General features: G+C 41.5%; 53 protein-coding genes (2 of these 53 cut by a window edge). 28 read left to right on the forward strand and 25 right to left on the reverse strand.

What is annotated here, in order from left to right:
- On the reverse strand, nucleotides 1-1,022 hold the 5' end (the start) of the coding sequence (locus tag ACHUGF_RS09555; RefSeq protein WP_394130718.1) for an ankyrin repeat domain-containing protein. 2,011 nt of this gene lie to the left of the window's left edge; the window shows 1,022 of its 3,033 coding nt (coding positions 1-1,022); the start codon lies at nucleotides 1,020-1,022; its stop codon lies beyond the left edge, outside the window.
- A gap of 279 nt (nucleotides 1,023-1,301) precedes the next feature.
- Entirely contained in the window at nucleotides 1,302-1,901 is a 600-nt protein-coding gene (locus tag ACHUGF_RS09560) for a lipid-binding SYLF domain-containing protein (RefSeq protein ID WP_394130720.1), read from the reverse strand.
- A 190-nt stretch (nucleotides 1,902-2,091) separates the two neighbouring features.
- Here ACHUGF_RS09560 and ACHUGF_RS09565 point away from each other — a divergent pair, with 190 nt between their 5' ends.
- On the forward strand, nucleotides 2,092-3,078 hold the full coding sequence (locus ACHUGF_RS09565; protein ID WP_394130722.1) for a helix-turn-helix domain-containing protein: 987 nt from the start codon (nucleotides 2,092-2,094) through the stop codon (nucleotides 3,076-3,078).
- A 2-nt stretch (nucleotides 3,079-3,080) separates the two neighbouring features.
- Here the strand turns inward: ACHUGF_RS09565 and ACHUGF_RS09570 are convergent, their stop codons facing one another.
- Nucleotides 3,081-4,151, reverse strand: a complete 1,071-nt coding sequence (locus tag ACHUGF_RS09570) for a diguanylate cyclase (RefSeq protein WP_394130723.1) — start codon at nucleotides 4,149-4,151, stop codon at nucleotides 3,081-3,083.
- A gap of 263 nt (nucleotides 4,152-4,414) precedes the next feature.
- Here ACHUGF_RS09570 and ACHUGF_RS09575 point away from each other — a divergent pair, with 263 nt between their 5' ends.
- Entirely contained in the window at nucleotides 4,415-4,714 is a 300-nt protein-coding gene (locus tag ACHUGF_RS09575; RefSeq protein WP_394130910.1) for a hypothetical protein, read from the forward strand.
- 75 nt (nucleotides 4,715-4,789) lie between these two features.
- The gene (locus ACHUGF_RS09580; RefSeq protein WP_394130725.1) at nucleotides 4,790-6,937 is read left to right on the forward strand and encodes a M3 family metallopeptidase; all 2,148 of its coding nucleotides are present in this window, start codon (nucleotides 4,790-4,792) and stop codon (nucleotides 6,935-6,937) included.
- Between the two features lie 174 nt (nucleotides 6,938-7,111).
- Here the strand turns inward: ACHUGF_RS09580 and ACHUGF_RS09585 are convergent, their stop codons facing one another.
- Together ACHUGF_RS09585 and ACHUGF_RS09590 are read right to left on the reverse strand one after the other, a co-directional pair.
- The gene (locus ACHUGF_RS09585; protein WP_394130727.1) at nucleotides 7,112-8,455 is read right to left on the reverse strand and encodes a HipA domain-containing protein; all 1,344 of its coding nucleotides are present in this window, start codon (nucleotides 8,453-8,455) and stop codon (nucleotides 7,112-7,114) included.
- Between the two features lie 3 nt (nucleotides 8,456-8,458).
- Entirely contained in the window at nucleotides 8,459-8,749 is a 291-nt protein-coding gene (locus ACHUGF_RS09590) for a helix-turn-helix domain-containing protein (protein ID WP_394130729.1), read from the reverse strand.
- Between the two features lie 643 nt (nucleotides 8,750-9,392).
- On the opposite strand from ACHUGF_RS09590, the gene ACHUGF_RS09595 reads away from it, so the two are divergent.
- The 8 genes from ACHUGF_RS09595 to ACHUGF_RS09630 all read left to right on the forward strand — a co-directional run bounded on the left by ACHUGF_RS09595 (nucleotide 9,393) and on the right by ACHUGF_RS09630 (nucleotide 20,478).
- Nucleotides 9,393-9,830: a hypothetical protein gene (locus ACHUGF_RS09595; RefSeq protein WP_394130730.1), complete on the forward strand. Its 438-nt coding sequence runs from the start codon at nucleotides 9,393-9,395 to the stop codon at nucleotides 9,828-9,830.
- A 108-nt stretch (nucleotides 9,831-9,938) separates the two neighbouring features.
- On the forward strand, nucleotides 9,939-11,438 hold the full coding sequence (locus ACHUGF_RS09600) for a type I restriction-modification system subunit M (RefSeq protein WP_394130732.1): 1,500 nt from the start codon (nucleotides 9,939-9,941) through the stop codon (nucleotides 11,436-11,438).
- Nucleotides 11,435-12,313: a hypothetical protein gene (locus ACHUGF_RS09605; RefSeq protein WP_282167116.1), complete on the forward strand. Its 879-nt coding sequence runs from the start codon at nucleotides 11,435-11,437 to the stop codon at nucleotides 12,311-12,313. Before ACHUGF_RS09600 ends, ACHUGF_RS09605 begins: the two co-directional genes overlap by 4 nt.
- Nucleotides 12,310-13,815 carry a type I restriction-modification system subunit M gene (locus ACHUGF_RS09610; RefSeq protein ID WP_394130734.1) on the forward strand — a complete coding sequence of 502 codons (1,506 nt, stop codon included), beginning with the start codon at nucleotides 12,310-12,312 and terminating at the stop codon, nucleotides 13,813-13,815. Before ACHUGF_RS09605 ends, ACHUGF_RS09610 begins: the two co-directional genes overlap by 4 nt.
- Entirely contained in the window at nucleotides 13,808-14,944 is a 1,137-nt protein-coding gene (locus tag ACHUGF_RS09615) for a restriction endonuclease subunit S (protein WP_394130736.1), read from the forward strand. Before ACHUGF_RS09610 ends, ACHUGF_RS09615 begins: the two co-directional genes overlap by 8 nt.
- Nucleotides 14,945-14,949: 5 nt before the next feature.
- Entirely contained in the window at nucleotides 14,950-18,012 is a 3,063-nt protein-coding gene (locus ACHUGF_RS09620) for a type I restriction endonuclease subunit R (RefSeq protein WP_394130737.1), read from the forward strand.
- Between the two features lies 1 nt (nucleotide 18,013).
- On the forward strand, nucleotides 18,014-19,609 hold the full coding sequence (locus tag ACHUGF_RS09625) for an AAA family ATPase (RefSeq protein WP_394130739.1): 1,596 nt from the start codon (nucleotides 18,014-18,016) through the stop codon (nucleotides 19,607-19,609).
- Complete coding sequence (locus ACHUGF_RS09630) at nucleotides 19,609-20,478, forward strand: HNH endonuclease (protein WP_394130741.1); 870 nt, start codon at nucleotides 19,609-19,611, stop codon at nucleotides 20,476-20,478. The genes ACHUGF_RS09625 and ACHUGF_RS09630 overlap by 1 nt, the downstream gene beginning before the upstream one ends.
- Nucleotides 20,479-20,576: 98 nt before the next feature.
- Here ACHUGF_RS09630 and ACHUGF_RS09635 read toward each other — a convergent pair whose 3' ends face one another.
- The 4 genes from ACHUGF_RS09635 to ACHUGF_RS09650 all read right to left on the reverse strand — a co-directional run bounded on the left by ACHUGF_RS09635 (nucleotide 20,577) and on the right by ACHUGF_RS09650 (nucleotide 24,256).
- Nucleotides 20,577-22,064, reverse strand: a complete 1,488-nt coding sequence (locus ACHUGF_RS09635) for a beta/alpha barrel domain-containing protein (protein WP_282167110.1) — start codon at nucleotides 22,062-22,064, stop codon at nucleotides 20,577-20,579.
- Nucleotides 22,061-22,765 (reverse strand): hypothetical protein, encoded by a 705-nt coding sequence (locus tag ACHUGF_RS09640; RefSeq protein WP_394130743.1) that lies wholly within the window; start codon nucleotides 22,763-22,765, stop codon nucleotides 22,061-22,063. Before ACHUGF_RS09640 ends, ACHUGF_RS09635 begins: the two co-directional genes overlap by 4 nt.
- Before the next feature lie 73 nt (nucleotides 22,766-22,838).
- Nucleotides 22,839-23,516: a YagK/YfjJ domain-containing protein gene (locus ACHUGF_RS09645; protein WP_463602287.1), complete on the reverse strand. Its 678-nt coding sequence runs from the start codon at nucleotides 23,514-23,516 to the stop codon at nucleotides 22,839-22,841.
- A gap of 503 nt (nucleotides 23,517-24,019) precedes the next feature.
- Complete coding sequence (locus ACHUGF_RS09650) at nucleotides 24,020-24,256, reverse strand: AlpA family phage regulatory protein (protein WP_282167107.1); 237 nt, start codon at nucleotides 24,254-24,256, stop codon at nucleotides 24,020-24,022.
- 348 nt (nucleotides 24,257-24,604) lie between these two features.
- Between ACHUGF_RS09650 and ACHUGF_RS09655 the strand changes: the two genes are divergently transcribed.
- Nucleotides 24,605-25,159 carry a Panacea domain-containing protein gene (locus tag ACHUGF_RS09655; RefSeq protein ID WP_282167106.1) on the forward strand — a complete coding sequence of 185 codons (555 nt, stop codon included), beginning with the start codon at nucleotides 24,605-24,607 and terminating at the stop codon, nucleotides 25,157-25,159.
- Complete coding sequence (locus tag ACHUGF_RS09660) at nucleotides 25,156-25,569, forward strand: hypothetical protein (protein WP_282167105.1); 414 nt, start codon at nucleotides 25,156-25,158, stop codon at nucleotides 25,567-25,569. Before ACHUGF_RS09655 ends, ACHUGF_RS09660 begins: the two co-directional genes overlap by 4 nt.
- A gap of 88 nt (nucleotides 25,570-25,657) precedes the next feature.
- Here the strand turns inward: ACHUGF_RS09660 and ACHUGF_RS09665 are convergent, their stop codons facing one another.
- From ACHUGF_RS09665 to ACHUGF_RS09675, 3 genes are all read right to left on the reverse strand, one after another.
- Nucleotides 25,658-26,383, reverse strand: a complete 726-nt coding sequence (locus tag ACHUGF_RS09665) for a hypothetical protein (RefSeq protein ID WP_394130746.1) — start codon at nucleotides 26,381-26,383, stop codon at nucleotides 25,658-25,660.
- Nucleotides 26,380-27,675 (reverse strand): tyrosine-type recombinase/integrase, encoded by a 1,296-nt coding sequence (locus ACHUGF_RS09670; protein WP_282167103.1) that lies wholly within the window; start codon nucleotides 27,673-27,675, stop codon nucleotides 26,380-26,382. The genes ACHUGF_RS09665 and ACHUGF_RS09670 overlap by 4 nt, the downstream gene beginning before the upstream one ends.
- A 226-nt stretch (nucleotides 27,676-27,901) precedes the next feature.
- Nucleotides 27,902-28,765 (reverse strand): YicC/YloC family endoribonuclease, encoded by an 864-nt coding sequence (locus tag ACHUGF_RS09675; RefSeq protein ID WP_394130748.1) that lies wholly within the window; start codon nucleotides 28,763-28,765, stop codon nucleotides 27,902-27,904.
- A gap of 148 nt (nucleotides 28,766-28,913) precedes the next feature.
- Between ACHUGF_RS09675 and rph the strand changes: the two genes are divergently transcribed.
- Together rph and pyrE are read left to right on the forward strand one after the other, a co-directional pair.
- Entirely contained in the window at nucleotides 28,914-29,627 is a 714-nt protein-coding gene (gene rph, locus ACHUGF_RS09680; RefSeq protein ID WP_394130750.1) for a ribonuclease PH, read from the forward strand.
- A 67-nt stretch (nucleotides 29,628-29,694) separates the two neighbouring features.
- A complete protein-coding gene (gene pyrE / locus ACHUGF_RS09685) occupies nucleotides 29,695-30,336 on the forward strand; it encodes an orotate phosphoribosyltransferase (protein WP_394130752.1) in 642 nt (213 codons plus the stop codon).
- 120 nt (nucleotides 30,337-30,456) lie between these two features.
- Here the strand turns inward: pyrE and folE are convergent, their stop codons facing one another.
- The 7 genes from folE to coaBC form a co-directional block, all read right to left on the reverse strand.
- Entirely contained in the window at nucleotides 30,457-31,107 is a 651-nt protein-coding gene (gene folE, locus ACHUGF_RS09690; protein WP_394130754.1) for a GTP cyclohydrolase I FolE, read from the reverse strand.
- Between the two features lie 172 nt (nucleotides 31,108-31,279).
- Complete coding sequence (locus ACHUGF_RS09695; protein ID WP_394130756.1) at nucleotides 31,280-33,211, reverse strand: alpha/beta hydrolase family protein; 1,932 nt, start codon at nucleotides 33,209-33,211, stop codon at nucleotides 31,280-31,282.
- A 102-nt stretch (nucleotides 33,212-33,313) separates the two neighbouring features.
- Nucleotides 33,314-34,105 carry a tetratricopeptide repeat protein gene (locus ACHUGF_RS09700; protein WP_394130758.1) on the reverse strand — a complete coding sequence of 264 codons (792 nt, stop codon included), beginning with the start codon at nucleotides 34,103-34,105 and terminating at the stop codon, nucleotides 33,314-33,316.
- A 390-nt stretch (nucleotides 34,106-34,495) separates the two neighbouring features.
- On the reverse strand, nucleotides 34,496-36,457 hold the full coding sequence (locus tag ACHUGF_RS09705; protein WP_394130759.1) for an alpha/beta hydrolase family protein: 1,962 nt from the start codon (nucleotides 36,455-36,457) through the stop codon (nucleotides 34,496-34,498).
- A gap of 115 nt (nucleotides 36,458-36,572) precedes the next feature.
- Complete coding sequence (gene slmA / locus ACHUGF_RS09710) at nucleotides 36,573-37,166, reverse strand: nucleoid occlusion factor SlmA (protein WP_394130761.1); 594 nt, start codon at nucleotides 37,164-37,166, stop codon at nucleotides 36,573-36,575.
- 36 nt (nucleotides 37,167-37,202) lie between these two features.
- Nucleotides 37,203-37,661: a dUTP diphosphatase gene (dut, locus tag ACHUGF_RS09715; protein ID WP_394130763.1), complete on the reverse strand. Its 459-nt coding sequence runs from the start codon at nucleotides 37,659-37,661 to the stop codon at nucleotides 37,203-37,205.
- A gap of 10 nt (nucleotides 37,662-37,671) precedes the next feature.
- Nucleotides 37,672-38,868 (reverse strand): bifunctional phosphopantothenoylcysteine decarboxylase/phosphopantothenate--cysteine ligase CoaBC, encoded by a 1,197-nt coding sequence (coaBC, locus tag ACHUGF_RS09720; protein ID WP_394130765.1) that lies wholly within the window; start codon nucleotides 38,866-38,868, stop codon nucleotides 37,672-37,674.
- 165 nt (nucleotides 38,869-39,033) lie between these two features.
- Here coaBC and radC point away from each other — a divergent pair, with 165 nt between their 5' ends.
- From radC to ACHUGF_RS09755, 7 genes are all read left to right on the forward strand, one after another.
- Nucleotides 39,034-39,711, forward strand: a complete 678-nt coding sequence (gene radC / locus ACHUGF_RS09725) for a RadC family protein (RefSeq protein ID WP_394130766.1) — start codon at nucleotides 39,034-39,036, stop codon at nucleotides 39,709-39,711.
- 122 nt (nucleotides 39,712-39,833) lie between these two features.
- On the forward strand, nucleotides 39,834-40,070 hold the full coding sequence (gene rpmB / locus ACHUGF_RS09730; protein WP_130600401.1) for a 50S ribosomal protein L28: 237 nt from the start codon (nucleotides 39,834-39,836) through the stop codon (nucleotides 40,068-40,070).
- Nucleotides 40,071-40,076: 6 nt separating this feature from the next.
- Complete coding sequence (rpmG, locus tag ACHUGF_RS09735) at nucleotides 40,077-40,250, forward strand: 50S ribosomal protein L33 (protein WP_394130767.1); 174 nt, start codon at nucleotides 40,077-40,079, stop codon at nucleotides 40,248-40,250.
- Between the two features lie 560 nt (nucleotides 40,251-40,810).
- Entirely contained in the window at nucleotides 40,811-42,130 is a 1,320-nt protein-coding gene (gene argA, locus ACHUGF_RS09740) for an amino-acid N-acetyltransferase (RefSeq protein WP_394130768.1), read from the forward strand.
- A gap of 228 nt (nucleotides 42,131-42,358) precedes the next feature.
- The gene (locus tag ACHUGF_RS09745; RefSeq protein WP_394130770.1) at nucleotides 42,359-42,838 is read left to right on the forward strand and encodes a TlpA family protein disulfide reductase; all 480 of its coding nucleotides are present in this window, start codon (nucleotides 42,359-42,361) and stop codon (nucleotides 42,836-42,838) included.
- 272 nt (nucleotides 42,839-43,110) lie between these two features.
- Nucleotides 43,111-44,154: a ribosome small subunit-dependent GTPase A gene (gene rsgA / locus ACHUGF_RS09750; RefSeq protein ID WP_394130772.1), complete on the forward strand. Its 1,044-nt coding sequence runs from the start codon at nucleotides 43,111-43,113 to the stop codon at nucleotides 44,152-44,154.
- A 65-nt stretch (nucleotides 44,155-44,219) separates the two neighbouring features.
- Nucleotides 44,220-44,693 (forward strand): peroxiredoxin, encoded by a 474-nt coding sequence (locus tag ACHUGF_RS09755; RefSeq protein ID WP_394130773.1) that lies wholly within the window; start codon nucleotides 44,220-44,222, stop codon nucleotides 44,691-44,693.
- 148 nt (nucleotides 44,694-44,841) lie between these two features.
- Here the strand turns inward: ACHUGF_RS09755 and ACHUGF_RS09760 are convergent, their stop codons facing one another.
- Together ACHUGF_RS09760 and ACHUGF_RS09765 are read right to left on the reverse strand one after the other, a co-directional pair.
- Complete coding sequence (locus ACHUGF_RS09760) at nucleotides 44,842-45,885, reverse strand: porin (protein WP_394130775.1); 1,044 nt, start codon at nucleotides 45,883-45,885, stop codon at nucleotides 44,842-44,844.
- 32 nt (nucleotides 45,886-45,917) lie between these two features.
- Nucleotides 45,918-47,258: an FMN-binding protein gene (locus ACHUGF_RS09765; protein ID WP_394130776.1), complete on the reverse strand. Its 1,341-nt coding sequence runs from the start codon at nucleotides 47,256-47,258 to the stop codon at nucleotides 45,918-45,920.
- 212 nt (nucleotides 47,259-47,470) lie between these two features.
- Here ACHUGF_RS09765 and ACHUGF_RS09770 point away from each other — a divergent pair, with 212 nt between their 5' ends.
- From ACHUGF_RS09770 to ACHUGF_RS09780, 3 genes are all read left to right on the forward strand, one after another.
- Nucleotides 47,471-48,658: an FAD:protein FMN transferase gene (locus tag ACHUGF_RS09770; protein WP_394130778.1), complete on the forward strand. Its 1,188-nt coding sequence runs from the start codon at nucleotides 47,471-47,473 to the stop codon at nucleotides 48,656-48,658.
- 111 nt (nucleotides 48,659-48,769) lie between these two features.
- Complete coding sequence (locus ACHUGF_RS09775) at nucleotides 48,770-50,626, forward strand: sensor histidine kinase (RefSeq protein ID WP_394130780.1); 1,857 nt, start codon at nucleotides 48,770-48,772, stop codon at nucleotides 50,624-50,626.
- Nucleotides 50,627-50,628: 2 nt separating this feature from the next.
- The gene (locus ACHUGF_RS09780; RefSeq protein ID WP_394130781.1) at nucleotides 50,629-51,234 is read left to right on the forward strand and encodes a response regulator transcription factor; all 606 of its coding nucleotides are present in this window, start codon (nucleotides 50,629-50,631) and stop codon (nucleotides 51,232-51,234) included.
- A 5-nt stretch (nucleotides 51,235-51,239) separates the two neighbouring features.
- On the opposite strand, the gene ACHUGF_RS09785 is transcribed toward ACHUGF_RS09780, so the two are convergent.
- Nucleotides 51,240-51,887: a TetR/AcrR family transcriptional regulator gene (locus ACHUGF_RS09785; protein ID WP_394130782.1), complete on the reverse strand. Its 648-nt coding sequence runs from the start codon at nucleotides 51,885-51,887 to the stop codon at nucleotides 51,240-51,242.
- 120 nt (nucleotides 51,888-52,007) lie between these two features.
- On the opposite strand from ACHUGF_RS09785, the gene ACHUGF_RS09790 reads away from it, so the two are divergent.
- Nucleotides 52,008-52,877 carry a LysR family transcriptional regulator gene (locus ACHUGF_RS09790; RefSeq protein WP_394130784.1) on the forward strand — a complete coding sequence of 290 codons (870 nt, stop codon included), beginning with the start codon at nucleotides 52,008-52,010 and terminating at the stop codon, nucleotides 52,875-52,877.
- A gap of 134 nt (nucleotides 52,878-53,011) precedes the next feature.
- Here ACHUGF_RS09790 and ACHUGF_RS09795 read toward each other — a convergent pair whose 3' ends face one another.
- The 3 genes from ACHUGF_RS09795 to ardA all read right to left on the reverse strand — a co-directional run bounded on the left by ACHUGF_RS09795 (nucleotide 53,012) and on the right by ardA (nucleotide 56,368).
- Complete coding sequence (locus tag ACHUGF_RS09795; protein ID WP_394130785.1) at nucleotides 53,012-54,154, reverse strand: DcaP family trimeric outer membrane transporter; 1,143 nt, start codon at nucleotides 54,152-54,154, stop codon at nucleotides 53,012-53,014.
- A 312-nt stretch (nucleotides 54,155-54,466) separates the two neighbouring features.
- Entirely contained in the window at nucleotides 54,467-54,820 is a 354-nt protein-coding gene (gene ardB, locus ACHUGF_RS09800) for an acrylate reductase cytochrome subunit ArdB (protein ID WP_394130786.1), read from the reverse strand.
- 27 nt (nucleotides 54,821-54,847) lie between these two features.
- Nucleotides 54,848-56,368, reverse strand: a complete 1,521-nt coding sequence (ardA, locus tag ACHUGF_RS09805; RefSeq protein ID WP_394130787.1) for an acrylate reductase flavoprotein subunit ArdA — start codon at nucleotides 56,366-56,368, stop codon at nucleotides 54,848-54,850.
- Between the two features lie 341 nt (nucleotides 56,369-56,709).
- Here ardA and ACHUGF_RS09810 point away from each other — a divergent pair, with 341 nt between their 5' ends.
- Nucleotides 56,710-57,540, forward strand: coding sequence for a hypothetical protein (locus ACHUGF_RS09810; protein WP_394130788.1), 831 nt, complete (start codon nucleotides 56,710-56,712; stop codon nucleotides 57,538-57,540).
- Between the two features lie 45 nt (nucleotides 57,541-57,585).
- Nucleotides 57,586-57,671 carry the start of a type 1 glutamine amidotransferase gene (locus ACHUGF_RS09815; RefSeq protein WP_394130789.1) on the forward strand. The gene runs 616 nt beyond the window's last position, so the window shows 86 of its 702 coding nt (coding positions 1-86); it begins with the start codon at nucleotides 57,586-57,588; its stop codon lies off the right edge, out of view.

The following is a 57,671-nucleotide window of genomic DNA, read 5'->3' on the forward strand; positions in this document are numbered from 1 at the left end:
CCTATTCCCGGTTTGTGCTCAAACAATATGGTTAACAGATCTATAGAAGATTGACTGATGGCAATTTCTTTAAAACTGGTAACGTGTTTTCTTGTCGGCATCAACTCCAGCAACACAGATAACAGCTCAGCGTTCTCCATTCTGATGACATACTTAAACGCTTCATCACGATTGATTTGTTCATCAATTTTTGCCATGTCATCTGTGCTATAAATCCAACGTAAAATGTTTGGCGCATTGTTATCTATTGCCTGAGACACCCACGCTTTCTCGCCTTCCTGAACTTGTCTTAAAGAGGGACTGTCAGATAATAATTGGGAAAATGTTTCTACATCATCTTGTTCAAGTGCTAACGCTAACTTATATTTTGCGGTTTTCTGTTGGTATTCAGGCTGTAAATGCGCAAACATTTGCGCCTCTGTCGGCTCAAGCACCGCCCCTGCATCTAATAGCATTTTCTCGATGGTTTTATTTTTGTTTAGTTGCGCAATTTTCAAAGGAATCGATTCAATATTCGGGTTGGCACCAGCATCTAATAGTAACTGCACAAAGGGCTCTCGCTGCCAATAAACGGCATCGGTTAATGGGTAAAAGGCAGAGAAACTCCCTTCTGTTCCAATTGTACCGTTTACATTGGCGCCGTATTCAATCAGTAGCTTGGCAATGTCATATTGTTGGGATTTAATAGATGAGAATAATGCCCCGTGAGCATTGTTTACGTCGGGGTTATTGTTCGGGTAATTGGGTGATATTCCCATATCTAAGATCAGTTTAACTATTTCTATATTCCACTGACACGCCATATTGAGTGCCGAATATAATTGCTCATTTCTATCTTCTTCAGTCAGGGTTTTATCATTGAGTAACAGTGTGATTTCATGTTTAGTGGCATAAACATCTCTATCTACATTAGCGTTGATCATTGATAGGCTGGTATTCACACACCCTTGCAGCATGAGCCCAAGTACTAGTATTAGCCCTATAAATAAAAACGAACCTTTGTGATTGATTAATCTATCCATTGACCACCTCGCCACAAGAAACAACTTATTAACATACATTTCAATTGTGACTTGTGTAATTGAGGTTATCTTTGATTTAGCACAGCTTTTTCATACTGATTAATGACTAATTTTGGCTGGTTTGCCTCCACTTTTTGAAGCAGCAAATGGATTAAAGTAACTAGGTCTGCTAGGAGAAATAAACCGCCTTGATTAGACCATTGTTCCTGTAGACATATAAAAAAAGCAGCAAGAGAATCTCTTGCTGCTTTAGTGGAATTGCGTTTTTAATGTATTTAATTAGTCAGCAGTATTTTCCACAAAATCGTCATCAAAATTTGTTGGCCAATATTTATAACCTTGGACAGTTGCCTGAGCAGCGGCGCCCATTAAGTTAACTTGGTAGGTTTTCACCCCTTGTAAGTCAACTGACTGGTTAGCTGACACTTGGTCACCTGAACCTTCATATTCTGCACTGGCTTCTGCTTGCGCTTGACCTTCATAGCCAGATTCTTTAAAGCGAACTAATGATTCGTTGTCCATAAAGGCTTGTACGAAAGCCATTTGCTTCCAGCCAATACCCGCTCCGACACCTGCGGTAGCAAAGCGGTAATATGATTCTTTGCCTTTTTCATTCAGTACACAAATACCGCCACCTTGTGATAATGCGAACAAGTAACTGTTGCTACCTGTACAAGTGACATAGGCTACGGCGTTATCAAGATCACGCTGTGCTGTTTTGTGCTGAGAAACAATTTCCTGCAGTGCAAGGTTGGCTTCTTCTCTAGCATGCGCTTTTTTCGCATCAGGGGTTGCACCTGTTGCACAAGCAGTTAAAAGACCAGTCACTAAAGCAAAGCTAAAAATATGTTTAATATTCACGGTATCTCCAAAAATCATTGATTAAGTTAACAACATTGGCCGTCTTTAACCGCTAGCTAATCAAAGTGTTTGTTTGATTATTCACAACAGCTGTCGTTGACAACGAGGCTAGTATCTCTAATTTTAATGAACTAAACTTACCATTTTACGCCAGTACGAAATTTAACCATTACATATTTGCAATAATAAATACAGCAAGGGATACATTTTGGCTAAACAACTACCTACATTCCAAACTCAATATGCCCGAACATTAGTGCAAGTATTTGCCGACAGTGGTTTAAATATACATGAGCTGCTTGAACAATGTGGTTTACCGGCGGATATGTTTACTCAAGACAGTAACTATGTGCCGCCCAAGCCTATCAAACAATTATTGCAGTTGGTATCCGACGAGTTAGGCGCTAAAAAGCTCGCCACATTATTACGCGGGACGTTAAAGCAGCACATCGTTCCTAAGGTATTACCGAGCTTTGCAGAGTGTGCAACGTTAAAAGAAGCATTGCTGCTGGTTAATGAGGTGTTTACCCGTGATACGCCGGGTAGCAAGGTGCACTTTAAACAAGAACACAATCAATATTGGTTTTGCCGCTATCCCATTTTAGGAGAACGTCGCGACTTTCATTTACAGGAAATGTTTATTCTGGTGTACATGGTCGAGCTGATCAGCGCATTGACTGATCAAGAGTGGCAGCCACATAAAATAAAGCTGGTAGGCAAAGAACTGGGGATTTTACCTGAGATATTCCCTGCGCATTGCCAATATTTTATCGAGCAACAATGTACTGCCACGCTTATCAATGATAAAGAGCTTGCATTGCCAATTATACTGGAGCCTTCTATCGCATCATCTGATTCACAAGATAACGAGTGGCATTCCAGTTTTACCGACACTTTGTTTGAACTACTACTGCCGTTTATCCGTGAAAAGAATCTTACTATTGAAGATGTTGCCGAACTGATGGACATGTCTGTACGCAGCTTGCAGCGCAAATTGAAACAAGAGCAAACGTCATTTAGACAATTAAAAGACAGTTTAATGTTTACCGTAGCGTGCGACATGATGGCGCAAGCACATTCAATTACTTATATTGCAAATCAATTAGGTTACGCCGATATATCTCATTTTTCGCGTGCCTTTAAACGCGCTTCAGGGCTCACACCAAAGGCATATCAACGGGGCTTATCAGGTTAATGTTATGCTGCAGCACTAAGGCTTTCACAACACTGAATGCCCTTTGTTTGAGATACGCTAAACGCTCTATTTCGTCCAGAACCTTTAGCGCAGTATAAAGCTTCATCCGCTAAACGCATGGCTGAATTAACACTGTGATCCAACTCAGAGATACCAATGCTGACAATAATCGATAAGTTGGGAGCATCGGCAATAATACGCTTTAAGCGCACCACTACATCAGCAGCTTGAACAAGGTTGGTGCCTGGCATCAATAACGCGAACTCTTCTCCACCTATTCGGCTAATAGAGTCGGAGTCACGTAAGTTTTCCTTAAGTAGTTTTGACAATAAAACTAGCACCTTGTCGCCTTGTTCATGGCCTTGTTGGTCGTTAATTTGTTTAAAATGGTCAATATCAATAATCGCTAAACTAGTATGATAATCTTGCGCGCGCTTAACCTGACTTAACTGTTGTACAATCGCTCTATCAAAACTACGGCGATTACTGCAACCGGTAAGCGGATCGGTTTCCGTTAAGGTTTTAAGGTATAACTCACGACGCTTATATTCCGAGATATCGGTAAAGGTCACCATGTAACCATCTGGTTGAGACAAACTATTATGCAACTGCTTGACTAATACACTCAGCGTTAAGCGCTGACCATTAGCACTCACACAAGCTACCTCACCGCGCCAATGCTCCTGCTTAGCAATTGATTGCGCAATGGCATAAAGTTTATGCTTGAGTATCACAAAAGGTAGACCCGTAATTCGCTTGCCCATCAATTGTGCTTTGTCATAGCCAATAATTGATGAAAGCTTAGCATTCGCTTGTTTAATCGTGAGTTGATTATCAAGACAGGCCACTGCGGTGTCACTATTGAGTATGGCTAATGACAAATTGTATTTGCGGCTAATACATTGATAATGCCTAAGCAACACAACTACAATTGCCGAGGTTAATGCTGCGACAACAGCCGGCATATAATGGAATACCGGCGCTTTTAGTACCCAAAATATTAAGCCGCTCACCAAACCAACACTCAAACTGAACCCAATTAACTGTGTTGTTTTCACATTCGGTATGCTCATACTCAACCCCTATTCATCTTCAAGCAGAGCATACTGCCGCAAAATCAGACTTTAATTTATCATTTTACGCCATTGGTTGAATTTACATCGATCTACTCTGCTTCAATAAAATAAGAAAGTCATTGGCTTTTACAGCCTATTTCTAGATGAATTTCAGTTTTGTTTCGCTTTATTCTCTCAAAGTTTTGCCATCAGTCGTATTGCTATAAACACGCTGTACACTACTTTCAACCAATTCCCTAAGCCATTGATTGGCAGGTAACGTGATGAGCTGCCACGCGGCTTATCAATACGGCGCAATATTGGAGAGGCATGATCGTGGCATTGTCGATGCTGCGTTAGGGAAAAGCGTTCAACCCGGTGTGTCAAAGTCGGCCTCAGCCGATGTGCTCAGTGAAATGGATAGGCCGACATTGTTTGATTACTTAGCGGTAAAAGTCGACAGTTTAAAAGCGGCAGCGCGTATTTCACCGCTTTTGGGTTGTGGGAAACATTTATACACATTAAATGCAAAAAACATCCCTAAAAATGCGACATACCTAACATGCCAAGCATGTGTTTAAGACATAATTAATAGAATATTGATACCTTGCATTGATAACAATAAAAGCCATACAACAATTAAGGGAATTTTTTACATGCGCAAAACATTACTTGCAGTATCGATAGCCGCAACAATTGCAATCACAGGCTGTTCGTTAAGTAATTCAAACACTGAAAATGCTAACGTTGCTGCCCAAGCTGTACTAGACAGTCAAAACCCATTTGCCGTAGCCAGCACCCTACAGTATCAAACACCTGATTTTACCAAAATCAAAGACGAGCACTTTAAGCCAGCGTTAACGCTAGGCATGCAGCAGCATTATCAACAGGTGTTGGAAATAGCTAACAACCCTGAATCACCAACATTCGCTAATACCATTGTAAAAATGGAGCAAAGTGGCGAGCTATTAAATCGCGTTTCAGCGGTATTTTATAATTTAACTAGCTCGAATAGTAATGCCACCATTCGTAAAATCCAAAGTGAAATGGCCCCGAAAAGAGCCGCGCATAACGACAACATTCACTTAAATGAAAAGCTATTTAAACGCATTGACTCGCTATATCAGCAACGTACTGATTTAGGACTCACAGCTGAAGAAGTTCGCCTCATCGAGGTATACCACCAACGCTTTGTACTTGCTGGCGCTAAATTAACTGAAACGCAAAAAGCAAAAATTCGTTTATTAAATGAAGAGCAATCAAAGCTAACCAACGAATTTAGTCAGCGCTTACTCAAGCTGACTAAATCAAGTGCAGTAGTGGTCGACTCTGTTGACCAGCTTGCCGGTTTATCTGACAGCGAAGTCCGCGCCGCCAAAGCAGATGCAACAGCAGCAGGCCATGATGGTAAGTACCTACTTAACATCACCAACACCACACGCCAACCTGTGTTAAGCAAACTTGAAAACCGCGAGCTTCGCCAACAAGTATGGCAAGCCTCAGCTAACCGTGGTCTAGAGGGTGAAAATGAAACAGCATCGCTAGTAGCACGTTTAGCTCAGCTTCGCGCCGAACGCGCTGAACTATTAGGTTTCAATAATTGGGCGGAGTATCGCCTAGCACCACAAATGGCCAAAACACCACAAGCGGTATATGACATGTTTGGCTCTATGGTGCCAGCAGTAGTGAAGAACACCGAAAAAGAAGCGGCTGACATCCAAGCGATGATCAACCAAACTGGCGGTGATTTTACTCTACAACCATGGGATTGGGCTTACTACGCTGAGAAAGTCCGTCATGCAAAATATGACCTTGATGCTAACTCAATCAAACCTTACTTCGAGTTCAACCGTGTACTGGAAGACGGCGTATTCTTCACCCTAGAGAAACTTTACGGTGTCACCTTAAAACCACGCCCAGATTTACCGGTTTACCATGAAGACGTAAAAGCCTACGAAATGTTTGATGAAGATGGCACATCAATGGCCATTTTCTACGCCGACTACTTTGCCCGCGAAGGTAAACGTGGTGGCGCATGGATGAGCTCGTTCGTCGGTCAATCACAGCTGCTTAACCAAAAACCAGTTGTGGTGAATGTGATGAACATTAAGAAAGCTCCTGAAGGTGAGCCTACCTTTGTGAGCTACGATGAAGTCACCACCATGTTCCACGAAATGGGTCACGGTACGCACGGCATGTTCTCGAAAGTGAAATACCCAAGCCTAGCGGGTACCGCTGTTTCACGTGACTTTGTTGAATTCCCATCGACGTTTGAAGAAGATTGGGCAGCCCACCCTGAAGTGTTAGCAAGCTACGCCAAACACTACGAAACAGGTGAAGTGATCCCAGAAGATTTACTGCAGAAACTACTTGAGTCACGCAGCTTTAACCAAGGCTTTGACACCCTAGAGTACATGGCAGCAGCATTGGTTGATTTAGAATGGCACACACTACCAGCTGACGCGCCTTTACAGGATGTAAAACAGTTTGAAGCTGACGCACTGAAAAAGCACGGCGTTGATATTGCCGCGGTGCCACCACGTTATAAATCAAGCTACTTCGCCCATGCCTTCCCAGGAGGATACTCGGCAAGTTACTACGCTTATATGTGGAGTGAAATCTTGGCAGCTGATGCATTTGCTTACGTGCAAACCCAAGGCGGTCTAAACCGTGAAATTGGTATGAAGTTCCGCAAAACCATCCGTGAAGTCGGTAACTCTGTACCACCAATGGAAGCGTACCAAAACTTCCGTGGCCAAGCGCCAACCACTGACGGCCTACTTGAACGTCGCGGTTTGAAATAACAGCTTAGAATTAAGCGATTTGATATTGCTTAAATAGTGTGGGGAATGACTTATTCCCCACGCGAAGAAAAAAGCCCAAGCTAAATAGCTTGGGCTTTGTTTTGGTGAGTTAGCTACAGACCGGATATTCTCAATCATCGACAGATACCTACTAAAAACGGGTAAAAGTGCGCATTACACTTCTATTGTTGAGATCATTGAGGTTTGAGAGTTTAAATGTTGTGCTCTTGATACAATATTGTCTTTCAATTGACCCATGTATACTTGCTCTTCTACTGAAAAGTCATTGGTCTTAACTAGGTCTTGAATAAAGGATTCTTCAGCTAAAGTAGCCAGCACTTTTTTGGTTAAATTAAAAAGTATTCTTGCCAGTAATTTTTTATCTATTGCACAAGTTTCGGCAAAATCAGCTAGCTGATAGGCATTGACATCATTAGGGTCAAACTCATCTCCCATTGCCATAGCTAACACATGCTTAAATTCAGAAAACATTGCGATATTTACGAGGTCATAAGCAGGAGTGAAACTACTTTTTTCCTTACCCCAAAATAGTGATACGTTTTTTCCATGACTATCATAATTACTAATGATTAAGTTGAATAACTGCCAGTTGATTAGCCATTGTGCACTTTCAGCAGGGGAAGACATTGATTTACTAAACTCAAATAATTTAGGGAGGCTAGCGCCATCTCTAATATGTTGTACATCTCGGTTATCACCCAAATTTCTTTCGTATTTAAAATCCCTAGGCAAGTTCAAAGCTTGGCATCCATCAATGACGTGTCTCCTATACACTTGTTTTTCCTTTGAGACATATTTTCTATCAAAGCGCTGAACAATAAGCGCTGGATGTTTTCCAAACCGAATGAACTCGACTTTAGCAGTAGGTAAGCCAACTGCTGCGGATAGCTTCATACAAAAATATTCGTTGAGAACTAAATTCAGACAATTTTTCTTTTCAAATTTTAAGATATGCGTAGAGCATAGCGTTCCATCACCAAAGCCAATCTCGCCATTTTCATTTATAAAGACGTTAAGCTTATCCTGAACCCCAGCCACACTGAGCCTAGGCTTGTCATCCCACGTTAATAAACCTATGTTTTCTTTAGTATCTAGTCTACTTTCAAGTTCATCTTCAGTGAGTAATCTGAAAGCAGGTTCATCAGCTTCATTTACACTATGTTCAATGCTGTTAGTCGTAAAGGTGACTGCCCCTGAAAGATCTCCGCCGATTTCACGTATTTGTGAGAAAACATTCTTTTCTGAAACTCCAGCCCTTTCTGCAAGGAGTAATCGCGCTTCTCCTTCTGGTAAGGCATTATCAAGAAAGTTATATGCAACAGCGTTATCGTGATTATTATCAAGCGTTAGGTTTGGAGATATGGCAAAACCATTTTGTTGCCAATCATCATTGTATTCTAGTTTGGGTAAGCCAGTTTCTTTGTTCAGTGATAGTTCACCGATAACCTTTTCTGCAAATTTTACATTGAGGCTGTAGGCATCTAATTTATCAGTCATCAGTTAGACCCACTCGTTATCAGCTATAGAATTAGCGTTCGGAGTTAATAGCTCTTTTGTTGTTAGCTTTATCCCTAACCCTCGTAAAACCGAAAATACTGCGGACAAAGTACAATTTGCATTACCGTTTTCAATACGTGATAGCGTATTTATACCAACTCCACATAGTGCTGCGCAGTCTGCCAGTTTCATATTCAACTTTGTTCGTTTTGCTTTAATTAGCTTACCTAGTACTTCCGCATCTTCTATGTGTGCAGAGCTAGGCATGTCTGAAACTTTAACTCGATTAGCCATATTGACAGCACCCAATAATTCACCACTAGTAGTGATTATATTATTAGAAGTAACTTTAGCAAGGAATATTCACCATTATTAGTGAATAGATGAGGTAGTAATCATAAGACACCCTATATTCACTATTACGAGTGAATATTGGCCGCGGTAGTAGTGAACTATTGTTGGAAGGGTTGGTCGAAAGGGGCCTCCTTTACTTTAGCAACTGGGCTATGCGTAGTGATGAAATATATCTGAACGGATTTTTGAAACAAATGAACAAATGGGGTCAGAGTAAACTTATAGACCCTATTACGTGCTCATAAAAAAAGCCCAGTATTTCTGGGCTTTAGTCAATTCTCAATTGATCCTTCCAAGCCAACTCAGATTTACTCTATATTCTGGATCTGAATATAAAGTAGATTTCAAAAATACAACAAATACAGAGTGTTAACCCTTTCTGTATCAATGCCCTGCACCTCATGGTCACCATAATGGTCACCAGTTGGCTTGAAGGTATTGTCGATTTTCCAGTGACGGCTCACAAAACTGAGAATACATTTTTGATTTACAAGAACTTAATTAGCTAGTCATATATTGTGTAATTATTATTTGCTGTCGCTATTGGCAGCTTTGGTCAACCTCAAGACAGTTAGGCTTTATAATGCATGAAAAAATGAAAATTAACTTAGGAAAGTTTATTGGTGAAATTAGTACAGTGTCAGAAGAGATTAGTCAGTCTCAAATCGAAGAATTGAAAATAGGCTCAGTATCTGCTGTAGATGATGAGTTAACCAAAGGCAGGCTAGTTTCTGATTTTAATCTCAAGCTTATCGTAGGATTAATGCATAAGCTCGAACAAGATAAAAGACTATTGTCTAAATACAATAGTTTTGAGCAGTTAATGTCTGAGTGGGAGTTTTCCGGTGTCTCAGAGGGAACATCTATAGTAATTTTAACTTTCTTAGAACATAGCGGTTTATTTCCCAAAACTTTCAGTACATTAAGCTATTTTCAGGTGTTAGGAGAACAAGAAAAATTTGCTCTAGAAGATCTAATTGGAAATCGAAATCTAGAGAGCAATTTTTTCAATTGGAGATAAAGTTTATTGCCAAACATTCAAGAGCGACTATAAACAAAGTCGCTTATTTTTATACATAAATAGTGTAAGCTCCAAGTAGATAAAGCACTTTAGTTTACTTGGATTTACATGACTCTCATTACACTCAAAGATTTAGAAGCACATCTTTGGCATGCGGCCCACATCATTACGGGTCCAATTGACGCTTCAGACTACAAAACCTACATCTTCCCAATCCTATTCTTTAAGCGTATCTGTGATGTTTACGATGAAGAGTTCGAAGAGGCGATGGAGCAAGTTGGGGACGAAAACCTTGCGAAAGGCGATATGTTTCACCGCATCCAAATTCCAGCTAACTGTCATTGGAAAGATGTGTTTGCAGAAACCAAGGATATTGGCCAAGCCCTAAAAGATTCATTCCGTGGCATTGAGCTAGAAAACCCACAGCTACATGGCATTTTTGGTGACGCGAGTTGGACCAATAAAGAACGTCTATCAGACGAACTGCTATCGACACTACTTAACCACTTCAACAAGGTTAACCTTGGCGTATCGAGTGTGCGTAATGATGATATGGGTCGTGCTTACGAATACCTCATCAAGCGCTTTGCTGATAAAGCAAACAAGAAAGCAGGTGAGTTCTATACACCGCGTACCATTGTTCGTCTTATGGTTAATATCCTAGACCCACAAGCTAATGAAAGTGTTTATGACCCGGCTTGTGGTACAGGCGGTATGCTGCTTGAAACCATCCACCATGTAAAAGAAAGTGGCGGCGACCCACGTCTTCTTAAAATCAAAGGTCAAGAGAAGAACCTGACTACGGAAGCGATTGCTCGAATGAACTTGTTCCTACATGGGCAAGAAGACTTTGAAATTGTTCGTGGTGATACACTTCGTGATCCTAAGTTCCTGAAAAATGACCGACTAGAAGATTTTGACTGCGTAATCGCTAACCCACCATTCAGCTTAAAAGAGTGGGGACATGATTATTGGACAAGTGATCCTTATGGCCGAGCAAGCTTTGGCCTAGCACCAAAAACCAACGGTGATTTCGCCTGGGTGCAGCACATGTTTGCTTCATTGAACGATGAAGGACGCATGGCGGTAGTGCTGCCACATGGTGTGCTTTTCCGTGGTGGTGCTGAAGGTAAAATCAGAACCAAGCTATTAAAAGAAAACCGCATCGTGGCGGTAATCGGTGTGGCTTCAAACCTGTTCTACGGTACAGGCATCCCTGCTTGTATTCTCGTATTGCGTAAAGTAAGACCAGAAGAGCATAAAGACCATGTGCTGATTGTGAATGCGGAAGAGATCTTTACTAAAGGCCGAGCGCAAAACACCTTGTCAGAGCCTCAAGCTGATGAGATTTACGACATCTATCAGAAGATGCGTACCAAAGGCCCCAAGGCAGACGACATTGAAGGTGTTGCACGTTGGGTGCCACATAGCGAGATAGAAGAGAACGATTTCAACTTGAACATCGCTCGTTATGTACAAAAGCCGCTAGAAGAAGAAACCATTACCGTAGAAGAAACGTTGAAAGACTTCCTGCAAAAGCTAGTAGCCTTAGAAACGGCTGAACAGGAGCTTGAAGCTTTGTTGATCAAGGAAGGTTTTGAAATATGAAGTTAGAAAAATCCTATTCAATTGAGCTGCAACGAAACATTTCTCCTGTAGAAGCAGATCTTAAATATCGTGAAGGTAAAATTACATCCAAGTTCGCATTTGAATGTCCTGATGACAACTGCCATGCAGCGGTAACGTGCGCCAATTTGGATAGACCAAAAGAAAAAAGAAAAGTAGAGCCTTACTACAAAGTCGTTGAGGTGCATTCCGAACGATGTTTGATAGGAAAAGATCTTTCTGGTGTTAAGAGAAAGAAATCTAAATATTCCGATTATTCTGAGACTGATGAATATATTTCAAATGCAGTTAGGTTGAACTTGCGTCCTCACAGCACGAAGAGACCTGTTGAAAAAGACGGCGTGTCGGAAGATGAGTTTATCACTAAAGGACGACCGATACGTGAAAGTGATGGAGAAGAGGGCAAAAGGAAAAAGCAAGCTTCGAAAGTACTTTCATCCATGGTTGATTCATTTTTGAGCGAAGAAAGCATCTTAGTGCAATTGCCTGAAATTGGTACTATGCCAATTCAAGAGTTGTTCGTTGAAATTGATGGGCAAAAGATAGAAAGCTTTGCTGATGAGTTCAGAATCTACTTTGGCAAAGCATGGTTCAATAAGCATGAAGCTGGCTATTCAGTCGTTTTTGCAAATAGGCTAGAGCATGACGAAAATGTTGTACGTCCTTCGTTTTTCATTCCTAATAGTTTGATAGAAGAGACATCTTACCGACTATTTCAAGAGAAAAAGCTAAATGGGCTATTGGATAAAAAACCAAGGCTAGTTTTTATTGCTAGTGAAACAGGACCTTTTTGCAAGGACAAATACATCAATTTCTGGCTTGAAGGCCTTGAATACTTGGAATATCGCACACAATGAACAAAAACAAACTAGAAGACCTACTGTGGGGCGCTGCCGAGTTCCTGCGTGGGCAAATTGATGCGTCTGATTACAAGCAGTACGTATTTCCACTGCTGTTCTTTAAGCGCCTATCGGATGTATATCTAGAAGAGTATAACGAAGCGCTAGAGCTGCACGAAGGTGATGCCGAATATGCAGCGATGTCGATGTATCACCGATTCGATATTCCAGAAGAAGCGAGCTGGGAGAAAGTGCGCAACACCAGCAAAGACATTGGTGAAGCGATTCAAAATGCGCTGCGTTTGATTGAAGCAAAGAATGAGCGTTTGCACGGTGTATTTGGTGATGCGCAGTGGACCAACAAAGAGCGTTTGCCTGATCACTTGCTATCGGACCTTATTCAGCATTTCAGTAAAATCCCGCTAGGCATTAAGTCTGTCGCTCAAGATGATTTGGGTGAGGCTTACGAATACTTGATCAAAAAATTTGCGGATGACTCAGGCCATACGGCTGCCGAGTTCTATACCAATCGTACTGTAGTGCATTTAATGACCCGTATCATGAAGCTTAAGCCTGGCGAGAGTGCGTATGATCCAACTTGTGGTACAGGTGGAATGCTTCTTAATGCGGTAATGGATTTACGTGCGCAAGGGGAGGAGTCTTCAACCAACGGACAGCAGTGGCGCGGTGTTCATTTGTACGGTCAAGAAGTGAATCTGCTAACTTCTGCCATTGCACGTATGAACATGTTCCTACACGACATTGAAGAGTTCGATGTTATGCGTGGTGATACCTTAGGTGACCCTAAGTTTATTGAGAATGATCAGCTTAAACAATTTGATGTTATTTTCGCTAACCCTCCGTATTCGATCAAAAAGTGGAACCGTGAAAAGTTTGCAGCTGACCCGTATGGGCGCAATATGTACGGCGTGCCACCACAAGGTTGTGCAGATTACGGCTTCTATACCCATATCATCAAAAGCTTAAAACCCGATACTGGCCGTGCGGCCATGCTTTGGCCTCACGGTGTTCTGTTCCGTGACTCAGAGCAAGCAATTCGTAAACAGGTAATTGAATCTGACATCATTGAAGCGGTGATAGGACTTGGGCCAAACCTGTTCTACAACTCGCCGATGGAATCGTGCGTAGTGGTGCTCAACTGTAATAAGCCAGTTGAGCGTAAAAACAAGATTCTGTTTATCAATGGTGTAGAACATGTAACCCGTGAGCGTGCCCACAGCTGCTTATCTGATGATGATTTAGATGTGCTTTGTGAAGCTTATTTCAAACCAGACAACCAAAGTGACATTACTGCGCTGGTTGATTTAGACACTATCAGTGAAAACCAATACAACTTATCTATCCCACTTTACGTGAAAGCTAAGGCTAGTGGGGAAGTACATGATATCGAACATGCTATTGAGTCATGGAAAATGAGCAGAGTACAGCTAAAAAAACGAACCAATGAACTATTTGAGAGCCTCGCGCAGTTAGGTTACGGGGTGAAAACGAATGACTGATAAACAGACCGTAAAATTTGGCGATATCTGCAAAGAAGTAAAGCTAACAACCAAGGACCCGATTGGAGATGGCTATGAACGATACATTGGTTTGGAACACTTGGATTCTGACACTTTAAAGATCAAGCGCTGGGGGATGATCGCAGAGGACAACCCAAGTTTTACACGTGTATTTAAAAAAGGCCAGATCTTGCTTGGTAAGCGTCGCCCTTATTTGAAAAAGGCAGCAATAGCTGAATTTGATGGTATTTGCTCTGGTGACATTATTGTACTTGAGCACAACAGTACGAATGTTCATAAAGATCTGCTTCCGTTCATAGTTCAGTCCAGAGTATTCTGGGACTGGGCTGTCAAGACATCTTCGGGTTCTTTGTCACCAAGGACAAAATTCTCTGCGCTGTCAGAGTTAGAGCTTTCAATTCCTGCTATCGAAAAGCAGTTGTCGGCACTAAGTATATTGAAAAAGATACAAGACTATCAATCTACGCAATGTGATTTAGTGGGATCATTCAACGCATTACTAAAGACGCTTAATAAGGAAATTGAGTGCCTGTGCGAAAACCGCGTGAGCCTAGCAGAAGTAAGCAGCTTAGTTACCACAGGCTCAAGAGGCTGGGCAAAATACGAATCAACATCAGGTTCAGTTTTCATGCAAAGTCAAAATATTAAGGATGGATATATAGACTTTTCGGAAGTGGAACGATTTGTAGAGCTTCCTAGTAAAGTTGAAGGCAAGAGAACCCTCTTGGAGAACAATGACTTAGTTTTTACTGCCACTGGAAATAATGTTGGTAATGTTGCTGTTTACAAAAGCTTGGGTAAAGAGACGTATGTGAGTCAACATGTTGCACTAGTTAGACTTCATGACAAGAAACTCGCAGATTTAGTTGGATTCTACTTTCAAAGAAATGGTCTTGGTAACAAACAAATAGCTGAAAGACAGTATGGACAAAGTAAACCTGGCCTAAATTTGGATGACATCAAGTCCTTTAAAATCCCTATACCAAGCAAAAATAATGAAAACAGAATATTACGCTTAGTATCAAGTCTCAATGAAGTTAGATTTCAACTAGAAGCTTATCGCGACAATCAATTGCTTAAGCTATCTGCATTCGATTTCTGGGAGTAAATAAATTGTTTAACGAACAAACCGTCACAGAAAATGGAATTATTGACCGTTTAAAAGGCTTAAGCGGAGTTAAGTGGAATTACTGCCATGGTGAGAGCTTACCTAAACAAACTCACGATATCTTTGTTGATACCTGGCTTAAAGACGCGCTTTGTTCGTTAAACCCTGATATTGGTAAAAATCCTGATTATGCCGATGAGGTGATCTACAAACTTCGTGGCTTGATGTTAGAAGCGAAACACACAGGCTTAGTCAAAGCTAATGAGAACTTTCATGAATGGTTGATGGCAGAGAAAAGCCTACCATTTGGTGAGAACGGCGACCACATCACTATCAAGCTAATTGACTTTGACAGCCCTGAAAACAACCATTTTGTTGTGGCGCAGCAGGTCCACTTCATTGCCGCGACAGAAGTGTTTTTCGATATCGTTCTTTACGTGAACGGTATCCCGCTGGTTGTGGGGGAAGTAAAATCAGCCACCCGTCCAAGTGTCACCTGGCAAGATGGCGCTGCTGATTTCATAGGCGGCCAAAAGTACTATTGGAAAAATGTTGAGCCCTTCTTCGTGCCAAACCTTCTGTGTTTTGCTTCTGAAGGCCGCACCTTTGCTTATGGTGCAATTAATGCCCGAGTAAAAGATTGGGGGCCATGGCATCAAACCGATCAGCGAGATGATATTCCAGCAAGTTTAGCTACCGTACTTGATAGTTGTGAAGGCTTGTTGAACCCAGAAACCTTGCTGCAAATGTTAGAGTCTTTTGCACTCTTTTCAACAGTGAAGACTGGTAAAAACACACCACCTAAACGCATTAAAATTTTGCCTCGTTATCCGCAATTTGAAGCCGCAAAGCAAATTGTTGAGCGCGTAAAAAATGGCTATCCGAAAAAAGGACTTATCTGGCACTTCCAAGGATCAGGTAAGTCTTTGCTTATGCTCTATGCCGCACGCATGCTTCGTGCGGATAACAAATTGAAAAACCCAACAGTGTTAATTGTGGTTGATCGTCGAGATCTTGATAGCCAAATCAATGAAACCTTCGGTGGGGCAGATGTTAAAAACCTCATCAAAGTACAAAGCTGTAGAAAGCTTGGCGAGCATATAGAACAAGATAGTCGCGGCATTTTGATCACCACCGTCTTCAAGTTCAAAGATGTTGAAATTGATGAGAGCAATGAAAACGGCCTAAACAGTCGAGACAACATTATTGTGCTGGTGGATGAAGCGCACCGTACTCAAGAGGGCTCCCTCGGCGACAAAATGCGCTGGGCGCTGCCTCATGCTCACTTCTATGGTTTAACAGGTACGCCTATTTCTGGTATCGACCGTAATACCTTCAAACTCTTTGGTGCCGAAGAGGATGAGGGGCGCTATATGAACCGTTACAGCTATAAGCAGTCCATTCGTGATAAAGCGACCAATGCGGTGAAGTTCGAGCCTCGTTTGGCAGAGCTTCGTGTGGATCGTGCAGCGATTGATGAAGCCTTTGATAAAATGGCTGAAGAAAATGGACTTGATGAAGAGGAAAAAACCGCACTGTCTAAACGTGCAGGTCGCTTAGCGATTATGTTGAAGGCGCCAAAGCGCATGGCGGCGGTAAGTGAAGATATTGCCAACCACTTTGCAAGCCATGTAAAGCCAAAGCAGATGAAAGGCATGGTTGTGGTCTATGACCGAGACGCTTGTGTTCAGATGTATTACTTACTTGGTAAAAAACTAGGTTTTGATGCGGTAGAAGTGGTCATGAACGTCGACCAAGCACCGATCAAAGATGAAGACGCAAGTAAGAAAGGTAAGGTTAACAAGGACTGGCGTAAGTGGAAACAAGAGCTTGAGCTGCCAATTAAAGAAGAAGACTTTGAACGCTGGCAAGAGATTGATGGTTACGACCAAAAGCAGAAGAGTTTGATCGAGGATTACAAAGATCCAAAGCAGCCGCTGCAATTACTGATTGTGACCGCAAAACTGTTGACCGGATTCGATGCGCCTATCTGTTACTGCATGTACTTAGATAAGCCATTACGTGACCATACCTTGTTGCAGGCAATGTGTCGTACTAACCGTTTGTATGAAACTGATAATGTTAGCAAGCAAATGGGCCTTATCATTGACTATCTTGGCGTGTTTGAAAATCTACGTACCGCACTCGCATACGATCCTGAAGAAATCGACGGTGTTGTAGAAGGTATTGAAGCCTTTAAGGAGCTACTGCCAGCTCAGCTAGACAAGTGTTTAAGCTTCTTCCCTAACATCGACAGAACCATCGATGGTTTTGAAGGCATTATGGCTGCGCAAGCTTGCTTACCGACTAACGAAAAGCGTGATGAGTTTGCAGCCTCTTTTGGTGTATTAGCAAAGCTCTGGTCTGCGATTAATCCAGATGCTTTCCTTACGCCTTACAGAGCTGATTATAAATGGCTAATTCAAATCTATGAATCAGTTCGCCCTGTAGGACAAACAGGCTCTCTTGTTTGGGCAGCGCTAGGCCCAGAAACAATTAAAATGATCCATGAGCATACTGACATTAATCGCATTCGCGATGATATCGATGAGCTGGTTATGGATGAGCACGCCATTTTTACACTGACAGAAAAAGAGCAAGAGAAGCGGGCAAGTCAGTTAGAAATCGATCTAATGGGTCGTCTACGTGGTAGTGGCAACCCTCAGTTTGTAGCTTTAGGTGAACGATTAGAAAAGCTTCGCCAAGACTATGAAGCGGGTGTGATCAAGGCCATAGATTGGTTGAAGGGCTTGCTGGATGCAGCAAAAGACACTGTGCAAGCTGAACGTGAAACGGGTGATTCACCTGTCACTCAAGAAGACAACAAACAAGCGTTAACCAAATTGTTTATAGAAACCCGCCCTGAAAGCACACCAAAGCTTATTGGTGATGTGGTAGAGCAGATAGACAAGATAGTAAAAGCCAAGCGCTTTAAAGGCTGGCAAACGTCTAACAGTGGCCCTAGAGAGATTCAAAAGGCGTTGCTGCTAACGTTGGCACAGTTTGGTTTAGGGAAAGACAAAGAGCTATTCGCGAAGGCGTACAGCTATATTGAAGAGCATTATTGATATGAAATTTGTAATTTTATCTAGGGACGAGATCAAGCCTTCATCAGGAACTGATACGGTTTACTTACGAATTGATCATTGGAATGACTTTTCATTCGTAACTATGTTCTATATGACCCTTTTTGATGAAAAGGGAGTTCATCATGAGATAGGCAATGTAAAAATAGGCTTTAAAGGACAAACAGAAGATACGCCAACCTATACGAAGCTTGGTAATGGTTTTGATAAACCTCTTTCGGGTAAGTTCTTTTCTCTTGGCGAAAGTGGGGAGTTTTATAAGAGAATGGCATTACTGCCAAGTTCGATGAGAAAAAATATTTTGTCTTCACTGAAAGACTTGGTTTGTTTGCCTGAGCACATTGATTCAGTTAGAGGTGAACAGGTTTTTAGTACTTCATTATTGAGAAGCGCAAGTGTTTCAATTATTAAAGGCCAATATGCTCGTTTATTAGAGAGGAAAGCAGAGTTAACGGATTTTCACTTTAAGTATATTAAGACAGCTGAAGATAAGATATCAGGTATTGAGCTTGAATTTAAGGTGGAGGCAGATATTGAAGATGAAGCAAAGATTAAGCCTCCTTCTACGAATATACATGCCTTAATCGGTCGAAATGGGGTCGGAAAAACAACAATTCTTAATGGCATGATTGAGGCAATAACATCACCAGGTAATACTTTGTCGGAGTTTGTTGAACTCAGTATTTTTGGGGAAAGCCCTATTGATAAAGATTATTTTAGCGGTTTAGTCTCTGTTTCATTTAGTGCTTTTGACCCGTTTGTTCCGCCGAGGGAGCAGCCTGATCCTGCAAAGGGACCTCGTTATTTCTATATCGGTTTGAAAGATAAGTCAGGTAAAGAGGCTTTAAGAACAATTCCAGAGCTGCATGATGATTGTGTTATTTCGCTAACGAATTGTTTTTACGATAAAGATAAAACTGCTCGGTGGATAAAGGCTATTGAAAATCTAGGATCTGATGATAATTTTGCGGCAATGAGGCTTCTTCGCTTAGAAGAAGTTTTCCGAAAGGTTAAAGATTCATTATCGGAACAAAGTGATTCTGAACATTTTAAAAAAGTGTATAAGGAGAGTATTAGGCATTTCTTGTCAAAGATGAGTTCTGGCCATGCCATTGTATTACTCACCATTTCTAGGCTTGTCGCAACCGTGGATGAAAAAACTCTAGTCCTTTTAGATGAGCCAGAAAGCCATTTGCATCCTCCTTTATTGTCAGCATTTATTCGTTCATTATCTGATCTTTGTCAGGAGCAAAATGGGGTAGCCATCATAGCGACACATTCCCCCGTTGTGCTTCAAGAGATTCCTAGCTCATGTATTTGGAAGGTTAATAGAATTGAATTAGATGTAAGTACAACTCGTCCAACTATTGAATGCTTTGGTGAAAATGTTGGAGTTTTGACTAAAGAGGTATTTGGCTTAGAAGTTGTGAGGTCAGGTTTTTATAACATGTTGTCTAAATTGGTCCAAGAAGGACGATCTTATGATGACATATTAAAGGGGTATAAGAATAAGTTGGGGTTTGAAGGTCGATCAATATTAAAAGCGTTAATTACTCATCGAGATGGAGCTAGCAAGTAATGATGCGACTTAAAGCTCCTAAACATAGTTTTCTTAATTCTATCGATAAGTGTTGTGATGGGATTACGGGTAATAACGTTTTAAAAAATAAGGTTATCCAAAGTAAAAATGCGTTAGAAGCTTTCGAGCAAGTATATTCTGCTTCAGGGCAAACGGGGGAGCTTTTTACTTTTGCACCTTTGAAGTGTGGTAAGAATGATGATCCAGTAGTGCTAGGCAATCTAACTAAGTCAGAATTAGTTAAGCTTTATGATTCATATTTTGTAGGCTCTAAGAAGCCCGGTCGGTCTATATACAATTCATTGATGCTTGCTGCTGATGAAAAGTGTCCATTTTGTGGTGGGATTGGGAGACCACGGAATTTGGATCACTACTTACCTAAAGCCCATTTCCCATTTTTTTCAGTCTTGCCTATTAATTTAGTGCCTTCATGCCGTGATTGTAATATGGACGGTAAGGGACAAGGGTTTGCTATAAGCAAAGGTATGCAAGTTATTCAACCATATTTAGATGACTTGAAGTTTTTTAATGAACAGTGGATCTATGCTTCGTATACTCCAGGTGTAAACGATGAGCCCGGTACTTTTGTGTATTCAGTGAACCCGCCAGAAAACTGGGACATTGAAGAAAAAAAAAGAGTGCACACGCATTTTAAAGATTTCGATCTTGCTGTTAGGTACGCTACGAAAGCTGCAGAAGAATTAATAACTTGCCTCACTCAGATCAATAGTCTGAAAAGTCTAAATATCCCTGACAATCAGATTAAGCAAGCACTTATTGAACCAGTAATTGCTCAGGCACCTTTTGTTAATCACTGGAGAAGAGGCATGTATCAAGCTATAGGCCAAATACTATTAAATGGAGATTAGTTTATTTTGAGGCAATATTAAAATTCTTTCTAATTTGATTTTATAGATGATTTAAAGCACGCGCGCGGTGTTTCACCGCGTTCAGTTTTAGAAATGCTCTAACTTGCCCACTGATTTACAGCCTCTTCTCGCTCAGATTCAGCCTCAGTTACTTTTGCAAATATGGGCTCTGGATTAGCCAAAAACATGAAGCAATAGGTGTCAGATCTATCGGGGGATTTTATGTTATGTTTTTCTCGCATTTCCTTCTTTGCACACACAACCCATTGACCTAATTCATTGAGGTGAACGGGTAAGCGGGATATCTGGCTTTTGGTGAGTTCAGAACCATCAATCTGCATCCGTCCGGTCTTTATCGCATCACGCATCATGATATGACTATATGCACGTTGGTTGATGAAGCGGCTTTTCTCGTTATGATTAAAGACAGGTTTTCCCCATCGGACCTCTTGAACGTTTAAACCGAGTTCTAAGGCGATTTTGACAGTCGAGAAGCCAACGCCATCACCGTCAATTAATATGCTGATATTTTGGCTTTCATAGGGCTCTACGTGCTTTTTTATCTCGTGGGCAAAGTCTATAGGATCTATGTCTGCACGCATTTCGATAATGGAATGAGAGACCACCAGCCGAGTATTTGCAGGTTCTAGCGATACCTTGCAGATATTGATTACTGATTTGTCTCTACCATTTCCGACATCACACGCAGCAACCCAGCCCCATTGTCCATCAATTAGCGTTGGTGAGCTTCTTGCCGCACGTTCGCAATCGGTTCTGCTAAGAAGGTAACCATCCATATTGTCAGGGAACTGTCCTAACACCTTTATCTGGTACTCCGGTGAATCTTCTCCACCGTAAGAAATTAGCTTTTCACCAATAAACTCGGGTGTTACAAGCGGTGACTCTTCAGAGTTTAAAGTGATTGCCGCCCAGATCCCGCTAGGGTTATCTGGTGTTTTAGCTAGCCTATGGTGAGTATCGTAAAAGAAGCCAGATGTTCGGGTAGGTTGACTGAGTAAACACATATTGTTGTTGGCTTCGGTTAGTGCTGAACTCAACACGTTTAGGGCTTTGTCTGATAAACCACTAGCTTCATCAACAACTATTAGGTATGTATGACAATGTTCACCAGCTAATGCTTCTTCATTACCCTGACGAGCAGATTTAGCAATGCAGCTCCATATACCTTTGTAACCGATAGCGTAGAACTCTCGTTCGTTTAAATCGAAGTAGTGCTCTATCCAAGGAATGTTGCGACAGAGAGCTTTGAAGTTGATTTTAAGGTACTTCCAAATGACATTACGTACTTGAGCTGCGTTATTGGCAACCACTACCACTCTGCTTTCAGGGTTTAAGATGATAAAGGCTAGGATGATAATGCTAGTCATATCGCTTTTGCCTGTTCCATGGCCGCTAGATACCGACACTCTTGCACCTTGCTTTTGAATTGCTGAGATAATCTGCCTTTGTTGCCAGGTAGGGTTTTTCCCCACTAATACTGAGGCAAAGCTAACCCAGTCTTGTTGGAACATGGCTAAGAGTTCTATATAGCGAGGATCTGCTAGGATCGTTTTTAGCTTTTTCAATTTTCATCCTCGCTAGATTCAGAGTAACTAAAAAGCTGCTGATTAATTCTTTGCTTCTCTTTCGATACTGCTAGCTGACGCAGTTTGATCTGCTCCTCTTCCGAAGCAATAGTGACTTTGTAGTCTTCGAGTTTTTCAAATATTTGTTCCCGACTTAGGTTTTCATGATCGGTATTGGTTTGTTGTGCAGACAGTTCGATAGATAGCATCTGTTGTACGTAGTCAGGTAATTCGCCTAGCTGGTGGACTTCAAATTGATATGCGACATCACTAGCTGAACATTTTCCTTTATAGAGTTTATTTAACCAGCGATTGCGACTCTTAATGACTTGAGTTGATTCCGTTTGGGCAAACGATGAATCAAGTACTTTGTGGATTTGAGGGACGAGTTTTGCGGTTCTATCTGCGCAAGAAAGCACTACACTAAGCGCTACAGAGTCTTCCCCTTCAGTGATTAACCTCGTTATTACCTCTTGCCCTAGCAGGGTAATATTAGAGAGTTGCCCTTTTAAAACCCCAAGTTCAAAGCCAAGATCATTATCTAAGATTGAGCTAAGTAACTCCTTGGCTATCTTGCTAGAGAAACCGCCATGAACGAGAGCTGCGCTGTTGTTACTTTGGAACCGTGAACGCCGGGTTTTGGGGGCAATGATGTAGTCAGTGTTTTGTTTAGCTGTTTTGGGCATTTTAGCTTTTTTCATTTTCCCACCTCCTTAGTTGCATACTTTTTAAGTTTGAAGCGTTCTGCGTGATGTTAGTGTTATATTTATGTCATTAGGTGACGCCGTTAAAGGCTTTATCAGTCTTGGTTTGAGCTCGAATGCTTGAGTTAATCAGGTCATAAATCGATATTGGTAATTCATCCTCAGAAAACCAGCCATGTTTTCGGTTAGGCTTTTTATAGATTTTGCCCATTACATCATTGGTTTTTGAGAAGACATGTCTTTTGTGATTTTTTAAGAACGTAACTAGTGGGTCTACAAGCAACAGATCATTATGCTTATCTATACTTACCTTTGGTTTTTGCCTGCTCCAAATGAAGTTTCTTGCACTTCCGTTGAGCTCTTTAGTGTCCTCTTTGGTTAAGTAGCTAATACGATAAACAATTGGGTCAATGGAAGCTTTGTTACCTTTAACCATAGTGCCGTAGGAGCGGGGGACCTTTGCTAATTTTCCTCCACAAAACCGTGTCCAGGACTTTTCAAGTAAGTCTAGGAGTCTGCTGGGATGTTGAATTTTTTGGCCGCTTAGCATGAACACTGCGTGGTAGTGCTGTATCGGTGAGGAGGCTTGCTCTCTGGTACAAAAATAGGCCGCTTTGCATTTATACTCTTTTTGCAGCCTTTTCTTTTCGGTTTGTAAATACAAGCCAATATCTTTATTCGAACCAGAGAACTCAGTAGGGTGTAGATCGAATCGAACCACGAACACTTTTGTATAGCGATCTAGCATGGTTTCACATAATTCGAATATCTTCTTTAACGGTCTTTTAAAGTGTCCTTTGCTCTTGGGTTTGATGATTGGGTAACTATGATTTTTGTAAACATAAGGAAGGGAGTTGTGTTTTGTGATTAGAAAAGACATGAGCTTTATCTCTATTGGTTTACTACATATAAGATTTATGTGGCGGTTTATATTATTTAAATACCGCTTTTTTGTTTGAGCTTGTTTATCGCTGATTTAGACAAGTAAATAGGGCGCACAACTCGGGGTGTTAGTTGTACGCTCTAATTGGTTAGCTTGGTAATTTTTTAAGCTCAATGAGCTTTGTAATATCTTTGAATAGCCAGCAATGAGCATTTCCCTTTTTTACAGTGGGGGCCGGGAACTCTCCTGATTTGATCTGGCGACTCAGTATTGAGCTAGATACCTTTTGCTTGAGGATCGGTAGTAGCTCTAGCTTAGTTATAATTCGACTGTCTTCGATAAAAAGCTTTAGGTCGTGATCTGATGACCTACTTGGCATGATGCTCTCCAAGATTGATCACTTTACGAGAGTGGACCCACTCCATAAGCTCCGTTAAAGACCAAGCTATTTCATCCCCTCCAGGGATCAGCTCCCGACGTTTAGGAAAAAGGTTTTTACGTTCAAGTGTCCAAGCTGTGGATCTTGATATTCCAGTAATGGACTTACGCTCTTGCTCACGGACAAGTCTATCTTCGAATGTAGCGATAGCTGCTGTTTTACTCATAATTTACCTCGACTAATTGGATAACTGACCTTTTCAGTTCGAGGGCATCTTCTATGGTTTTTTTGGGAAGAAAAATAGCAACCGCTAGCGAAACTATATTTTCGCTAGCGGTTGGGGAGTTGGTGTTATAGGAAAGTCGAACAATTGTTTGTAGCTGTATTTGTTAGTTGTAAAAACACTTATTTGTCTTGAACAGCCTGGCATTGTCAGGTTAATATGCATCCTCATTGTTTCAAATTTATAACTATAATTGATTCATGCGTGAAGGTGATTCGGTCATGGTACTTCAATTAGTTCTAGCGTCATTTTCACATCAATACATTAATTAAGCTGTTAAAAAGGCAAAGTATGTTTTCTGAAGAAAGAGTAACCCAAATGGCTGCTTATTTTCTTATCGAGAGTGGTCGAAGAATTGCTTACATCAAACTATTGAAGTTACTGTACTTAGCAGAGCGTAAGGCTTTAGCAAAGTGGGGTTCTTCAATGAGTGGTGATAGGTTTGTTTCTATGCCGCATGGCCCTGTATTATCTCAAACATACGACTTAATTCGCGGACATCAGAGTGAGCCTAGTTATTGGCAAACTTGCATTAAAGATGAAGAAAATTATGAAGTATCTTTAGAGCAAACTATTACAGTTGATGACTTGGATGAACTAAGCCGTTCAGAATTGCGGATACTCGGTGAAGTGTTTGCTGAGTTTGGGCATATGAGCAGATTTGAAATCGTTAACTATACCCATGACCATTGTGAAGAATGGGCAGATCCAAATGGGAGCTCATTTCCGATAAAACCTGAGAGTATCCTACGTGCAGTCGGAAAAGATGAAAGCCAGATTTCGCAACTATTGGCTAAATTTAGAGAAGATAGTCAGTTAGATATAGTCAGAGCGGCGTTGAGATGACAAATGGTTATAATCCAGTAAGCAGGGGGACGATTTTAATTCCATCTGGCTCAAAGGATCATCTACATTTTGTTTGCTCTGATCCTGTATTTTACCCTCCAACTCAAAAAGAATCAGTTTTAGTTGTTAATATATCTAGTATTAAAGACGATATTGGATATGACTCTTCTTGTGTGCTAGACGTTGGAGATCATCCTTTTATAACTCATCCTAGTTTTGTCTACTACTTGAAAGCCGATATTTTCGGGGCTGACAATATTGCACGTAATGTTGCAGATGGTACATTTCAAGTTCATGAGGATTGTACAGATGAAACATTTGTTCGCATTCTAGACGGTTTTGATATTAGTGATGATGTTAGGCCAAAACCATTTAGGTTTTATGAAAAGCATTGTAAGAAGAAAGAATAAACATACAATGCCACATTTATTGGAAAGTGTTTGTAGTACGCTTCTCTGCAAAGCGTACTGATAGGATGGTGATTGTAAGTTTTTTGAATTAAAACGATAAATTTGATGTGGTACTTGTAATAAACTTTAGCACTTCCTCCTCGCTAATACTTCCATGTTTAGAGCGTCCACCAGCTTTAGCTTGTTTAGGGACATGTTCTCGGATCTGTCTCTTGATTAATCCCTCTGAAACACTGTGCTTTTTTCGAACTCTTATGAGTTGTTTAACCGCTTTCGCAACGTGGCCGTATTTTACTGCTTGGTGTTCAGGCAATTGGTAAAAGTCTTGAGCTATTTTGATGGTTACTTCACTAAATTGATTGTTTTTATCTCTAACTGTTAACCCACCTTTCGTAGTGTCCTTCTTTGATTTTACTCCTCGACTCATAGCTTGCTCAGTTTGAGCAGCTGTATTGTGTATACCTATTTCATAATTGAGAACACCGAATCCTAGTAGTATTTTATCTAATAACTGGTGACTCTCAGAAGGCAAACTTGCTTTAACAAGTGCTATGTCTTGCTTAAAGTGCTCTGCTTTAGTTTGAATACTTGAGAGAGATTCAAGCTCTTCAGCTTCTGAGATACTCATGCCTAGATTCGTTTGAATATGTTCTAGTGATAACTTTACATGAGTACAGATGGCTTCTGGTGTAAGGTCTTTTTGTGGGAGCGCTCGGAGCTCATTGATTTTACTTATGCTTAGCTCGCCATCTGTTAAGTGATTAGCTATATCGTCTATCCAAATCTGACAGTCTAAATTTATGTCGAAGCTCATTTTTTACCTACACTAATGCGAACTGGTTTTGTAAAAGGCGTTACGTTGGACTGATTGTTGACGATTGGAGCAATCATTGAAGCTAACTTATTCAGTGCTTCTGCCCTTTCCTTCAAGTAGTCATATTGGTCATATACCGCTTCAATGCGTTTACGCTTATGATTTAGACATCTCTCTCCAATATCGTTTGACACGCCGATCTCTGCTAATAGACTTCGGCATGTTCGCCTTAAATCATGAATAACAAAATGTTCAATGCCTGCATTACCTAGGTGGTTTTCATTAGGTTCTTTGTCACTATCTACTTTTTTGCCAAATAGTTTGGCTAAAGCATGGTTGAGCGTGTCACTTGATATGTGCCCTTTAGGCTTATTTGTTTTCGATTTGCTTATTCTTCTAGATGGGAAGAGAAAGGCTGAACCGTTGGCTTTAACGTGCAGCTCTTTAAACCATGGGACTATCAGCTCTGGTAGAGGAATCGTGATTGCGACTTTTGTTTTGCTTCTTTCAGTTGGCAAGTGCCACAACAAATTGTTGAAATCAAATTCATCCCATTTGGCAGCAATAAGCTCTCCCTTGCGAGCACCAAGGCTGACTAATAACGCGATTGCTAAATAGTTATCTCTAGTAAAGGTATGCTCATTTTCACGTAAGACTCTAAATGTTGTTTGAAGCTCATTAAATGTAAGTTTTCTGGTCCTGCTAGATTCAACACCACCAGCATCGCCTACTTTAAAAGCGCTGGCTGGATTTGCAGAAATAAGGTCCAGCTTACAAGCATGATCAAAAAGTCGTTTGCAACAAAATAGGGTCTTATTCGATACGGTCTGACGGTTGCTTATTGCGACTTTGCTAATGATTGCTCTAATATCTCGAGCATTTACATCAGAGATTTTCAGTCGTCCGATTGTTGGCTTAATCTCTTTGGTGTACAGCCGTTTAGGTATTTCAGGGTGCTTTAGTCGTTTTGATATCTGGAGATACCAGTCATCGAACAAGTCATCAACAGTAATGAGCTTTTCATCATTATCTCTTTCACGCTCAGCTAGCGGGTCAATTCCTTGTTTAGCTTTATGGATAAGTATCGCAGCAGCCATTTTTGCATCAGCAAGACTCATTTGAGGGTATGCCCCCCCATCTATAGTCATACTCCTGCGTTTACCATGTATGGAGTACCTTAGCTCCCAGTAGCCAATACCTGTCCCTCTAGAACGAATATACAAGCCGTTCCCTATTGCTTTTCTTTCTACAGTCCCACTTTTTAAAAAAGCTTTTATTTGCTTATCATTCATAGCGTTACCACGAAATTGGTGACCAATTGTGATTTTTTGGTCATTTTTTAGTTATTTTGAGATTTTCGAGCTTTATGGTCACCATTTTGGTCACCACTTGTTCAAGACAGTAGCAGACAATGACGGACATGTACAAAGTATTTTAAATATAAAAAAGCCCGTAATTACAGGCGTAATTACGGGCTTTAGGCAGTATTTAGATTGGGCTGAAGAAGAACTTTAAATTCTATTCAACGTTCTGGATCTGCTCACGCATCTGCTCAATCAACACTTTCATTTCTACAGCTGCTGCAGTGACTTCTGAGCTGATGGATTTTGAGGCTAAGGTATTTGACTCACGGTTAAACTCTTGCATCATAAAGTCTAAGCGGCGGCCTTGTGCACCACCTTTTTTGAGGATGCGGCGGGTTTCAACCACATGTGCTTCAAGACGATCCATTTCTTCTGCGACATCTTGCTTTTGCGCCAGTAAAACCATTTCTTGCTCAATACGAGCTGGGTCTAACTCGCCTTTAATTTCAGCTAGACGATTGGTCAATTTTTCACGTTGATATTGCATTACTGTTGGCATGTGCTCGCGCACCATTTCAACTTGTTCCATAATGCCATCAAGACGGGTTTGCAGCATTTGCTCCATGGCACTACCTTCACGGCCACGCGCTTCGATAAATTGATCAATCGCGTTATCAAAGGCGCTCATTAAGTCGGCACCAATGGCATCCATGTCTTGTTCTGCACTAGCTAACACACCCGGCCACTTTAGAATATCGGTTAAATTTAATTGACCATGATTGGCGTATTTTTGAAGCTCTGCCGCAGCATCTAGTAACTGCTTTGCCAAATTGTCATTCAGCTGTAAGTCTTTGCTGTTATCGTCAGTGATTTCGTAGCGTAGGTTTACTTCAACTTTACCGCGATTCAGACGCTTACGCAGTCGGTCGCGCAAAACCGGTTCAAAGCTGCGAAATTGCTCGGGTAAACGCAGGTAGGTTTCTAGAAAGCGTTGATTAACAGAGCGAATTTCCCATGAGGCTGTTCCCCATTGTGCTTTGTGCTCGATACGAGCATAGGCGGTCATGCTTTGGATCATGTAAAGTCCTGAGTAGTAAATGTGTGTGGCTTGATTATAGCCGTTTAATGCACCTAGATTAAAGGTTTGTATTTACATGGCATCTGTTTGCGCGAGGCTCTATAATAGCGGCACAAATTTGTCTTCAATCTAGTAAACAGGAATCACCATGCGCCCAAGTAACCGCACGCCTGCTCAAACCCGCCCTATTACCATTTCTCGTAACTTTACTGCTCATGCTGAAGGTTCTGTGTTAGTTGAATTTGGCGACACTAAGGTGTTATGTACGGCCAGCTTTACTGAAGGTGTTCCGCGTTTCTTAAAAGGTCAAGGTCAAGGCTGGGTAACAGCTGAATACGGCATGCTACCTCGTTCAACTCACAGCCGTATGGACCGTGAAGCAGCACGCGGCAAACAATCTGGTCGTACTCAAGAAATCCAGCGTTTAATTGGTCGTTCATTACGTGCTGCAGTAGACATGAAGTCTCTGGGTGAAAACACTATCGTGATTGATTGTGATGTGATCCAAGCTGATGGCGGTACACGTACTGCTGCGATTACGGGTGCTTGTGTTGCGCTAGTCGATGCGCTGAACTGGGCTCGCGGTAAAGGTATCATCAAAACCAACCCACTTAAGTTCTTAATTGCCGCGGTGAGTGTGGGCGTTTATGAAGGTGAAGCTATCAGCGATTTAGAATATATCGAAGATAGTGCTGCTGAGACTGACATGAATGTGGTCATGACTGAAACCGGTAAGATTATTGAAATCCAAGGCACAGCAGAAGGTGAGCCATTTAGCCATGAAGAGCTACTTGAGCTACTTGCACTGTCTAAAAACAGTATTCGTGAAATTGTCGATGTACAGAAAGCGGCATTGAGTTAACATTAGTCGATTAAATAGGGACCGTTAATCGGTCCCTTTTTTTAAGTTTTTTTATTGAGGAAAGAAAGTGAAAGCCTATCAACGCGAGTTTATTGAATTTGCCCTTGAGCGCCAGGTATTACGTTTTGGCGAATTTACCCTAAAGTCTGGCCGCACGAGCCCATACTTTTTTAATGCGGGTTTGTTTAATACAGGTAAAGATCTTGCGCGTTTAGGCCGCTTTTATGCTGCGGCATTAGCTGATTCAGGTATTGATTTTGATTTGCTATTTGGCCCTGCTTACAAAGGCATTCCGATTGCGACGACCACAGCTGTGGCACTGTGTGATCACCATGACCGCGATGTACCTTATTGCTTCAACCGTAAAGAAGCCAAAACCCACGGTGAAGGTGGCAACCTTGTTGGTAGCGCGCTAGAAGGCAAAGTAATGCTGGTTGATGACGTCATCACTGCTGGCACAGCTATTCGTGAGTCAATGGAAATCATCAATGCAAATAATGCCAAGCTTGCCGGTGTATTGATTGCATTAGACAGACAAGAGAAAGGTAAAGGCGAGCTATCAGCCATTCAAGAAGTTGAGCGTGACTTTGGCTGTGAGATTGTATCTATCATCAAACTGGCTGATTTAATTAACTACTTATCTGAAAAATCAGGTATGGAAAAAGAATTAGCAGCGGTTAGCGCCTATCGTGAGCAATACGGTATTTAATTATCTTTGTTCTAACCCATTAAAAAACGCAGCCTAGGCTGCGTTTTTATTTGCTTAAGCTAATGATCTGTTCATCAACTTGCTGCCACTTTAAACAAAAGCAATTTGCACTACACGGTTTTATCGTGACTGCTGCAAGAACTCGGTACGTGTCGCTAAATTACTTTTGAAGACACCACCTAAAGCGGTTGTAGTAGTTGAACTGGTTGAATCCATCACACCACGTGATTTTACGCAGTAATGTACGGCATCCATTTTCACCGCAACATCCTTGGTTTCAAGCAATGCCTGCAGCGCGACTAATACTTGTTGAGTCAGCCTTTCTTGTACTTGAGGGCGCTGAGCAAAAAAGCGCACAATGCGGTTTATTTTCGATAAACCGATTATTTTTTGCTTAGGCAAATAAGCCACTGTGGCTAATCCATCAATGGTGACAAGGTGATGCTCACAGGTACTGGTCAGGCTAATATCCTGCACTCGGATCATCTCATCCACACCCATTTTATTTTCAATCACGGTGATTTTAGGAAAGTTTTGATAATCTAAGCCAGAAAAAATCTCTTCTACGTACATTTTAGCAATACGTTTTGGCGTTTCGGCTAAGCTGTCATCAGACAAATCAAGCGACATCAGCGTCAGGATTTGCTCCATGTGATGTTCAATTTGGTTTTTACGGTCTTCAGCAGACAAGGTAATTGGCAACATTGGGGTTTCAAGCCCATGCTCTTTTAATGCAGCTTGAACAATTAATGCCGCGTCACTCAGTGCCATCTGATTCTCCAGAAAGATTGGTACTTATATCTATATTGTACGTCAATTTCCCAGACATTGGTTCACTCTGGGGTTGTGGATAATACCGTGATTTGAATCAAATTAATATTACTGACATAAAAAAAGCCGACCTTTTTAGTCAAGTATCGGCTTTTATGAAGTTTAGAAAAGCTTAAACTTTCAAGTTTTTCTGCAAAAATGATAGGACTAAATTAAAGTACTCTTCTCGACTTTCCTTAGTATAGAAACCATGACCAGCCTTATCCCATAAGTATTGCTCATAAGGATAATTAGCCTTGTCTAAAGCTTCTTTCATCGCCTCAAACTGCTCTATAGAAGCCCTTTCGTCTTCATCACCATGCAATAAAAGGATATTCACTTTCAACTTATCTACATTATGACTTGGAGACATAGATCTTAATTTTGCTATGTCATTACCCAAGACTTCATCTAAAAAAGCACCACCAGAATATGACTCTGGAATATCACCACTTTCGAATAGTTCTTCCAAATCATAAACCCCTGCAGTACCGATAGCACATTGATATAAGTCAGGTTCAATTGTCGGCGCCATTAGTGAAGAATAGCCACCAAAACTCCCACCAGAAATACAAATACGCTCTTTATCCGCTAATCCTTGCTCTATGATGTAGTGTGTACCGTCAATAATATCGTATTGGATTTTCGTACCCCAAGCGCGATAACCGTCTTCTTCAAACTGTTTGCCATAACCGCCAGAACCGGTGAAGTTAACTTGCAGAACCGCGATACCATGTTGAGCAAGTAGTTGGTTTTCAGAATTGAACTCCCAATAGTCTCTAGGGCCATGAGGACCACCATGCGGATTGACAACAAAAGGCATATTTTTCTGTTCTTGCCCTTTTGGAAGCGTTAGGTATCCATGAATCGTTTTACCGAAGCGATTGGTAAAAGATATTGGCTTCACTTCCGCCATATCACTTGGATCTAACCAATTTTTCTGTGAGAAAAGATAATTAATTTTCTTGTTTTTAGTATCAAAAAGATAATAGTCACCTGGGTTTTTATCATTCATGGCCATCACAACCATTTTATCCCCATTAAGTGTTTCGCTTACTATGCGAACTCGATGATCAGGGATAGCTGTCATTAGCTGGTTTAGGTGCTTTGCTTTGTCACTTTTTTTATCTACAAACTCGTACTCTGGGTAACCATTTTCGAACTCAATGGCATAAAGTGCTTTAGTTTGTTCATCAATATATAACTCTAATGGGTCAACCACATCATGCTGGATGATTTTTTTACGTTCACCATTAGGTAGAGATATTTGGTAAATTGCGCTTGTTTGGTTATCTTCCACAGCTAAAGCATAAATAGAATCCCCCTTTTCAGAGAACGATATCGGGTAAAACTCATCAAGGCCTTGCATTAACTTATCAGCAGAAACCCATGCATCTTTATCTTCATCAAAATAATAAACTTGTTGACTATTTTTACTGTCGCTAGCGAAACTGAATCGAATATTTTTGTCATGATCGGCTAAAAAGTTTGCGTTACTAATTGGGGAGGTGGTTAGCTTTTTCCGCTTACCATTGTATACATTGACTTCATATACAGATGTTGCAGCATAGTTGGTGCCTGTCCATGGATAGGTCATCACAAGCATTTTTTTCTTATTTTCAGGCAAGGTATCGAGCACATATGAATGTGCACGATCGCCCCCTTTATAACCAAATATATATTCAGAGCGACTACCATCAGCATTAACCGCTAGCATTTCACCACGATATGCAGACTCTTCTTGCCTTACCTGCTTATATGCTTTTTGAACAACAACTCTTTCAGAGTTAACCCAGTGATATGCGCCGACCTCACCTTTTCCTTTAAAATTAACGATATACGTTGGTTTTAATGTTTCTAATTCAACAATTATCAACGTGCGCTTATCTGTTTCCTTCTCAATAACTACACCAGATAGATAGTCTCCCTCTGGTGAAATTTTTACTTCCGTAAACTCAGCTGAAGCACTGAACTCTTTAATTGAATTTTTTGGGGTTGCATGAACCTGTGACATATTGATTTGCACTAAGCAAACCAGCAAAAAACTTAGAATGAAAAACCTCATTTACCTTCCTTGATGTTATGCGTTTGTTAAAGCGAGCATTAGCATTCTAAGTTTTCAGTTTAATTATGCAACTGCAAAGTTAAACAAGTTAAAACTGTTTGCTTATCGCCACCCCACCATAAAAAACTCTCTCATGCGTTCTTTATCTTGTTCAAAGCCACAAGAGATCATTTCATCACAGCCTCTACCTGAAATTCGAGTACCGGTTCCTGCAGCGCCATCAGGAAAAGAGGTTTGAAAGAGTGATAGCTGTAAATCAAACACTTCGGTTAATTGAGGGGCCGTTACACTAATCGTTTCCATCTCACCTGTTGGTTTTACCACTGACTCAACGGCCTTAGGTGCTGATTGGTAGATAGTTTCAAAACCATCCGTCATCTTATTTAATGCGATAAACTTAACTGAGTCAGGGTAGTTATTGGCATATGTCTGTTTGAAGTACTGAGTAGCCACATCCATGTCTTTCGACACATACTCACCTTCCAAATACAGTAATCCCAGCAAATGTGTCGCTGGGTTAAAATTGTTTTTATGGGCTTTTTTTAAATACTTTATACCTCGTTCAATATCTTGATTTTCACCCGGGCGAATATATATTACACCGGCTTTGAATTGAGCGTGAGGCAAATCAAATTTTGACGCTTTTCTAAACCATTTCAATGCCCTCTCTTCATTTTTTTTTGTGCCATAACCTTGATAATAAAGTTCTCCAAGCATGTACATAGCATCGACATAACCGCTTTTAGAGAAAGTCTTAAACCTTACAAAGTAACTGTTACACTCTTGTGTATGACATTCTTCAATCAAACTTTTTTCTTGTGTTTGAATAGAAGAGTGAGAAGAAAAAGAAATAAATGGTGAGGCAAGTAAAGTAGCTAAAATAACATATTTCATATCAAGTCCTTTTAATCTGAATATGGAGTCACAGACAACCTTTACAGGGTAAAAGTATTATCAAGCAACAGTGTCCATTTATTAGACAAAACATACAACGATGTCAAGAAAAGCGATACTTTTCAGTTTCAATTCAAAATTGACAGCTGAAAAATAAGTAAAAAGTATTAGTTTCATAAGCTTATTCGTTGCACAACTCTCATTTTAAGTTATGTTTTTGGATAATTAGAGAAATCAGGTAAGTAAGGGTAAGAAATACGGTTACAAATGGTGTACAGCATGATTTATCTGCCTTTCATGCATAACGATGTATTTGCTGTTGTTTTCGAGCAATTGCGACGCATTAAAAAAGCCGATCTTTTAGACCGGCTTTGTTGTATGAAAAAAGATTTATAACGCTAAACTTTGCTTAATAAAGCTAATCATTTCTTTGTAGTATTTGGCGCGATGAGTGTCATTGTAAAAACCGTGGCCTTCATTGTTCATCACCAATTTCTCGTACGGGTAATCCCTCGCTTTCAGTGCTTTTTCTAACGCTTCAAGCTGCTCAATAGGAGCGCGTTCATCGTCTTCACCGTGCACTAGCATCAATTTTGTTTTTAATTTATCAACATGATGAGTTGGTGACATAGCATGCAATACCGATTTATCTTCACCCAACACTTCTTTTAGGTAACTAACACCGGCACGCCTACCCGCTATATCACCTTTGTCAAACATCATGGCAAGGTCATAAATACCCGCAAAGCCAACTGCACACTTGAACATATCGGGCTCTATGATTGAGCTCTGTAGCGCGCTGTAACCACCAAAACTGCCACCTACGATACATACCTTGTCTTTGTTAGCTATACCTTCGTTGATGATATATTTAGTTGCGTCAATAATGTCATGTTGGATGTCTGTCCCCCACTTGCGTTTACCTGCATCTTTAAAGGCACTACCGTAACCTCCGGAACCACGAAAGTTCACTTGCAATACCGCAAAACCTTCTTGGGCGAGTAACTGATTTTGTTCATCAAACCCCCACCAATCGCGAATACCGTGTGGACCACCGTGTGGATTGACGATTAACGGTAAATTCTTCGCTTCTATACCATGTGGCGTGGTTAAATAACCGTTGATCACGACACCATCTCTATTGGTAAAACTGATCGGTTTCATTTCAGCCATTTGTTCAGGGTCTAACCAACTTTTTTGCGAAGCAAGGTATTGTAACTTTAGCTTCTCAGCATCAAACAAATAGTAATCACCTGGGTTTCTATCATTAAATGCCTTAACAACAAACCTTGTAGAATCACGTGTTTCACTAACAATATGAATTTGATGACCGGGCAATGACGCTAATAATTGTTTCAGTAGCTGGCTATGCTTATCTTTTTTATCAACAAAAGCATACGTTGGATAACCATCTTCATACTCAACTGCATAAAGTTGTTTAGTTTGTTGGTTAATCCAAAAGTTACTAGGCTCAACTTTATCATCTTGAATGATTTTTTCTTTTACACCTTTTTTTAGGTCAACTCGATAAATACCTAAGGTTTCTCCACCCACCCTGCCTGCGGCAAATATGGTGTCGGGTTGGTCTGCAAAAGCGATCGGATTAAAATCGTCCAGACCAAGGTTGAGTTTATCGCTACTGACCCATTCATTGTTTGAACGATAAAATAACTCTACTTCATTGTTATTATTAATCCCTGATGAAAATTTAACTTTACCCTCATGGTCAGTCAGGAACTGACTGTAACCCGTCGGAGCCGTAGTCAGTTTTTTACGTTTCCCCCTGAAAACATCCACTTTATACACCTGCTGGCTAATACTGTAATCAAGAGATGACGACCCTCCCCAAGGAATCGCTTTCACCAACATATATCGCTCATCATCTGGCAGCGGGTCTAAAATATATGCAGTCGCTCTAATCGGCGTATTTTTGCTCAGACGACTACCTACTTGCTGTTCGCCACCCTTGTAGCCAAATAAATAAGTCCCTTTTGAGCCATCAGCATTTACTGCCATCAACTCACCATAATAAATAGGCGTTTCTGACCAACCTTTTTTATACATTTTTTGCAGCACGACCCGCTCATCGTTTACCCACTCATAGTTGCCTACTTCCGCATTTCCGGGGAAACTCACTGCATTGAGTAACGCTTTCGTTTCAGTATCAAGGAAAATGAGCGTATCTTTGCCTTCATGAGAAGTCAGTGCGCTAATATAATCACCCTTTGGCGATATTTTTACGTTTTTATACTCAGCACTTTTGGTAAATAGTTCTGCTGTCGACATTGAAGCAGCTAAAGAAGGGAGTGAAACGCAGGCGAGTGCGCCCACCACTATAGAAGTGTATTTCATTGTACATCCTTGTCTCTTGTTATTGTTGATCAATCATTGACCATAATATAAAAATAAAACCGACAAATATATAGAAATCTAACCATTTGTCGGCAAACACTAGTTAAGTAACTACTTAACTTCTAAGCAATTGTTGCTCGATGAAGGTCCACTGCAGTTCAAAGTGCGCGGTCGGTTTTTGAGCAAACTCACTGCGCACATATTGCGCAATTCTACCCTCTGCAATGGCCAGCAATAAGTTGGCTAGAATGGCTTCATCTAAGTTAAAGCCTGCGCCTTCTCGCAGTGTTTTTTCGCGTAAAATTTGTTTTAGCTGTGTCTCTATTTTGGCAAAAATATTACTGACTCTGGCTCGCAATCGCTCATTTTCACCCAATAAAGCATCGCCATTCAATACCCGAGAAATCCCAGGATTTCGCTCAGAAAATACCAACAACAGCTGCAATACACGCTGACATCTTGCCATGGTGTCTTTCTCTTCATCCATGATGATATTTAATCGGGATAATAGTGCATCTTCAATGAATTCAATTAAGCCTTCAAACATGCGCGCTTTACTAGGGAAGTGGCGGTATAGTGCAGCTTCCGACACACCAACTTCAGCAGCTAATTTCGCTGTAGTGATACGTTGACCTGGACTGGTTTCTAACATTTGTGCAAGGCACTGCAAGATGTGTTCGCGACGATTTATTTTTGGGCTTGACGCCATGTTGTTATTCCTTGGCTCAGTGACAACTTGTAAGGGCTATTTGGTACCAGAATGACCAAAACCGCCTTCACCACGATCTGAGCGTTCAAATTCATCTACTAGGGTAAATTGGGCTTGTACAATTGGGACAAACACCAGTTGTGCTAAGCGAGTGCCCGTTTCTATCGTGAACGGTTTATCGCTACGATTCCAACATGACACCATCAGTGGACCTTGATAATCAGAGTCAATCAATCCGACTAAATTGCCTAACACTATGCCATGTTTATGCCCCATACCTGATCGCGGCAAGATGACCGCAGCAAGGCTTGGATCGGCCACATGAATCGCAATGCCGGTTGGGATAAGTACGGTTTCGCCTGGTGCAATGACAGTGTCGGTATCTACCATAGCTCGTAAATCCATCCCCGCACTGCCTACAGTTTCATAAGCAGGTAAAGGAAATTCACTGCCAATACGAGCATCTAAAATTTTTAGTTCAATGGGTGTTTTCATAATACTTGATCTATTTAGCCAGTGATTGACGTTGATGAATTAATGCCATCAATTGTTTAGCAAGTGTCAGCTTATCTGTGGCAGGTAATGCTTGCCCACCGTCTTGCCAAAAGACCTGCAGTGCATTTTGATCAGCATTAAAGCCTAATCCCGCAATAGAAACATCATTGGCAGCAATCATATCTAGGTTTTTACGCTGTAATTTGCCACGCGCATATTGCTCAACATCATTGGTTTCAGCCGCAAAACCGACTGTAAAAGGTTTATCTTGCAGGCTAGAAACGCTGGCTAAGATATCAGGATTTCGGCTTAGCGCAAGCTGCATTTCTTCTGCCGATTTCTTAATTTTCTGAGTGGCCACTTGGGCAACTTTATAATCAGCAACCGCTGCACAGCCAATAAAAATATCTTGTTCAGTAACATTATCCATTACCGCGTTAAGCATATGCTCTGCCGCTTCCACATCAATGCGCTCAACGCCAAATGGAGTAGGTAAATTAACCGGTCCAGCAACTAAGGTAACTTCAGCACCTAACTCTGCAGCTGCGGCAGCCAATGCAAAGCCCATTTTGCCTGAGCTATGGTTGGAAATATAACGCACTGGGTCAATCGCCTCACGTGTGGGCCCTGCGGTTATCATCACCTTTTGACCTTGAAGCACAGGCTCTGCAAAAAATGCCACCGCTTTTTCTGCAATGGTTAAAGGCTCTAGCATACGTCCAGGCCCCACTTCACCACAGGCTTGAGAACCTGATTCAGGCCCCCACAAGGTAATGCCTTTGCGTTGTACATTTGCAAGGTTTTCTTGAGTGGCTGGGTTTTGATACATCTGCTGATTCATTGCAGGACACATCACCACAGGTGCGCTAGTCGCTAAACAGGTCGTTGTGATGAGTTCATCAGCCATACCCGCATTGACTCGGGCAATCAAATTCGCTGTTGCAGGTGCGATAATGACGAGGTCAGCCCAACGAGCAAGCTCAATATGCCCCATTGCGGCTTCAGCAGCAGGGTCTAATAAATCTGAAGCAACTGGGTGACCAGACAATGCTTGTATGGTGAGCGGTGTTATAAACTCCATGGCACTTTGGCTCATGACGACACGAACATCAGCACCACGTTCTTTTAAGCGTCTGACTAAATCTGCGCTTTTATAGGCTGCAATTCCACCACCAATACCTAATAGAATTTTCTTGTTTGTCAGCATTGTATCTGTCCCACTTTTTACGTGCGCCTACCTTATCATATCAGTAGGTTTAGAGGGGAGATCCACTTTGAAAAATATCGTCCATACTTATCCACTTAATCGATGAAGCCTGCGGCAATGACGCTCAGCACTTATCGATAAACCACAAATCAAGGAGTCAAAGGAATGACCATTAAACACTGGCCCGATGGCGAAGGACCGCGTGAAAAGTTACTGACCCAAGGCCCTAGCGTTCTTTCAGATGCTGAGTTATTAGCTGTGATCCTAAGAAATGGACTGGCAGGCACCAGTGCCGTCGATGTTGCACGTAATATGCTCAGTCATTTTGGCGGTTTACGTAAACTACTTGCTGCATCAGAGTCACAAGTTTGTAAACTCTCCGGCGTTGGCCCTGTAAAATACGCCCAATTACAGGCTTGTGATGAAATAGCACGGCGAATTGCGCAAGAAAATTTGCGAAAAGGGCAAATTTTGACAAATCCTGATTTAACTCGGGACTATTTAATGAGACAATTAGCAGACCGATCCTATGAAGTGTTCGCTTTATTATTGTTGGATAGCCAACATAGAGTCATTCAATTTGTAGAATTATTCCGTGGCACCATAAACTGCGCCTCAGTATATCCTCGCGATATAGTGGCCCTTGTGCTGGAAAAAAATGCAGCAGCAGTGATTGTGTGTCATAACCACCCATCAGGCATTGCAGAGCCCAGTGAGGCTGATCGGCGAATAACTGAGCGAATAAAAATTGCATTAGAAACTATCGATGTTTCCCTGTTAGATCATATGGTTGTAGGGGATTACGACATAGTCTCGTTTGCAGAACGTGGGTGGATTAAATAAACATTGCTTGATCTTATACCGACTATCGTGTATAAAATGCGCCCTCTTTGTGCCTCGGGCGACGGCCATACGAGGCACATTAATGCTCGAGCGTTAAAAAATTGTTTTTGGAGAAGATTGACATGTCAAGAGTATGCCAAGTAACTGGCAAGAAGCCAATGGTTGGTAACAACCGTTCGCACGCGAAAAACGCGACTCGTCGTCGTTTTTTACCTAACCTACAAAACCACCGTTTTTGGTTAGAAGAAGAAAAACGTTTTGTACAATTACGTGTATCTACTAAAGGTATCCGTATCATCGACAAAAAAGGTATCGAAGTTGTAGTTAAAGAACTTCGTGCCCGTGGCGAAAAGGTATAATAGAAAATGGCTAAATCTAAAGGTAATCGCGAGAAGATCAAGTTAGTTTCTAGCGCTAACACTGGTCATTTCTACACGACTGAAAAGAACAAGCGTAACATGCCAGAAAAAATGGAAATCAAGAAATTTGATCCAGTTGTTCGTAAGCACGTTATGTACAAAGAATCTAAAATCAAGTAATTGATACTAGCTTCTTTTAAAAACCCCTCTCTGAGGGGTTTTTTTATGCCTATCATCCACCAGATTCATTAAAGCTGCACCCACTACCGTCACTGTCTCTAAAATGCCTACAAATGCCGGTGAGCGCTTTTAAGCGGTCTTATTGCGTATCTTTACTCGTCAATCAACTCACTTAACATTTACGACACTCAGCCATGGTGTAGTTTTTTGAAAATATGCGCTATCAGCAAACTCGCCAAATCAAAACTGCACCAAGCATTATTCCACCACTGAATTACCAATCGCTAATGTGAATAGCTATGCTTAACAGCAATGACTTAAAAAGTGGGATTGTTGCTATGAAATATTAACGTTCAAGGTAAACATCTCGTCATATTAATCAGCTAAAATTAGATTGAATTCATTCACAATAGATGTGGAGATTATATTTTAGTCGACTATCTTTATAATCAATACACAAAGACACAAAAAGCTTTTTTTATTTCTAAAAATGAAATACTATTCATTTTTTATAAATTATTATTCAAAATAGCACTTGATTTTAAGAAGGCAGTGAGCCAGTGAGAAGCACCGAACTCGTAGATAGTTTTCGTCATTCAGCCCCGTATGTAAATGCACACAGGGGCAAAACCTTTGTGATCATGTTAGGTGGTGAAGCCATTGCTAACAACCACTTTCGTGCCATTTTGAATGATGTGGCACTATTACATTCCTTGGGCATCAAAATTGTATTGGTTTATGGCGCACGGCCACAGATTGATCAAGGGCTAACTCAAGCGGGCATTAAACCCACATACCATAATGCCGTACGTATTACTGATGAAGATAGCCTCAAAATCATTAAGCAAGTGGCAGGCGCAACCCAATTTGATATTACTGCTCGCCTGAGCATGAGCTTGGGTAATACCCCAATGCAAGGCACACAAATTAACGTTGTCAGTGGTAACTTTGTCATTGCTCAACCATTAGGCATCGATGATGGCATCGACTTTTGCCTATCAGGTAGGGTAAGAAGGATTGACACTCAAGGTATTCAACGCCAGCTCGATAACAATGACATAGTATTAATGGGTCCGATTGCCGCCTCAGTAACTGGTGAAAGCTTTAATCTCACCGCCGAAGAAGTCGCGACTCAGGTTGCCATTAAGCTGAAGGCCGACAAAATGATTGGCTTTAGTCACACCAAAGGTCTGTTAGACGAGCAAGGGCACGTGCTGGCAGAGTTAATGCCTAATCAAGCTGAAGCACATCTGGCTAAGCTCGCCCATCAAAATGGCAGCTGTGCCAGTACCACCACCTTTATTAAAGCCAGTATTGATGCATGTCGTCGCGGCGTACCTCGTTGTCACTTGGTCAGTTACCTAGATGATGGTGCGTTACTGCAAGAGCTGTTTTCACGGGAAGGTATTGGTACTCAAATTGTCACAGAAAGTGCAGAGCAATTACGCCGCGCCAGCATTGCCGACATTGCCGGTGTATTAAATCTGATTCGCCCACTTGAAGAGCAAGGTATTCTGGTTCGTCGTTCCCGTGAGCAACTTGAGATGGAAATTGAGCAGTTTATGCTGATCGAGCGCGACAACTTAGTTATCGGCTGTGCGGCGCTTTATCCATTTGAAGAAGACAACGCTGGTGAGTTTGCTTGCCTTGTCGTTCATCCTGATTATCGTGACGCAGACAGAGGCAGTGTACTGCTCAATAACATCATTGGTCAGGCTCGCGTACGCGGTTATGCCAAGTTATTTGCACTCACGACTCGTAGCATCCATTGGTTTCTAGAACATGGATTTGAAATCGTTGATGTTGAGCAGCTACCTACCAAGAAAAAGCAACTGTATAACTTGCAGCGAAATTCTAAGGTGTTGGCGCTAAGCCTTTAAACTTCTACATCAAAAAGGGCTAATCTACATTAGCCCTTTTTTGATTATTCACCGTGATAACAGTCAGAAACATTTTCATTCCACAGCCACTTTGTCGGGCTGAACACAAAAAATAGCATATATTATAACCACCTACTTTTGTCATGCATTAACCATTATGATTGTTCCAGTATGCTAGCTTTTACACAAACTACTGATCTTTTGATAACCCACTGAAAGACAATATCAATGAATATTAAAACACTCGCCCTACTCGGTTTTATTCTCATGCTGCCAATATCAGTCATTGCCAAACCAGGCTTGTCGTTCACTTTGCAAGACCGTCAGGGCGAACCTGTTACCTTAGAGCAATTTAAAGGTCAGGTGGTGTATGTAGACTTTTGGTCTTCGTGGTGTGCACCATGCCAACAAGCTTTTCCTTGGATGGCAAAGATGCACGACAAATACCAACAACAAGGGTTAACCATTGTTGCGATAAATTTAGATGTTGCACCTGAATTAGCCGACCAATTTCTACTCGACTTCCCTTCGCCTTTTACTGTGGTATACGACCCTGACAGCACAGTAGCCAAAGCCTTTGATCTTCAGGGTATGCCAAGCAGTTTCATCTTTAACAAACAAGGGCAACTAGTAGGGCGACATGTGGGCTTTGAGCTTAAAGATGTTGATCAATATGAAGCGTTTTTACAGGCATTATTGGCGCAGTAACAACTAAGTAGAATTAAGCTTGTTTCTATAAAGCATCTGCTCTGTAAACGCTAATACTGTAAACACTGGCTCAGTAAAACATTCGTGTCGAAAGTCATTTTAGGCTTTGCTAGCGTGTGAGAGACTCACCATATTCGAGCAATTTTATCGCCTGTATTTTCCGACTTTGCTACAGTAACTAAACTGATGAGATTCGACCAAAACCATCCATAACAAAACAAACGTATTTTCAATGCATGACCAATGCCTATTTCCCTTGAAGGAGCACACGCATGTCGCAACCATACTCGCTATTTGAGCTAGGCTGGGGACCTTACTATCAGCAGCAATTATCCCTCGAAGAATATGAGGCTTGTGTACCGGCAAGGGTGATCGAGCAACATCGTAATCAAGTGCATTTACAAACTGAATCCGGCGAACAAGTGCTCGCCATCACACCCAGCATGCCAACACTCTGCGTGGGTGATTGGATACTACTGGATAATGATGGTCGCTTTGACCGATTACTTGACCGCGCCACAGAATTCGGCCGTAAAGCTTCAGGTTCAAAGGTTGATTTACAATTAATTGCTGCCAACCTCGATACCGTTTTGATTGTCATGTCTTTGAATCACGACTTCAAATTAAGCCGACTAGAACGTTACCTAACCTTAGTCAATGAAGGTGGTGCAGAGCCTGTGGCTGTGCTCACTAAAGCTGACTTATGTGATGACAGTGATGATTACACCCAACAGGTACAAAGACTAGATCCACTCTTGGCAGTTATTAGTGTGAATGCCTTAGATCCCGACAGCACTTCACAGCTAAAACCATGGTGCAAAGTGGGCAAAACTATTGCGGTCATGGGGTCATCAGGTGTCGGTAAATCCACCTTGCTAAACTCCATTCAAGGCGATAACCAATTAGCCACCGGTGGTATTAGAGAAGATGATAGTAAAGGACGCCATACCACTACTTCGCGCTCTTTACATGTTATGCCAAGCGGCGGATTATTAATGGACACACCGGGCATGCGTGAGCTGCAGCTCACCGATGTTGAATCTGGTCTTGCTGCAACATTTGCTGATATTGAACAGCTTGCTCAGTCATGCCGATTCGGTGATTGCTCACATCAGGCAGAACCGGGCTGCGCAGTTGCCAACGCCATTGAAAGCGGCGAGCTAGATAACAGACGGTTTAATAACTACTTAAAACTGGCTCGCGAACAGGCATTTAACAGTGCCACCTTGGCACAAAAACGCTCTCATGATAAAGCAATGAGTAAAATGTACAGTTCAGTTCAATCAGCAAGTCGCAAACGTAAAAAAGGCGACTAACCACAGGGAAATGCTACTTTTAAGCAGCAGAGATAAGCCGATAAATATCAAAAAGGATGCAAAAGATGATTACCCAAGGAAGCACACTACCCAATGCCTTTCTCACTGAATTAACTGAGCAAGGCATGCAAAACCACGATACTAGCGAGCTATTTAAAGATAAAAAAGTGGTGTTGTTTGCTGTACCTGGGGCATTTACGCCGACTTGTTCAGCGTCACACTTACCCGGTTACGTGTCCTGTGCAGCGCAATTTGCTGCAAAAGGGATAAACATGATTGCCTGTATCTCGGTTAATGATGCGTTTGTTATGCAAGCATGGGGCAATGCTCAGCAAGCGGATGGGGTGCGTATGTTAGCTGATGGTGATGCCAGTTTTACCAAATCACTCGGTCTAGACATGGACACAGAAGGCTTTGGCGGCGTACGTTCACAACGGTATGCCATGGTGATTGAAAACGGCGTGGTGACACAATTGCATGTTGAGCAACCCAAAACCTTTGAAGTCAGTAAAGCAGAGGCAATATTGGCATTACTTTAAGCTGCTCCTATGAATTGATTGCAAGCTGGTTATTGAGGATGATGGTTACTTTGCTTCGGATTTAGGCAAAAAATCACGGTAGGTGCGCACATCCGTGTGCTGATGAAGCTGTTTTTATATAGGGCGTAATAGCCCTATTTTGCTTACATTAAAAATCGTAGCGTAAACCTAAGCTCACAATGGTGTCGTCGTAGTCATCGTAATGTTCAACATCAAATTGACCAATCTCAGTATGAATTCGTGTCGATTTTGATAATTTATATTCAGCACCCACAGCCCATTGCTTCACTTCAGGGGCCTCTTGTACAGCATCACCGTATTGGCCGTAGACTTTTGAAGCAATCTTACCGGTACCAGAATCATCTTGGCCATACTGAACTTTCAATAATAACTTGTCGATTTGGTACTTAGCACTGATGATGAAGCCAACACCGTCACGCTGCTCCCAACCCGTTTTGTAAGGGTTAACCATTTCAGATGACTGTACAATTGTGCCAAGCATTAAGTTATTGATTTTGAACTGTGCAACACCACGTAAGCCTTTAATATCTTCGATACCGTCGGAGTACGCCGCCGCTAAATATAAGTTGCCAGATTTAAAATGCTTATCGCCATAGGTTACTGCAACTTGGTAGTTACCATTATCGCGACGTAAATCTTCGTCACCATAGTAGTTATCTTCCATAATGTAGCTGGCACCAAACTGGAGGTTGTTCCACTTAGCCGTTTTATATTCAACTGAATCTCCCCAGCGCTTGTCACCAGCGAATAAACGGTCATGTTTCATTGAGTACATGTCCATGGCATCCGCTGTACCTTTTGCCATTTTAAATACAGGGTCAATACGACCTGCGGCTAACTGACCGTAGGTGTTGTGTTTAACACCAAGGTAAGTTGGGCGCGAAGAGAAAGGGTCTTTACCTTTGTCTTCTGAACCGCCATTTACTCCCACTTCGATGCGATAAAAAATAGACGTATCGTCAGTTAACCCAGTCGAACCTTTAATTCCTAAACGGCTCCAGTTGTTTTCCAGAACAGTGCCACTTTTACCATTATGTGTCGCTGAACCAGAATCAGAATGAGTAATCGAGTAATCGATACGGCCATAAAATTGCATTAAATCATCGGCAAGTAGCTGTGGTGAAACCATTAAACCTGATGCCAGTAGTGCTGCTGTAATTTTGTTCATCATCTTGTCTCTTTAATTTTGGAATCTAATTCAAATTATTTTTTATGTTCAACAATCACACCGTCTTGGCGCATCTGTTGATAAAGAATGTCTGCTTGTTCAAGGTAGGTAGTCCAAGTGCTTGAGCGCTTAGTGAAGCCGGTTGCGGCATAGCTGCCTGTATCACCTGTAGCAGGTAAGTCGTTGATGTCGAATAATGAGCCACCTTGTTGTAAGTGATCTTCAAGTGCATCAACCATCACGTTGAAGCCAATACGGGCTGGCTCAACATAGTGAATAGAATCGTACTTAGATTGACGGTAGTGCTTTTTCAATGATGCATCTTTAATTTGTGCTTTCTCATCGGCAAAGATTTCGTCGTAATGGGCTTTAACGATTTGCTTGGTGTTTTTGTCGACCACTAAACGCAGCATTGCAGTTACACCAGACCATTGGCCTTTATCGGTTTTGAGCTGTTGAGCATGCTGATAGAACAAGTAATCCGTACCAGAAGACTGAATTTGATCATGAATTTTGGCCGTTAATGGGATCATGGACTGTTGGATACTATTTGATGCCCCTGCAACAATATCAATACCTTGATACTTCAAGCGGTTAGGCTGTTCTAGCTTGTTGGCTAATTTAGGGTCATAGTTTGGGTTTTCTTCAAAGATCAGCTGGTTTTTCTCAACCATTAACTTTTCCATGGTCAATGCTGACTGCACCCAAGCTGTGCCTTTCTTTTTACCCATTGAAAAATTGTACTCAGACATACGCTTAGGCACATCTTGGTACAAGCGGGTGTAATAATTCGGGCGACCACTTTCATTAAATTCAGCCAAAATGACATCATTTTTATCCGCTGAATTAGTCACAATCGTCATGCTACCCATATGCCCTTGACGGAAACGCGCTTCTTGGTAGTAGTAATCACCACTGATCAAACCTAGCTTAGGTTGAATAGACCACGACAGTTTGAAATCATCATCTCCCGATGCCTCTTTAGCACCGACTGCCACGTATTCGGGAGCTGTTCCATCCACCCGAGGAATGCTGTTAACTGCTTTTAAAATACCGTTTGATGAGTAAGTTGCCCCAGACACAGCATCAATACCTTCATGACCATTGTTAGCAACAACTTGTGCCAATAATCGTTCTGCGTTTAGGTAAAGCGACTCTGTTTCGTTATGCGACTTGGTTTTAATGTCGACGATGTTGCCATTTTCTACTTTCACCTGCAGTACGATTTGGCTTTTCTTGCCTTTCGCCTGTACCTCATGTGTACCATCAACATATTTGCCTTGAGGCGCGGTATTAGCACAACCTGATATGGCAACAGATGCCAATCCAATTGCTGCCATGGTCATACTGAGTTTGAATGTATTTATCTTGTTCATTTTGCTCTGCCTGTTGCCCAGAAATAGAAATTACGAACAAGAATAATCGAGCGGAAAAAATAGACAATTGCGGAAAACCGCAGCTTTTGGGAGTTGATATCAAGAGTTTGAAACAGGTAACACTTTTCATTTAAAAGGATCAATTAATCACAGAACTTGTGTTACTCCTAAAAATAGAAACCCTGCTATTCACTGTATTAGAGACATAAACAATGGCGAAATTAACACAGACAATTACAGCTATAAGTTTATTTATTATCAGTAGCTTATCGCCATCTAAAGCAAATAACACAGAGGTATTAAAAACGATTGCCAGCAAGTATTCTACAGATACTATTTCGCAGTTTTATAAATGTGATGCAAACGCGTTGATCAATGTAGAAGCGAATAAAGCGACGCTCAATACCGTGAAATACTTTGGCACATCGGTCACTATCACTGTATTCAACCAACCTCAATCACAAGCTAAAAAACAGTTATGCCATGCACTCAATGTGATTCAGGAATATCATTTCCTCGCTTCGAATTACTCAACATACCCCCACGTAACGAATATAAAAACCATCAATGAATCTCCGACGGATTTACATCAAATTGATCCATTACTGACCGATTTATTAGCGCAAAGTATTGCATGGCACGATAAAAGTCAGGGTTATTTTAATATCGCATTATCACCCGTGATCGACTTATGGCGCGAAAAGCGCTTTGCCTGCATGAAAGCGAAAAACAAACAAACAGGCTGCCAAATTCCAACTCAACACGCTCTTGAACAAGCCGCACAATTTACTCAAATTACAGACATTAAGTTAGATACTAAGCAGCACAACATCAGGCTTAAACAAGGCATGAAAATTGACTTAGGCGGCATTGCCAAAGGTTGGATGACAGAAAAAGTTTTTCAACAGCTAGTAGCAGATGGAGTAAACCAATTCATGATTGATGCTGGCGGTAACATTCGCCATAAAGGGCTGCATCCACAGCAACGATTATTTGCCACGGCCATTGAAGACCCACTGTGCAAAAAAAGCGAGTATCAACTGGCTACATGCGCTAATTTTGATGGCCAATATCATGAGGTGATTGCAGGGGAAAATATCACTGTGGTTTCAAGTGGAAACTATCTTCGTTACTTTGAGGTAGGAGGAAAACAATATCATCACCTAATAGACCCAACCACACTCGCTCCGAAAAGCACTGGGGTTGCGACCACAGTTATACTTGATGACAATCAAATTTATGCTGACGTTATTTCAACCAGCTTATTTTTAATGCCTCTAGAGCAAGCAATAGCATTTGCCAACAAGCACGATTATATTGAAGCAGTGTGGTATCTCAATGAACAAGGTGACAAAGTTACCTCAGAGAGCTTTGACAAATATCGATTAACGCCGCAATGATGCAAAATTAACTAACAGTACTGTGCAGGCTCGCCCTAACACTATGATTTTCAATATAAGGTATCAATTTATGCTACTGAAATCGTCAGTAAAAAAAGGGTAAACGAGGCCATGAGGCAAATACTGTTATTAGTTGTATTTTTCAATCTGGTGTGCCTGAGCTATTTTGCTCAGGCGCACTCTGGTGATACTGACCATAATGAGTCAATATCAACACGCTACAAGCTTAAAAATAGCCAACCACTCAATGTTGGTGTACTGGCCTTTGCCAGTCCCGAGAGAGTCTACCAACGATGGGCTCCAACTATCAGGTATGTGACTGAAGCAACGGGCGTCCCCCTAAAACTTGTCGCACTCACACCAGACGAATTAGTTAAACAGGTCGCCAATCATCAATTAGATTTTATTATTGCTAACGCCCTCATTTCTGTCGCCTTTAAAAAAGATCACGGCGCAAGCCAACTACTGAGCCTGATCCCATTAAGTAACTTAAGCCCAGAACATGCCGTGGGCTCAGCACTTATAGCTAAAAAAGGGATGACAATTAACAACCTAGAGACGCTCACTAAACTAAAACTTATTTCATCTGATCCCAATGCATTTGGCGGCTTTCAAATTCTGGCTGGTGAGCTGATTGATGCGGGGATTAATCCATTAACAGATTTAAAGCAGCTAAAATTTGTGGGATTTCCGCAAGATAAGTTGTTGAATAATGTCCTCAACGGCGATGCCGATATTGCCATATTGCCCAGCTGTGTACTTGAACAGGCCATTGCACGTAATCAAGTTCAACCTGATCAATTACACGTGCTTTTACCCAAGCAAACAGAGCAGGCAGAGCAGGCAGAGCAAGGCTGTATCAGCTCTAGTCGGTTATATCCGTCATATGCTTTTTCCAAGCTCGGACACACTGACTATCAAACTGCAACAGCCATTACCAAGGCACTGTTAAATATTCAATCTAGTGATGTTGCAGCTATCGATGGTCGCTATCTTGGTTGGTCATCACCCGTACGAGACGACCATGTATTCCAATTACTTAAACAGCTAAAACAATGGCCATTTATCACTAATTGGCAACGCCTATTACAAGACATTACCCCTTGGATATTGTTAATTGCAATAGGCTTACTTTTAGGGTATTTGCATCACCTAAGAGTTAAGCGCCTAGTGGTAAAACGTACACAGGCCTTGCGTAATGAAATGGCGCAGCACCAAGACACCCAGAAAGAGCTATTTGAGCAACAACAGCAATTTTACCGCGCGCAAAGAGTGTTACTCACAGGTGAAATGGCTTCAGGTATTGCCCATGAATTAAACCAACCATTAGCTGGCATACGTTACTTAACTCAAGGTTGTATTTATCGCTTAGACGATCAGCAACATGAGTTAAAAACGGCACTCAACAAGGCTATTGAACAAGTCGACCGTGCCCAATCAACTATTAAACGCTTTAGGGCTTTTTGTCACCAACCTAACCAATTGCAGAGCATAGACATCACAGAGATCATCAACGACACACTCAAACTGATGGAACCAGACTTTAAGCGGTTGAAACTAGTACCTGAGATGCATTTGCGTGATATGGTCATCGAGGCGGATCCGAGTTTATTACAGCAAGTAATAGTAAATCTGATCCGCAATGCTTTAGACGCGATGGAAAATACCGCAAACAAAAGGCTGCTGTTAGCAACCTACCACGTAGATAATTTTTCACACCTATTAATCAGTGATGCTGGCATAGGTTTATCAAAAGATGCATTAGCGAGGCTATTTTTCCCATTTGAAACCACCAAAACACAAGGTTTAGGGCTGGGCATGGTGGTGTGCAAACGCATCGTTGAAGAACACGGTGGTACCATTCAAGCGTTTAGAAATGACGATAAAGCCACTCATGCACAATTTGAAGATGTAAATCTCAATGATTGCGGCTTAACCTTCTTGCTTTCTCTTCCGGTAAAGGTTTGATTATGTGCAAAATATATTTAATTGATGATGACCAAGCAGTACTCGACTCTTTGCAATGGATGCTAGATGGATTAAATGAGCCAACCGAATGTTTTTTAGATGCTCACAGCTTTCTTGAAAATGTCGATTTAAGCCAGCCGGCTGTTGTAGTTCTGGATATTCAAATGCCGGGAATGGATGGCGTTGAGCTACTGCAACACATCAAACAACAGCAAAGCCCAATCAGTGTCATTATGCTCACAGGTCACGGTACGATCACCATGGCGGTGCAATCGATTCAAAAAGGAGCCATTGATTTCCTTGAAAAACCAGTAGATGGTGACAAGCTCATAGCCCTTTTACAACAAGCCAAAAATGCCACTAAAGATGACTTTTCCAAAGCACTACAGCATCGCAGCTTAAATGAAAGAATTGACTCGCTCACGGCAAGAGAGCGACAAGTTATGGAACAAGTACTGGCGGGTAAGATGAACAAAGTTATCGCAGCAGAGCTCGATATTGCCCAACGCACTATTGAATTACATCGCCAGCGAGTGATGCAAAAAATGCAGGTCAATAATATAGCTGAGTTGGCTTACCTGATGGCGCAGAAAACGCCAAAAACTTAATATGATTAATGCACTAACTCGCGCGCCTTTTGTTCGTTTATCCACAATGAAAAATCATTAAGACTAGGCAAACGCTTATCTGAATGACCAATCAATTGCGTGATAGCATAGCTGAGTTGGTGATACAGTTTAGGGTCATCGTAATTGGATTTTGCATCATCAATATTGATCATTGCGCCTCGCAAATATTGCAATACCAGTTCAAGGCGATTAAATCCTGACACAACGCCAATTTCATCGATAACCTCACGGTTCCACTGCACAACTTCTCTTCTTAGGTGAGTGAACTTTTGCTGATATTCTTCGCTGCTGGCTTTTAGCACAGCCTCATTAGGTAACACACGGTCAATCAAAAAATTCTGCTCTTTTAAGATATGGAACATTCTGGTGCAGTGATGGAAAATAAAGCAGTAATATGAATTCGAATAATGAGCTCGGTCGGCTTTTGCTTGAGTTAACCATTGCTGATACTGATCGCATGCCACCGCAACTATCAAATCAGCTTCACAAGTGAAATGGTTATAGATGGTACCTTTAGAAATCTGGCTTGAGTTAACTAAATGTGAGCGACACAAGTCAAAGGTTTTGCTGCCCTTTAGGCAACGCTGGGACACCTCTACCAAGTATTTCTCTCTTTGTTCCCAAGTACTCATCCTCTGATCCTCATATTTGTGACATTGACAGCTTGTTACTTCACAGTTACATCTTATCAATGTTTGTCGCTACCCCATATTGAGTAATACTTGGAGCATGATTAGTAACACTCATAGCCCATGATAAAAATCGAATTACTGGAAAGCTTCATCGCTGTTGCAGAATACGGCAACTTGTCAAAAGCGGCAGATAAAGTGTGCCGAACTCAGTCTGCTGTCAGTCTACAAATTAAGAAGCTAGAAGAATCTGTTGGCCAGATATTACTCAAGCGAGACAATAAAGGCGTATCTCTGACCGATGCTGGCAACACGCTACTCAATTACGCCTATAAAATGATGCAATTGAGCTCTCAAGCGCTGGACGATATTAATGACTGCCAAAACCGAGAGATCATTCGACTTGGTGTGCCGACAGACTATATAAAACGCTATTTAAGCAGTTGTTTACTAGAGTTTATTCGAGAGTTTACTTGTATTGAGCTGGTTATTGATACTGATGTCAGTGGCAACTTATACAAGCGCTTACAACAAGGCGAGTTTGATGTGATTGTTGCCACGCATTGGCAACACCCTGCAGAAGGTGAATTGCTATTTGAGCGAAAATTCCACTGGGTTGGCGCTAAAAATGGACAAGCACATCTAGCCGATACCATTCCAATGGCGTTATATCCTGAAAACTGCCCGATCCGCGCACAAGTATTTGCCAATCACCATATCACGATGCGACCAATCAACGTGTTACTGTCAACACCATCACCGCAGGCATTATGTTTAGCTGTAGAGAATGATTTAGCCGTTGCCCCCATTGCTGAGTTTCGTATTAATGACGCCATGCAGATTTTGGACCCCATTGAGCACGGATTACCTGCACTGCCTACATTCAACGAATCACTTTACCTCAACCCTGAAACACAGACTGAAGCTACGTTACAATTAATCTCACTTATTAAAGCCAATATAGAAGAGTTGGCAATCGTGCCAACAAATTAGCCCCAATAAAAAATAGTCAACCAAATTTGGCTGACTATTTTTATTTATCAAGTTAAGTTTATAAATAATTTAGACTAATAATTATGCGACATTCGCATCTCTATTTAATTCGTAATTAATTTTAAACTGCCTCACTAAAGTACATACTTTAAAGAAAACATCACGCGATTTAACTCACCTGTTTCATCATTTTGCTTAGTGTTTTCTGCATACATATATTCCACACCAACTGTAATAGGGTTAATTGGAGAGTACAGTAAATTAATATAGCCAGAATATGATGATTTATTTACGTTGCCACCTGTATAGGTTTCATTATTATCCGCTTGAAAACCAGACAGGGTTATACTCGAGCGCCATTTATCATTCCACCAATGACGATATGACACATAGCCACCATAAGAATCAATCGCTTCAATATTGCCGGAATCATCAATTACCCCCGCGTTAACGTAGTTGAGAGCCATGTAACGCCCCATACCTGAACCTGCGGTCGCTGAAAATTTAATATCATCATCGCCAACAGGGATCATGCCCGTCATACTCACACCATAGGCCACTTTCTGCGCATCATAGTTAGCGTTTTCAATGTTCAACTGTCGCACTAAACCTGCAATTGTATACTTAGCACCAGATTGTGTTTTAAAGTTATAACGCGCTACAAAGTCAGGCATCATACCGCTACCACTGGTGATGCGTCCCCCACCAGCATTGACATTATCTGTTAAGGTTGTTTCTGGGTTTTCGATGGCAAACTGAAATCCACCATGGGTGTATCGTACTTGAGTTTGGCGTACAAACGGCGTCCCCTCCGCCGCCCCGACAAAGTCTAAGTTCTCAGGCAATGCCGCTGGATTTTGGAAAGTTGTCCAAGTTTGACCCACTAACCAATTATCAAAGCTAACTAACGCGTGACGAATACGAGGAGAATAGCTGTTAGACACTCGCTCATTACCATCAGCATGGGTCATAAAATCTAATTCAATGAATCCTTTTAAAGTGTGACCGCTGATATTACTGACCGAACTCAAGTTGAACCTAGATTCTCTCGCTTGAAAATCAACAACTTGGTTGCCATTATCTGGATTACCATAAATGGTACCAGGTACATAAAACTGCCTTGAAATATGCCCTGATTCAGGTGCACCATTGCTATAATCACTAAACATCACATCTGTTTTTACATAGCCACCAAAATTAATGGTGGTGTCACTGGCATATACTTGTGTACTGCATACTGCCAAAATTGAAAGTGCTATTAGTTTTTTATTCATCATACCCACCCTATTTAATTATAAAAATACAACCTTTTACTCACAAAAATAATACCGATGGAATTGATTCCAAAAACAAATAGAGCGCATGATTAACAAATGTTACTTAAAATAAAAAATAATAAAAAAGCCTCTTAAAAACATTTAAGAGGCTGTCTAAGCAAAGCACTGATTGAGAAATGATGTTGTCGAAGAGACAATATTAACTGTGCTGCTAAAAAAACCTAGTATCTAAATGATATTTAAATAATTGGCTTATAAGTGAAGGAACGTGATAAATGGCCCATTTAATATGGGCCATGAACTTACTTAAAATTACTCTTTATGTTTATCAAACTTAAACGTATGACAGTTGTTACACATTGGCTGCTTAGTTTCATGTTCGCTATGACATTCTTGGCACGGTAACTCTTTACCATAGTGCAAGTTATTGTGTGGATTTTGCCATTTATCTTCTTCACTGCGTGCGGTTTGCTTAGCGAGTTCATCGACATCGTGACACTGTAAACAAGCCTGATCAGAAGGGTACTGTTTAATGCCATTGTCGTGACAAGCTTTACAGTCTTTACCAATCATTTCTTTATGGTGGTCACGGATTTCTACAGCTTGGGCCGACACACTCACTAAACCGGTTAGGACCAGTGCGAGTACAATATTCAGTGTTTTCATTATTGATTCCTCTTAAAGTTGGTCCAATTAAGCTTTCATGATTGAGCGTGCAGCAGTCATACCCATCACCATACATTCAGGGATGGAACAGCTACCTAAACGACTCACCCCGTGGACTCCGCCACAGACTTCACCTGCCGCATATAAACCGCCAATCGGTTTGCCTGTGAAACTATCTTTAACTTCAGCCTTAGTGTTGATCTGCACACCACCTTGGCAGTAATGCACTTTCGGCCATAAGCGAACCACAGTGAATGGCGCTTCAATGTATTTGCCGGCTGCTTTAGTCATGTTTTTGCCAAACTGTTTATCTTCACCAGACTTCACATAGCTGTTGTACTCTTCGATTTGCGCCTTCAGTGGTTTAAGCGGCACATCAAAGTGTTTAGCAAGTGCTTCCACGCTATCGAATTTCCAACCGACGTTATATTTGATCACCTTCTTAGTATTCGGGTGCTTTTTCGAATCTTTATAACTAGTGATCAAAATTGGAGGCAGTGCATTACCTTTCTCGTCGCGACAGGCTAACTCAGCATCTGCACGAGTTTTACGGTCTGCAATTTCATCCATAAAACGTTTACCCGTTAAACGGTGAATCGCCATTGAATGAGGGAAGTTATAAATCGAATAATTTGATACGTAACCAAAACCACCTTCATCTGGTGATGCCCATGGGCCAGACTGAATGTGAGCCAAATGCACAGGAACAGCGCCAAGACGGAACATCTCATACATGCCCTCACCCGTTGCACCAGGTGCGTTAGTACAACCCACTTCGGAAGTTAAGGTTGGATCTTGCGCCATACGTAAATCAATATTTTGTGCAAAACCACCCGTAGCCATGATCACACCGCGTTTGGCTCTAATGTTAAGCACTTCACCTGGCTGGTCTTCAGCGAAGTGATAGTTTTGACGCATTTTCACGCCGACGACTTCACCTTTATCGCCCACTAAGAAACCTTCAAATTTTGCACGGTTGTGAGTGTGTACACCTAGTTTACGGCACATTTTAAGCAATGGTTGAGTAATACCCGCACCACAGCTCACTGTAGTTTGGTACGTACGTGCAACAGAGTGACCACCTAGTTGCTGTAAGTATGGGTGGTATTCACTACCCGCTTCAAATGTCATCTCTAGCGCCTCTACAGCGTGCTCTGCAACGTGGCGAAGTAACGCTTCATCAGCAATACCACGACCTGCAGCCACTTGGTCAGCGACCATGCGATCGACGCTATCTTTAACACCTTCTTTCTTTTGCATCGGCGTGACTGGTGCAGCAAATAAGCCACCATTAATCGCCGAGTTACCACCGAAATAAGACATCTTCTCGAAAATATGCACGTCTTTAGCGCCTTTTCGAGTGGCTTCAATCGCGGCGGCTAGACCCGCAAAGCCAGAACCAATAATTAGGACTTCCACTTCTTTGTCCCATTTTACACCGTCAGCTTTCTGTGAAACTGCCATTGCAGGCGCAGCCATTGCTACACCAGCAGCAGCTCCCATACCTTTAATGAAATTACGGCGTCCAAGCAGATCTACATTGCTCATCTGTCATCACCCTTTGTAGTTTTAATTGACAAAATCATCATAAAACTGGAACGGATTCCAAAACGGGAACTGCTGTCAATTTCAGCCGCGAGACAGATTTGATGTGTGAAATTGGTTACTTGCTAACAAAAATTGAATAAATGTTAGCCATTTATGCTTTTGGAACACATTCCAAATGTTGAACAAACCTGATTCAAGATGACGGCCTCACTCAAACGAACTGGCAAACTTTTATCACATTGGTTAACATACGCATCTGAGGACGACCTCAGCATCTACCAATTGTAAATGTCATCATTCGGGGACGGCCCCTTCTGAATTAATCACCCAGAGGAGCCTATATGCTATTCCCTACTATCAAAACCCCAACGTTCTCAGCCCCAGCTATCACTACATCACTACGCCTTCATCACCTCATCACTTTCAGTGCGATGCTTTTACTACTTGTGAGTTTATCTGTCAGTGCTAGCAGTAAACATGACTCTCACCATCAACAACTACCAACCAGTGTTGGTCTTCACGGTATGCTGCTTTTCGGCAGTGAAACGGGACTATTTGCTTCACACTTACCTATGTTTCATGCCCCACATAACGCCCAAGTGGTGTTTCAACTTCGTTTTGATAACCCTAGAGTCCACCAGCATGTTATTGAGGCATTGAGCGCTAGTGACAGCAATCCAATTTGGACAATCGTGCCGAACAGATTTGATTTAGCCCAGTTAAACCCGCAGCATGACTCGCCAATTTCTCAGTTAGAGGTCGATATATTTGAAGGGCACTTTGAACGTGGCGGCCAACGTCAACACCAGCAACAAAGCTTAATCGTAGAGAAGATGCACATCTTTAACCCGCTATCGATGGAGCATCAACAGCAACCAAATGCTTCAGCACGCTACATTGCTATTCGCAGTCAGCCTAATGACTCCACACAATTTTACGTAAAGCATTTAACCATGCGTCCAGATGCTGATCATTTACTAAAAGTCACTCATGCGAGCCAGCAATTACCATTGGTGATAGACATCCCTTTGAACACTGGATTACATGCCACTACTGAGCAGCTTCAATCTGCTATCAAAACAATGACAATGAAGCAAGAATCTGCTGCCGACAGCGCAATAACGCCTACGCGTATTCAACCGCTCTACCTTGAACTGAATGAACTCAAATAACGGCATTCACTGTCGATAATGCCTGCTGTAATGGAAGCGTTGAATATGACAAAAACACTCATGGTGTTACAGCACCACGAAGCTGAAGGGATAGGTCGTATTGGCCTTTGGGCCAAGCAGCACCAATGGCA

Source organism: Shewanella maritima, assembly GCF_043643735.1.
GTDB lineage: Bacteria > Pseudomonadota > Gammaproteobacteria > Enterobacterales > Shewanellaceae > Shewanella > Shewanella maritima_A.

Coding starts and splice junctions, on each gene's coding strand:
- ACHUGF_RS09560 (WP_394130720.1), bottom strand. CDS start 1,901: ATGATTTTTGGAGATACCGTGAATATTAAACATATTTTTAGCTTTGCT.
- ACHUGF_RS09570 (WP_394130723.1), bottom strand. CDS start 4,151: ATGAGCATACCGAATGTGAAAACAACACAGTTAATTGGGTTCAGTTTG.
- ACHUGF_RS09580 (WP_394130725.1), top strand. CDS start 4,790: ATGCGCAAAACATTACTTGCAGTATCGATAGCCGCAACAATTGCAATC.
- ACHUGF_RS09585 (WP_394130727.1), bottom strand. CDS start 8,455: ATGACTGATAAATTAGATGCCTACAGCCTCAATGTAAAATTTGCAGAA.
- ACHUGF_RS09590 (WP_394130729.1), bottom strand. CDS start 8,749: ATGGCTAATCGAGTTAAAGTTTCAGACATGCCTAGCTCTGCACACATA.
- ACHUGF_RS09595 (WP_394130730.1), top strand. CDS start 9,393: ATGCATGAAAAAATGAAAATTAACTTAGGAAAGTTTATTGGTGAAATT.
- ACHUGF_RS09600 (WP_394130732.1), top strand. CDS start 9,939: ATGACTCTCATTACACTCAAAGATTTAGAAGCACATCTTTGGCATGCG.
- ACHUGF_RS09605 (WP_282167116.1), top strand. CDS start 11,435: ATGAAGTTAGAAAAATCCTATTCAATTGAGCTGCAACGAAACATTTCT.
- ACHUGF_RS09610 (WP_394130734.1), top strand. CDS start 12,310: ATGAACAAAAACAAACTAGAAGACCTACTGTGGGGCGCTGCCGAGTTC.
- ACHUGF_RS09615 (WP_394130736.1), top strand. CDS start 13,808: ATGACTGATAAACAGACCGTAAAATTTGGCGATATCTGCAAAGAAGTA.
- ACHUGF_RS09625 (WP_394130739.1), top strand. CDS start 18,014: ATGAAATTTGTAATTTTATCTAGGGACGAGATCAAGCCTTCATCAGGA.
- ACHUGF_RS09630 (WP_394130741.1), top strand. CDS start 19,609: ATGATGCGACTTAAAGCTCCTAAACATAGTTTTCTTAATTCTATCGAT.
- ACHUGF_RS09640 (WP_394130743.1), bottom strand. CDS start 22,765: ATGAAAAAAGCTAAAATGCCCAAAACAGCTAAACAAAACACTGACTAC.
- ACHUGF_RS09645 (WP_463602287.1), bottom strand. CDS start 23,516: ATGCTAGATCGCTATACAAAAGTGTTCGTGGTTCGATTCGATCTACAC.
- ACHUGF_RS09650 (WP_282167107.1), bottom strand. CDS start 24,256: ATGAGTAAAACAGCAGCTATCGCTACATTCGAAGATAGACTTGTCCGT.
- ACHUGF_RS09655 (WP_282167106.1), top strand. CDS start 24,605: ATGTTTTCTGAAGAAAGAGTAACCCAAATGGCTGCTTATTTTCTTATC.
- ACHUGF_RS09660 (WP_282167105.1), top strand. CDS start 25,156: ATGACAAATGGTTATAATCCAGTAAGCAGGGGGACGATTTTAATTCCA.
- ACHUGF_RS09665 (WP_394130746.1), bottom strand. CDS start 26,383: ATGAGCTTCGACATAAATTTAGACTGTCAGATTTGGATAGACGATATA.
- ACHUGF_RS09670 (WP_282167103.1), bottom strand. CDS start 27,675: ATGAATGATAAGCAAATAAAAGCTTTTTTAAAAAGTGGGACTGTAGAA.
- ACHUGF_RS09675 (WP_394130748.1), bottom strand. CDS start 28,765: ATGATCCAAAGCATGACCGCCTATGCTCGTATCGAGCACAAAGCACAA.
- rph (WP_394130750.1), top strand. CDS start 28,914: ATGCGCCCAAGTAACCGCACGCCTGCTCAAACCCGCCCTATTACCATT.
- folE (WP_394130754.1), bottom strand. CDS start 31,107: ATGGCACTGAGTGACGCGGCATTAATTGTTCAAGCTGCATTAAAAGAG.
- ACHUGF_RS09695 (WP_394130756.1), bottom strand. CDS start 33,211: ATGAGGTTTTTCATTCTAAGTTTTTTGCTGGTTTGCTTAGTGCAAATC.
- ACHUGF_RS09700 (WP_394130758.1), bottom strand. CDS start 34,105: ATGAAATATGTTATTTTAGCTACTTTACTTGCCTCACCATTTATTTCT.
- ACHUGF_RS09705 (WP_394130759.1), bottom strand. CDS start 36,457: ATGAAATACACTTCTATAGTGGTGGGCGCACTCGCCTGCGTTTCACTC.
- slmA (WP_394130761.1), bottom strand. CDS start 37,166: ATGGCGTCAAGCCCAAAAATAAATCGTCGCGAACACATCTTGCAGTGC.
- dut (WP_394130763.1), bottom strand. CDS start 37,661: ATGAAAACACCCATTGAACTAAAAATTTTAGATGCTCGTATTGGCAGT.
- coaBC (WP_394130765.1), bottom strand. CDS start 38,868: ATGCTGACAAACAAGAAAATTCTATTAGGTATTGGTGGTGGAATTGCA.
- radC (WP_394130766.1), top strand. CDS start 39,034: ATGACCATTAAACACTGGCCCGATGGCGAAGGACCGCGTGAAAAGTTA.
- rpmB (WP_130600401.1), top strand. CDS start 39,834: ATGTCAAGAGTATGCCAAGTAACTGGCAAGAAGCCAATGGTTGGTAAC.
- rpmG (WP_394130767.1), top strand. CDS start 40,077: ATGGCTAAATCTAAAGGTAATCGCGAGAAGATCAAGTTAGTTTCTAGC.
- ACHUGF_RS09745 (WP_394130770.1), top strand. CDS start 42,359: ATGAATATTAAAACACTCGCCCTACTCGGTTTTATTCTCATGCTGCCA.
- rsgA (WP_394130772.1), top strand. CDS start 43,111: ATGTCGCAACCATACTCGCTATTTGAGCTAGGCTGGGGACCTTACTAT.
- ACHUGF_RS09755 (WP_394130773.1), top strand. CDS start 44,220: ATGATTACCCAAGGAAGCACACTACCCAATGCCTTTCTCACTGAATTA.
- ACHUGF_RS09760 (WP_394130775.1), bottom strand. CDS start 45,885: ATGATGAACAAAATTACAGCAGCACTACTGGCATCAGGTTTAATGGTT.
- ACHUGF_RS09765 (WP_394130776.1), bottom strand. CDS start 47,258: ATGAACAAGATAAATACATTCAAACTCAGTATGACCATGGCAGCAATT.
- ACHUGF_RS09770 (WP_394130778.1), top strand. CDS start 47,471: ATGGCGAAATTAACACAGACAATTACAGCTATAAGTTTATTTATTATC.
- ACHUGF_RS09775 (WP_394130780.1), top strand. CDS start 48,770: ATGAGGCAAATACTGTTATTAGTTGTATTTTTCAATCTGGTGTGCCTG.
- ACHUGF_RS09780 (WP_394130781.1), top strand. CDS start 50,629: ATGTGCAAAATATATTTAATTGATGATGACCAAGCAGTACTCGACTCT.
- ACHUGF_RS09785 (WP_394130782.1), bottom strand. CDS start 51,887: ATGAGTACTTGGGAACAAAGAGAGAAATACTTGGTAGAGGTGTCCCAG.
- ACHUGF_RS09790 (WP_394130784.1), top strand. CDS start 52,008: ATGATAAAAATCGAATTACTGGAAAGCTTCATCGCTGTTGCAGAATAC.
- ACHUGF_RS09795 (WP_394130785.1), bottom strand. CDS start 54,154: ATGATGAATAAAAAACTAATAGCACTTTCAATTTTGGCAGTATGCAGT.
- ardB (WP_394130786.1), bottom strand. CDS start 54,820: ATGAAAACACTGAATATTGTACTCGCACTGGTCCTAACCGGTTTAGTG.
- ardA (WP_394130787.1), bottom strand. CDS start 56,368: ATGAGCAATGTAGATCTGCTTGGACGCCGTAATTTCATTAAAGGTATG.
- ACHUGF_RS09810 (WP_394130788.1), top strand. CDS start 56,710: ATGCTATTCCCTACTATCAAAACCCCAACGTTCTCAGCCCCAGCTATC.